This window comes from Halomonas sp. KM007 (genome assembly GCF_050709225.1).
Lineage (GTDB): Bacteria > Pseudomonadota > Gammaproteobacteria > Pseudomonadales > Halomonadaceae > Vreelandella > Vreelandella hamiltonii.
In genome coordinates this window covers 167,858-225,108 of record NZ_CP136131.1, presented here as the reverse complement: position 1 = coordinate 225,108, position 57,251 = coordinate 167,858, and the positions used below count along the sequence as shown (strand labels likewise).

General features: G+C 58.9%; 51 protein-coding genes, 1 tRNA gene and 2 pseudogenes (2 of these 54 running past the window's edge). 23 read left to right on the top strand and 31 right to left on the bottom strand.

The features are described from left to right. The 4 genes in view from RVM27_RS01110 to RVM27_RS01095 are tightly spaced (at most 39 nt apart) and all read left to right on the top strand, a layout consistent with a single transcriptional unit that may run on beyond the window. Positions 1-1,618, top strand: partial view of a carbon starvation CstA family protein gene (locus RVM27_RS01110; protein ID WP_227407999.1) — the 3' portion only. It extends 59 nt beyond the left edge of the window; 1,618 of the gene's 1,677 nt are visible here — the last part of the coding sequence; the start codon falls outside the window, past its left edge; the stop codon is at positions 1,616-1,618. Between the two features lie 26 nt (positions 1,619-1,644). Then, positions 1,645-1,944 (top strand): cory-CC-star protein, encoded by a 300-nt coding sequence (locus RVM27_RS01105; protein ID WP_016913733.1) that lies wholly within the window; start codon positions 1,645-1,647, stop codon positions 1,942-1,944. A gap of 39 nt (positions 1,945-1,983) precedes the next feature. Continuing rightward, positions 1,984-2,991 carry an ArsA family ATPase gene (locus tag RVM27_RS01100; protein ID WP_498957182.1) on the top strand — a complete coding sequence of 336 codons (1,008 nt, stop codon included), beginning with the start codon at positions 1,984-1,986 and terminating at the stop codon, positions 2,989-2,991. Continuing rightward, entirely contained in the window at positions 2,991-4,040 is a 1,050-nt protein-coding gene (locus RVM27_RS01095; protein ID WP_498957181.1) for a tRNA-queuosine alpha-mannosyltransferase domain-containing protein, read from the top strand. The genes RVM27_RS01100 and RVM27_RS01095 overlap by 1 nt, the downstream gene beginning before the upstream one ends. On the opposite strand, the gene RVM27_RS01090 is transcribed toward RVM27_RS01095, so the two are convergent. The 14 genes from RVM27_RS01090 to RVM27_RS01025 all read right to left on the bottom strand — a co-directional run bounded on the left by RVM27_RS01090 (position 4,025) and on the right by RVM27_RS01025 (position 16,144). Next, positions 4,025-5,152 (bottom strand): hypothetical protein, encoded by a 1,128-nt coding sequence (locus tag RVM27_RS01090; protein WP_498957180.1) that lies wholly within the window; start codon positions 5,150-5,152, stop codon positions 4,025-4,027. The two genes, RVM27_RS01095 and RVM27_RS01090, sit on opposite strands and share 16 nt — an antisense overlap. Before the next feature lie 28 nt (positions 5,153-5,180). Then, a complete protein-coding gene (gene nth, locus RVM27_RS01085) occupies positions 5,181-5,819 on the bottom strand; it encodes an endonuclease III (protein ID WP_039178135.1) in 639 nt (212 codons plus the stop codon). Between the two features lie 15 nt (positions 5,820-5,834). Beyond that, positions 5,835-6,533: an electron transport complex subunit E gene (locus tag RVM27_RS01080; protein WP_498957179.1), complete on the bottom strand. Its 699-nt coding sequence runs from the start codon at positions 6,531-6,533 to the stop codon at positions 5,835-5,837. Further along, complete coding sequence (locus tag RVM27_RS01075; RefSeq protein WP_498957178.1) at positions 6,530-7,165, bottom strand: RnfABCDGE type electron transport complex subunit G; 636 nt, start codon at positions 7,163-7,165, stop codon at positions 6,530-6,532. The genes RVM27_RS01080 and RVM27_RS01075 overlap by 4 nt, the downstream gene beginning before the upstream one ends. After that, on the bottom strand, positions 7,162-8,190 hold the full coding sequence (locus RVM27_RS01070; protein ID WP_498957177.1) for an RnfABCDGE type electron transport complex subunit D: 1,029 nt from the start codon (positions 8,188-8,190) through the stop codon (positions 7,162-7,164). The genes RVM27_RS01075 and RVM27_RS01070 overlap by 4 nt, the downstream gene beginning before the upstream one ends. Beyond that, positions 8,187-9,854 carry an RnfC family protein gene (rsxC, locus tag RVM27_RS01065; protein ID WP_498957175.1) on the bottom strand — a complete coding sequence of 556 codons (1,668 nt, stop codon included), beginning with the start codon at positions 9,852-9,854 and terminating at the stop codon, positions 8,187-8,189. Before rsxC ends, RVM27_RS01070 begins: the two co-directional genes overlap by 4 nt. Further along, entirely contained in the window at positions 9,841-10,422 is a 582-nt protein-coding gene (rsxB, locus tag RVM27_RS01060; RefSeq protein WP_498941380.1) for an electron transport complex subunit RsxB, read from the bottom strand. The genes rsxC and rsxB overlap by 14 nt, the downstream gene beginning before the upstream one ends. Next, entirely contained in the window at positions 10,422-11,009 is a 588-nt protein-coding gene (rsxA, locus tag RVM27_RS01055) for an electron transport complex protein RnfA (protein ID WP_498941381.1), read from the bottom strand. Before rsxA ends, rsxB begins: the two co-directional genes overlap by 1 nt. Then, positions 11,006-11,167: a hypothetical protein gene (locus RVM27_RS01050; protein ID WP_498957174.1), complete on the bottom strand. Its 162-nt coding sequence runs from the start codon at positions 11,165-11,167 to the stop codon at positions 11,006-11,008. The genes rsxA and RVM27_RS01050 overlap by 4 nt, the downstream gene beginning before the upstream one ends. Next, positions 11,148-11,348: a hypothetical protein gene (locus RVM27_RS01045; RefSeq protein ID WP_498957793.1), complete on the bottom strand. Its 201-nt coding sequence runs from the start codon at positions 11,346-11,348 to the stop codon at positions 11,148-11,150. The genes RVM27_RS01050 and RVM27_RS01045 overlap by 20 nt, the downstream gene beginning before the upstream one ends. A 76-nt stretch (positions 11,349-11,424) precedes the next feature. After that, the gene (gene metG, locus RVM27_RS01040) at positions 11,425-13,461 is read right to left on the bottom strand and encodes a methionine--tRNA ligase (protein ID WP_498941384.1); all 2,037 of its coding nucleotides are present in this window, start codon (positions 13,459-13,461) and stop codon (positions 11,425-11,427) included. An 84-nt stretch (positions 13,462-13,545) separates the two neighbouring features. Then, positions 13,546-13,827 (bottom strand): hypothetical protein, encoded by a 282-nt coding sequence (locus RVM27_RS01035; protein WP_039178116.1) that lies wholly within the window; start codon positions 13,825-13,827, stop codon positions 13,546-13,548. 132 nt (positions 13,828-13,959) lie between these two features. Beyond that, positions 13,960-15,141: a 1-acyl-sn-glycerol-3-phosphate acyltransferase gene (locus RVM27_RS01030; protein WP_096923047.1), complete on the bottom strand. Its 1,182-nt coding sequence runs from the start codon at positions 15,139-15,141 to the stop codon at positions 13,960-13,962. A 64-nt stretch (positions 15,142-15,205) separates the two neighbouring features. Then, positions 15,206-16,144 (bottom strand): recombination-associated protein RdgC, encoded by a 939-nt coding sequence (locus tag RVM27_RS01025; protein ID WP_287807604.1) that lies wholly within the window; start codon positions 16,142-16,144, stop codon positions 15,206-15,208. Positions 16,145-16,329: 185 nt separating this feature from the next. Between RVM27_RS01025 and RVM27_RS01020 the strand changes: the two genes are divergently transcribed. From RVM27_RS01020 to RVM27_RS00985, 8 genes are all read left to right on the top strand, one after another. Continuing rightward, on the top strand, positions 16,330-16,764 hold the full coding sequence (locus tag RVM27_RS01020) for an acyl-CoA thioesterase (protein WP_016913749.1): 435 nt from the start codon (positions 16,330-16,332) through the stop codon (positions 16,762-16,764). A 153-nt stretch (positions 16,765-16,917) separates the two neighbouring features. Beyond that, positions 16,918-19,617, top strand: coding sequence for a DNA gyrase subunit A (gyrA, locus tag RVM27_RS01015; protein ID WP_039178108.1), 2,700 nt, complete (start codon positions 16,918-16,920; stop codon positions 19,615-19,617). Next, complete coding sequence (serC, locus tag RVM27_RS01010; RefSeq protein WP_287807597.1) at positions 19,601-20,704, top strand: 3-phosphoserine/phosphohydroxythreonine transaminase; 1,104 nt, start codon at positions 19,601-19,603, stop codon at positions 20,702-20,704. The genes gyrA and serC overlap by 17 nt, the downstream gene beginning before the upstream one ends. Positions 20,705-20,709: 5 nt before the next feature. After that, a complete protein-coding gene (gene pheA, locus RVM27_RS01005) occupies positions 20,710-21,801 on the top strand; it encodes a prephenate dehydratase (RefSeq protein WP_039178103.1) in 1,092 nt (363 codons plus the stop codon). Beyond that, complete coding sequence (locus RVM27_RS01000) at positions 21,798-24,086, top strand: bifunctional prephenate dehydrogenase/3-phosphoshikimate 1-carboxyvinyltransferase (RefSeq protein ID WP_498957173.1); 2,289 nt, start codon at positions 21,798-21,800, stop codon at positions 24,084-24,086. Before pheA ends, RVM27_RS01000 begins: the two co-directional genes overlap by 4 nt. Beyond that, positions 24,076-24,765: a (d)CMP kinase gene (cmk, locus tag RVM27_RS00995; RefSeq protein ID WP_096923040.1), complete on the top strand. Its 690-nt coding sequence runs from the start codon at positions 24,076-24,078 to the stop codon at positions 24,763-24,765. The genes RVM27_RS01000 and cmk overlap by 11 nt, the downstream gene beginning before the upstream one ends. Positions 24,766-24,949: 184 nt before the next feature. Beyond that, entirely contained in the window at positions 24,950-26,629 is a 1,680-nt protein-coding gene (gene rpsA, locus RVM27_RS00990; protein WP_039178097.1) for a 30S ribosomal protein S1, read from the top strand. A 293-nt stretch (positions 26,630-26,922) separates the two neighbouring features. Further along, complete coding sequence (locus tag RVM27_RS00985) at positions 26,923-27,297, top strand: histone-like nucleoid-structuring protein, MvaT/MvaU family (protein ID WP_039178096.1); 375 nt, start codon at positions 26,923-26,925, stop codon at positions 27,295-27,297. 126 nt (positions 27,298-27,423) lie between these two features. On the opposite strand, the gene RVM27_RS00980 is transcribed toward RVM27_RS00985, so the two are convergent. Beyond that, entirely contained in the window at positions 27,424-28,263 is an 840-nt protein-coding gene (locus RVM27_RS00980; RefSeq protein WP_039178094.1) for a helix-turn-helix transcriptional regulator, read from the bottom strand. A 365-nt stretch (positions 28,264-28,628) separates the two neighbouring features. Here RVM27_RS00980 and RVM27_RS00975 point away from each other — a divergent pair, with 365 nt between their 5' ends. Beyond that, positions 28,629-28,973 carry a hypothetical protein gene (locus tag RVM27_RS00975; protein ID WP_498941387.1) on the top strand — a complete coding sequence of 115 codons (345 nt, stop codon included), beginning with the start codon at positions 28,629-28,631 and terminating at the stop codon, positions 28,971-28,973. On the opposite strand, the gene RVM27_RS00970 is transcribed toward RVM27_RS00975, so the two are convergent. The 6 genes from RVM27_RS00970 to pilB form a co-directional block, all read right to left on the bottom strand. Further along, positions 28,970-29,842, bottom strand: coding sequence for a DNA replication terminus site-binding protein (locus RVM27_RS00970; RefSeq protein ID WP_498941388.1), 873 nt, complete (start codon positions 29,840-29,842; stop codon positions 28,970-28,972). The genes RVM27_RS00975 and RVM27_RS00970 overlap by 4 nt on opposite strands. A 17-nt stretch (positions 29,843-29,859) precedes the next feature. Beyond that, positions 29,860-30,093 (bottom strand): DNA gyrase inhibitor YacG, encoded by a 234-nt coding sequence (gene yacG, locus RVM27_RS00965; RefSeq protein WP_498941389.1) that lies wholly within the window; start codon positions 30,091-30,093, stop codon positions 29,860-29,862. 15 nt (positions 30,094-30,108) lie between these two features. Further along, positions 30,109-30,705, bottom strand: a complete 597-nt coding sequence (coaE, locus tag RVM27_RS00960; protein ID WP_273681895.1) for a dephospho-CoA kinase — start codon at positions 30,703-30,705, stop codon at positions 30,109-30,111. 84 nt (positions 30,706-30,789) lie between these two features. After that, positions 30,790-31,635 carry a prepilin peptidase gene (locus RVM27_RS00955; RefSeq protein WP_498941390.1) on the bottom strand — a complete coding sequence of 282 codons (846 nt, stop codon included), beginning with the start codon at positions 31,633-31,635 and terminating at the stop codon, positions 30,790-30,792. Between the two features lie 64 nt (positions 31,636-31,699). Then, positions 31,700-32,932 carry a type II secretion system F family protein gene (locus RVM27_RS00950; protein ID WP_498941391.1) on the bottom strand — a complete coding sequence of 411 codons (1,233 nt, stop codon included), beginning with the start codon at positions 32,930-32,932 and terminating at the stop codon, positions 31,700-31,702. A gap of 3 nt (positions 32,933-32,935) precedes the next feature. After that, positions 32,936-34,693, bottom strand: coding sequence for a type IV-A pilus assembly ATPase PilB (gene pilB, locus RVM27_RS00945; RefSeq protein ID WP_498957172.1), 1,758 nt, complete (start codon positions 34,691-34,693; stop codon positions 32,936-32,938). A 219-nt stretch (positions 34,694-34,912) separates the two neighbouring features. On the opposite strand from pilB, the gene RVM27_RS00940 reads away from it, so the two are divergent. Further along, positions 34,913-35,371, top strand: coding sequence for a pilin (locus RVM27_RS00940; protein WP_498957171.1), 459 nt, complete (start codon positions 34,913-34,915; stop codon positions 35,369-35,371). 300 nt (positions 35,372-35,671) lie between these two features. Here RVM27_RS00940 and RVM27_RS00935 read toward each other — a convergent pair. After that, positions 35,672-37,032: pseudogene (locus RVM27_RS00935) on the bottom strand (IS1380 family transposase). 373 nt (positions 37,033-37,405) lie between these two features. After that, a pseudogene (locus RVM27_RS00930) lies at positions 37,406-38,765 on the bottom strand (IS1380 family transposase). A gap of 96 nt (positions 38,766-38,861) precedes the next feature. On the opposite strand from RVM27_RS00930, the gene RVM27_RS00925 reads away from it, so the two are divergent. The 5 genes from RVM27_RS00925 to RVM27_RS00905 all read left to right on the top strand — a co-directional run bounded on the left by RVM27_RS00925 (position 38,862) and on the right by RVM27_RS00905 (position 43,982). Further along, positions 38,862-39,356 (top strand): pilin, encoded by a 495-nt coding sequence (locus RVM27_RS00925; protein WP_498957790.1) that lies wholly within the window; start codon positions 38,862-38,864, stop codon positions 39,354-39,356. A 186-nt stretch (positions 39,357-39,542) separates the two neighbouring features. Next, on the top strand, positions 39,543-40,004 hold the full coding sequence (locus tag RVM27_RS00920; RefSeq protein ID WP_498957170.1) for an anti-virulence regulator CigR family protein: 462 nt from the start codon (positions 39,543-39,545) through the stop codon (positions 40,002-40,004). Positions 40,005-40,091: 87 nt separating this feature from the next. After that, positions 40,092-40,907, top strand: a complete 816-nt coding sequence (locus tag RVM27_RS00915; protein ID WP_498957169.1) for an inositol monophosphatase family protein — start codon at positions 40,092-40,094, stop codon at positions 40,905-40,907. Positions 40,908-41,023: 116 nt separating this feature from the next. After that, a tRNA-Pro gene (locus RVM27_RS00910) sits at positions 41,024-41,100 on the top strand. 170 nt (positions 41,101-41,270) lie between these two features. After that, positions 41,271-43,982, top strand: coding sequence for a cation-translocating P-type ATPase (locus RVM27_RS00905; RefSeq protein ID WP_498957168.1), 2,712 nt, complete (start codon positions 41,271-41,273; stop codon positions 43,980-43,982). Positions 43,983-44,036: 54 nt separating this feature from the next. Here the strand turns inward: RVM27_RS00905 and RVM27_RS00900 are convergent, their stop codons facing one another. The 3 genes from RVM27_RS00900 to ppnN form a co-directional block, all read right to left on the bottom strand. After that, the gene (locus tag RVM27_RS00900; protein ID WP_498941398.1) at positions 44,037-44,240 is read right to left on the bottom strand and encodes a hypothetical protein; all 204 of its coding nucleotides are present in this window, start codon (positions 44,238-44,240) and stop codon (positions 44,037-44,039) included. Positions 44,241-44,344: 104 nt separating this feature from the next. Next, on the bottom strand, positions 44,345-45,073 hold the full coding sequence (locus RVM27_RS00895) for a sulfite exporter TauE/SafE family protein (protein WP_498957167.1): 729 nt from the start codon (positions 45,071-45,073) through the stop codon (positions 44,345-44,347). 51 nt (positions 45,074-45,124) lie between these two features. Further along, a complete protein-coding gene (gene ppnN, locus RVM27_RS00890) occupies positions 45,125-46,507 on the bottom strand; it encodes a nucleotide 5'-monophosphate nucleosidase PpnN (RefSeq protein ID WP_039178066.1) in 1,383 nt (460 codons plus the stop codon). 215 nt (positions 46,508-46,722) lie between these two features. On the opposite strand from ppnN, the gene RVM27_RS00885 reads away from it, so the two are divergent. Further along, positions 46,723-47,622, top strand: coding sequence for a LysR family transcriptional regulator (locus tag RVM27_RS00885; protein ID WP_498957166.1), 900 nt, complete (start codon positions 46,723-46,725; stop codon positions 47,620-47,622). 33 nt (positions 47,623-47,655) lie between these two features. On the opposite strand, the gene gcvP is transcribed toward RVM27_RS00885, so the two are convergent. Both gcvP and gcvH read right to left on the bottom strand, forming a co-directional pair. Next, positions 47,656-50,547 carry an aminomethyl-transferring glycine dehydrogenase gene (gene gcvP / locus RVM27_RS00880; protein WP_498957165.1) on the bottom strand — a complete coding sequence of 964 codons (2,892 nt, stop codon included), beginning with the start codon at positions 50,545-50,547 and terminating at the stop codon, positions 47,656-47,658. Positions 50,548-50,712: 165 nt separating this feature from the next. Beyond that, positions 50,713-51,102 carry a glycine cleavage system protein GcvH gene (gcvH, locus tag RVM27_RS00875; RefSeq protein WP_039178059.1) on the bottom strand — a complete coding sequence of 130 codons (390 nt, stop codon included), beginning with the start codon at positions 51,100-51,102 and terminating at the stop codon, positions 50,713-50,715. A 410-nt stretch (positions 51,103-51,512) separates the two neighbouring features. Between gcvH and RVM27_RS00870 the strand changes: the two genes are divergently transcribed. Next, positions 51,513-52,916, top strand: coding sequence for an alanine/glycine:cation symporter family protein (locus tag RVM27_RS00870; RefSeq protein ID WP_039178057.1), 1,404 nt, complete (start codon positions 51,513-51,515; stop codon positions 52,914-52,916). An 88-nt stretch (positions 52,917-53,004) separates the two neighbouring features. Then, complete coding sequence (gcvT, locus tag RVM27_RS00865; RefSeq protein WP_498957164.1) at positions 53,005-54,117, top strand: glycine cleavage system aminomethyltransferase GcvT; 1,113 nt, start codon at positions 53,005-53,007, stop codon at positions 54,115-54,117. 77 nt (positions 54,118-54,194) lie between these two features. Here the strand turns inward: gcvT and RVM27_RS00860 are convergent, their stop codons facing one another. The 3 genes from RVM27_RS00860 to RVM27_RS00850 form a co-directional block, all read right to left on the bottom strand. After that, a complete protein-coding gene (locus tag RVM27_RS00860) occupies positions 54,195-54,977 on the bottom strand; it encodes a LysM peptidoglycan-binding domain-containing protein (protein WP_287808572.1) in 783 nt (260 codons plus the stop codon). 119 nt (positions 54,978-55,096) lie between these two features. Then, the gene (gene yihG, locus RVM27_RS00855) at positions 55,097-55,978 is read right to left on the bottom strand and encodes a 1-acylglycerol-3-phosphate O-acyltransferase, YihG family (protein ID WP_287808558.1); all 882 of its coding nucleotides are present in this window, start codon (positions 55,976-55,978) and stop codon (positions 55,097-55,099) included. Between the two features lie 169 nt (positions 55,979-56,147). Further along, on the bottom strand, positions 56,148-57,044 hold the full coding sequence (locus RVM27_RS00850) for a LysR family transcriptional regulator (protein ID WP_287808560.1): 897 nt from the start codon (positions 57,042-57,044) through the stop codon (positions 56,148-56,150). 186 nt (positions 57,045-57,230) lie between these two features. Between RVM27_RS00850 and RVM27_RS00845 the strand changes: the two genes are divergently transcribed. Further along, positions 57,231-57,251, top strand: partial view of a CoA transferase subunit A gene (locus RVM27_RS00845; protein ID WP_039178046.1) — the start only. 678 nt of this gene lie beyond the right edge of the window; the window shows 21 of its 699 coding nt (coding positions 1-21); its start codon is at positions 57,231-57,233; its stop codon lies off the right edge, out of view.

Below are 57,251 nucleotides of genomic sequence, written 5' to 3'. Positions count from 1 at the left end.
TTACTCCAAGTTCGTTGCTCAAAAGATCTACCAACTAGATCCTGACTTTAAAACCCCTGCCCATGAGTTCGAAGATGGCGTCGATTATGTGCCTACCAATCGGTTCGTGCTGTGGGGGCACCACTTTACCTCGGTGGCGGGTGCCGCACCCATCGTCGGGCCGGCCATCGCGGTGATCTGGGGCTGGGCACCGGCCTTCATGTGGGTGGTGTTCGGCACGATATTCTTTGCCGGGATTCATGATTTCGGCGCCATCTGGGCCAGTGTGCGCAACAAGGCAAAATCGGTGGGGGCGCTCACTGGAGATGTCGTTGGCAAGCGTGCCCGCAGTATCTTCATGATCGTCATCTTTCTGGTGCTGCTCATGGTCAACGCGGTGTTCGCGGTGGTCATTGCCGGTCTCATGATGAATTTCTCCAGCGCGGTCGTGCCGGTGTGGGGAGCCATCCTCGTGGCACTGATCATCGGCCAGTTGATCTACCGCCGGGTCATGAGCTTGCCCGTTGTATCGGTACTGGGGGTCATTGCGCTCTATGCCCTGATCTTCATTGGCCCTTCGGTGCCGATCCAGATGCCCTCGGAAGTGGCGGGTATGTCCGGTAACGCGGTGTGGATCCTGATCCTGTTTGCCTACGCCGCCATCGCCTCGTTGCTGCCCGTCTGGATGCTGCTGCAACCCCGTGACTATATCAATGGTCTGCAGCTGTTCATCGGTCTGCTGGTGCTGTACGGCGCCCTGGTGTTGCTGAACCCGACTCTGGTAGCACCGGCGTTCAACAGCGATGTGCCTGCGGGTACGCCATCGCTCATTCCTTTGTTGTTCGTGACCATTGCCTGTGGGGCAATCTCTGGCTTCCATGGGTTGGTGTCTTCGGGGACCACTTCCAAACAGCTCAACAAGGAGACCGACGCGCGGTTCGTGGGCTATTTCGGCGCGGTAGGCGAAGGCATGTTGGCCTTGGCGGCGATTCTGGCAGCCACGGCAGGCTTTGCAACGCTGGGTGACTGGCAGGCCATGTACAGTGCCTTTGGCCAGGGGGGCGTCAACGCCTTCGTGGAGGGCGGAGCCTACATCATCCATAACGGCCTGGGGCTGCCTGAAGTGACGGCGGCGACGCTGCTGACGGTCATGGCGGCGCTGTTTGCCGGGACTACCATGGATACCGGGCTGCGGTTGCAGCGCTATATTTTCCAGGAGTGGGGCGATATCTATCAGCAGCCGTGGATGAAGAAACCTGCCATTGCCACCGGCCTGGCCGTGGGTAGCTGCCTGTTGCTGGCGTTTGGCGCCGGTGGGGCCGACGGCTCGGGTGGGCTGATCATCTGGCCGTTGTTTGGGACCACCAACCAGTTGCTGGCAGGCCTGACATTGCTGGTGATCACCGTGATGCTGGTGCGCCTGAAGCGGCCCATGTGGTACACCCTGGCACCGCTGTGCTTCCTGCTGGTGATGACGATCCTGGCGCTGCTGCTGCAGCTGCGCACCTTCTGGAATCAGGGCAACATGTTCCTGCTGGTACTGGACATCGTCGTCCTGATTGCGGCCATCATGGTGGCCATGGAGTGTGCGGCCGCGCTGAAGCGCTCGCGTTCCGAAGTCGCCGAGCAGCAGCCTTAGCCGCTGCACAACCCTGGAGAAACCCCATGAGCGATGATCTGCATTCCGGGTCGTCGCGTCGAGAAACGCTCAGGGCCTGGCTCGACCAGGCCCGCTTCTTTACCGAAGAGGTGTACAGCGCCCGCTACCGGGGCGCCATCGCCAGAGCGCGACGCGATGAAGACGACCTGTTCATGCTGCTGGTGTTTGCCGAAATGATGGGCCTGCAGAATCCTGCTGCTTATTACACGCTTGAGCTGCAGCCATTGCTGCTCGAACGCTTCCATGACTGGCATCGACGCATGGGCATGGAGCACTCCCCACTGGATCACTTCCGCTGCTGTTGAGGCATTTGCCCAGCGGTAGCCCGCACATCAGGACAGACCATGCACGCTGTATTGAATCGACGCCTGCTATGGATAGGTGGCAAAGGGGGCGTTGGCAAGACCACCGTGGCGGCCTCATTGGCCGTGCTGGCCGCCAGCCGAGGCAAACGGGTGCTGGTGGTCTCCACCGACCCGGCCCATAGCCTGGGCGATGTGTTCGACAGGCAGTTGGGCGATACGCCTCGCCGCCTGTTGCCCAACCTGGATGCCATGGAGATCGACCCCGACCGTGAAGTGGAAGCACACCTTGCCCGCGTCGTGGCCCAGATGCGGCGTTATGCAGCGCCAGAAATGATGCAGGAGCTGGAGCGGCAGATGCGCCTGACACGTCAGTCTCCCGGCACTCAGGAGGCCGCCTTGCTGGAGCGGTTGGCTCGTCTGATGGTGGACGATGAGGCCCCCTATGACGTGATCATTTTCGATACGGCGCCCACGGGGCATACCCTAAGGCTGCTGACCCTGCCCGAGGCCATGGCCGCGTGGACCGACGGGCTGCTGGCCCATAACCGCAAATCCGCCGAGTTGGGCAAGGTGCTGGAGCATCTGACCCCCAAGCGAGGCAGGGACGTGGCCACGCCCTTTGACGACCCCACCCAGGACCCGCTGGAAGACCTGGATGAACGCACCCGCGACGTGGCCAGCACGCTGATCGAGCGCCGCCGCCTGTTTCACCAGGCACGACGACGTATCGAGGATAAAAGCGCCTGCAGCTTCTTGTTCGTCATGACCCCCGAGCGGCTGCCGATCCTGGAAACCGATCGTGCGGTGAAAGCGCTGGAGGAAGTGCGTATCCCGGTGGCGGGGGTGCTCATCAATCGGGTGATTCCCGCAGACGCCGACGGCGAGTTCCTGGCAGCCAGGCGGCAGCAGGAGGCCACTTATCTGGCGCGCATCGAACAACATTTTCGCCACCTGCCGCGCCCCGTGCTACCTTGGCTGCCGACAGATGTACAAGGTATTGAGGTGCTGGAGCAGTTGGCTGCCCAGCTTGAACAGCAAGGATTTTGATGCGGGTATTACTGCTCTCCGCCTACGAGGCGGTCAGCCATCGTTACTGGGCAAACAGTTTGATGGCTGAACTGACGGATGTGGAATGGACATTGCTGAGCTTGCCACCGCGCCATTTTGCCTGGCGCATACGCGGTAATCCGCTGAGCTGGTGGTTGAAGGAACACGCTACCCTCAGCCAGCGCTTCGATGTGGTGCTGGCCACCTCCATGGTGGACATGGCCACGCTGGTGGGACTGTTTCCGCACCTGGGCCAGGCCCGCAAGATCGTCTATTTCCACGAGAACCAGTTTGCCTACCCTGAGTCCAGCGAGCAGGTGCCCCAGGTCGAAGCCAAAATGGTCAATCTCTATGCGGCCTTGGCGGCGGATACCCTGGTATTCAACACCGCCTATAACCGCGACTCCTTTTTTAGTGGCGTCAGGCAATTTCTGAAAAAAATGCCCGAGAACCTGCCGGCCGCCGCGCCGCTGGAGCGGCTGAGGCGTTCGGCAAAAGTGTTGCCGGTGCCCTTGCAGCCGCTGGCGCAGGGGCCCGACGTTGCACCGCCACGCCGCATCGTCTGGAACCACCGTTGGGAGTACGACAAGAACCCTGAGGACTTCTTTGCGGTGTTGTTCAGGCTGAGTGAGGAGGGCGTGCCTTTCGAACTTGCCGTCATGGGCCAACGGTTTCGCGACGAGCCCGCCATCTTTGCCGAGGCGCAGGTGCGGCTGGCGCAGCATCTCGTCTGTTGGGGGCCTCAGCCAGAGGAGCAGTATCAGGCGCTGTTGAACGGCGGTGGTATCGTCGTGTCGACCACCTGGCATGAGTTTCAGGGGCTGGCCATCATGGAGGCTGCCCAGCGTGGCGCGTGGCCGCTGGTGCCGGACAGACTCTGCTTTCCGGAACTCTATCCTGACGCCTACCGTTACGATGGGACACGGGAGGGGCTCTATCAGCGCCTTGCCGCGTGGCTACAAGGCACGATGACCGCCCCTGAGCGGCTGGATACGTCGCCCTGGGAGTGGCCCCAGTGGCGTGAGGCGTATCGTCAGTTGCTGGGCTGAAGCAGGTCAAGACGCCTGGTAGGCCAGTGCACCACGGCCGTGTGAGGTCGCATCTTGCTGGCCAGCTCAGGATGACGCTGGCCGATCACCTGTGCGGCAAAGCGCGACAGGAACTGCGATTTCAGCTCTGCCCGCGCGCGATCGACGCCGCTGTGTTGATAAGGGGTCGAGGCCAGCAGCATGAAACCGTCGTCTGGAATGCGGCCATGGCGCATGTTGGCGGCGATGATATCCGCCGCCGTGCCAATGGGTTCTGCCAGGTCGGGCCCGTAGGGGCCGATAATCAGTGCGGTATTGGGCAGGTGAAGAAAATCGAAACCTCGGCCAATGCAAATGACCCACTCGCGGTGTTCGATATCCAGCGCCCGGGCGGTGCCATACAGGCTAGTGACATGGGCCAGGTTACCTTCCAGTAGCGGTAGCAGGTCACGGCGTATGTCGTCAGGCATATCCGGGCAGACGGTAGCTAGGCGGATGGCCAGGGCCTCTGCCGGTTGGCCTACCCAGTCGCGAATGTCCAGGACCGCTCCTGCCTTGCCATGAATCACCAGCGCGTCGCTATCCGTTTCAAAGCCACACACCAGCGGGTACACCTGCTGGTGGTCTTTGCCAAACAGTCTGCCCGCCTGCTCGGCAATGCCGTATGCGTGAGCCCGGGCGGCCGCCGTATCGCAGCCGAAGCCTGCACAGCCCCGCTGAGGCTGTCCGGCGGAGTAGTGATAAGTAATGCACATCAAGGTGCCGCGCCCCTGCTGCGCTGCCGCCAGCACTGAATCGGTGAGCAGCTCACCCAGGTAAGGCCAGCCCAGGTCGAAAATACCCCCCAGGTTGCGAAACGGCGTGATGATGCCCAGCGGGGTGCGAGTGGCATGGGGAAGGTGGATACGGCCATCCATGCACTTCATCACCAGCAGTGAGGTAGGGTGCTGCGCCATATAGCGCTGCCGTGCCAGCCACGCGTCAGGACTGCAGAAGTGCTCTGCGTGCTGGCGGGAGAGAGCCAGTAGCGCGTCGATTCGCTCGTGGATAGGGCGCTGGTGAAGCCGTAGGGCAGAGCGACTGCTGGTACTTGAGATGGTACTTGAGATGGTACTGTGATCAGTGCTGGGCATGGGCAGCTCCCTGGGGCGGCCCAAACGTTCAGGCCAGCTCGGTTTTGTCTTTATAGTCGCAGAGATCCTCGATAATACAGCTACCGCAGCGTGGCTTGCGAGCGATACAGGTATAGCGGCCATGCAGGATCAGCCAGTGATGGGCGTCCTGCTTGAAAGCCTTGGGCACATGGCGCAACAGCTTCTGCTCCACTTCGACCACGTCCTTGCCCTTGGCGATGCCCGTCCGGTTGGAGACTCGGAAGATATGCGTGTCCACGGCGATGGTGGGCTGCCCAAAGGCGGTATTGAGAATGACGTTGGCGGTCTTGCGCCCGACACCCGGCAAGGCTTCCAGCGCCTGGCGGGTTTGCGGCACGTCGCTACCATGCTGGTTCACCAGAATATGGCAGGTCTTCATCAGGTTTTCAGCCTTGGTGTTGAACAGGCCGATGGTCTTGATGTACTCCTTGAGTCCCTCGATGCCCAGCGCGATGATTGCTTCGGGGGTGTTGGCCACCGGAAACAGTCGGTCGGTGGCTTTGTTGACGCCCACGTCGGTGGCCTGTGCCGAGAGCAGTACCGCAGCCAGCAGCTCGAAGGGGGTGCTCCAGTTCAGCTCGGTGGTGGGGTGCGGATTTTCCGCCTGCAGGCGGGCAAAAATCTCCTGCCGTTTCTGGGCATTCATGAACGTTTCTCCAGACTATTTGATGATGCCAGTGACCCGGACGCGGCGTTCGCTGCGCTCGTGGGTGGGGGAGGGCTGTGCCTTGCGCTGGCGCTGGTCGAGGACATTCTTGAGCGCGATCAGCAGGCCCGCAACGAAAAAGGCCCCTGGCGGCAACATGAAAAACAGAAACTGATAGTCGTCCATCACCGTTATCTGCCACTCGGCGGCCCTGGGGCCCAGCAGCAGATGCATGTTATGGAACAGCGTCCCTTGGCCCAGCAGCTCTCTGATCGCTCCCAGCAAGACCAGCACCCAGCCGAACCCGAGCCCCATCATGAACCCGTCCAGCGCCGCAGGAAGTACCGGCTGGCGCGAGGCAAACGCATCGGCACGTCCCAGGATGGCGCAGTTGGTCACGATCAATGGGATGAAAATGCCCAGAATTTGATAGAGCGAATAGGCAAAGGCAGCCATCAACAGCTCGGCGCAGGTCACGAAGGCGGCAATGATCATCACGAAGGCGGGTAGCCGCACCGCGCTGGGCACCTGATGGCGAATCAACGAGATGGTCGTACTCGCCCCGACCATGACCAGCAGGGTGGCCAGCGCCAGCCCTAGTGCGTTGACCACGCTGGCGCTCACGGCCAGCAGCGGGCAGAGCCCCAGTAGTTGCACCAGGGCCGGGTTGTTGCGCCAGAGCCCGTCCTGGGTCAGCTGTTGCCATGGGGTCATGTCTCGGGCTCCTCGATGGTGATGGGCAAACGGACCTCATGGGCATAGCGCAGGGCATCGTGAACAGCATTGATGACCGCGCTTGGGGTGATGGTGGCCCCGGTGAAGCCATCGAACGCGCCGCCCTGTTGTCGCACCGCCCAGCTTTCTGGGGGCAGACTGTGGCGTGTCAAGCCATCGAAGCGAGTGATCCAGTCGCTGCGCTGGCGTTCGATGGCATCGCCTAGCCCTGGCGTTTCCTGGTGCCGAGTGACCCGAACGCCGCTGATACGGCCCTCATGGTCAATCCCCACCAGCAGGTGAATGGCTCCGCTGTAGCCCTGGTGGGTGATGACCGGCAGGACGACGGCAGCCTCGTCTGCATGGTGAACATACCAGCCGTGTGTGGGCGCGCGGTGGCCCAGCCGCCCGGGCTCAGGCAGCTCGAAGGTGTCTTCCAGCAGCGATGCCTGTGAGTCCGTGACCAGCGAAGCTGGCAGCACTGCCTGCAGCTGGCGATATTGATAGGCCAGCTGGTGCTGCTCGATACGCTCGGCGGTCAGCGCCCGAGTCAATGCCACGCTGCCTGCCGTTACCAGCGCAAAGGTGCCCAGCGCCAGCGCCCCACGCCACATGGCTTGATGGAGCGTCATGGGCGCTTCGCCTGGGGTCGGTGCCCTGTGGGACGATGCCCTGTAGGAACAGGAGCGCTGTAAAGATCCAGCAGCGGCACGCACAGGTTCATCAGCAGTACGGCAAAAGCGACGGCATCCGGATAGCCGCCGAAGGTGCGGATGATCATGACCAACACCCCAATGCCGATGCCGAACAACAGCTTGCCGCGCTGACTGGTCGCCGCCGATACCGGGTCCGTGGCAATGAAGAAGGCACCAAACAGGGCAGCCCCCATGGTCAGATGAAATAGCGGAGAGGCGTAGTGGTCGCTGTCCAGGCCGTAGAGCAGTGCCGCTATCAGTGCCATGCTACCCAGCATGGCAACCGGAATATGCCAACTGATCACTCGTTTGAACAACAGCAGCAACCCGCCTGCCAGCCACGCCAGCGCGATCATGCGCCAGGCCTGTACCGTGTCTTCCAGCGCAGCCGCCGCCCAGAACTCATCTGCCCCTGTCAGTCCTTTATGCTTGAAGGCATCCAATGGCGTGGCGCCACTCAGCGCGTCCAGCTCGGCAGCGGAGAAGGTGCCGCTGACCTGGGCCCAGAGTGTCGCCATCGACCCTGCCTGGTGCGGCACTGGCCACAGTGTCATATAAGTTGGAAACGAGACCAGCAGCAGGGCGTAACCCACCATGGCCGGATTGAACGGGTTGTGCCCCAGCCCTCCATACAGCTGCTTGGCGACCACCACCGCGGCGATGGCCCCTACCGCCAGCAGCCACCAGGGGCTACCGGGGGGCAGCGAGGCGCCCAGCAGAACGCCCGTCAGCAGGGCACTGCCGTCGGTCAAGGTAGCAACCACGCGGCGACGGCGCAGGGCGAGTATGGCGGCCTCCGCCAGCATGGCAACGCCGGCGGCCACTGCCACGTTGGTCAGCACCCCCAGCCCAAAATAGAAGGTCATGGCCAGTAGCCCTGGCAGGGTCGCCAGGATGACCCAGCGCATGATCGATGCCGAGGAAGGGGCAAGGCCCAGCGTCGAGGCTTGGAGCATGCTCATGGTGTCGTTTGCTCCCGTTCGCGGGCTCTGGCATCGGCCAGTCGGGCATCCGCGGCGAGCAGGTTTTCCTGGGCAGTGGCCAGCTGCATCTCCAAATCCTCCTGGGATTGTTGAGGGTCTTCTGCCACGGCGCGAGCCAGCGCTTTCTCGGCTTTTTTGACCGCCGCCCTGGCCGCGGTCTGTGCGATGCGCAAGCTGCGCAGGTCAACGGCTGGCAGCTCTGCGGCGCGGGGCTCGGCACCCGATGACGACGGCTGACGCTGCTGGGCAAGCCGCGCCTGGCGGCGAGCCTGCTTCTCCGCCTCTTCCCGGGCCAGCCTGGCCTGGCGGAACTCGAAGCGGTGGCGAGCGTGCTCTGCCTTGGCGGTTTCGATACGCTTCAAGCGGATCCGCTGTTTGGCCGTGCGGTATTCCGCCACCAGCGGGATATGGCTGGGGCATACGAAACTGCAGGCGCCGCATTCGATGCAGTCGAACAGGTGCTGTTTTTCCAGAGCCGCGTCATGGCCACTTTGCGCGTGCCAATGCAGCTGCTGGGGCAGCAGCTGCACCGGGCAGACGGTTTCGCAGGCACCGCAGCGAATACAGGGGGAAGCGTCTGGCGCCGGGGGCAGTTCCTGGCGGGTGGCGGCAATCAGGCAGTTGGTGGTTTTGATGACCGGAACGTCCAGCGATGCCAGCGCTCTCCCCATCATGGGCCCACCCACCACCACTTGATGCAGGGCATCCGGCGCCAGCCCCGCCTGCTGAAGCAGACCCTCTATCGGGGTGCCCAGACGTACCCAGTAGTTGCCTGGCCGTTCGATGGCCTCGCCTGTCAGGGTGACGATGCGCTCGACCAACGGTGTGCCCTCACAGATGGCCTGCTGTGCCGCCAGCAGCGTCCCCGGGTTGTGACACAGAACGCCCACATCCGCTGGCAGGCCGCCGCTGGGCACGTCTCTGCCCAGCAGCTTTTTGATCAGCTGTCGCTCGCCCCCGCTGGGGTAGCGGGTTTCGATCACCTCGAGCGTCACCGGAATCGGTGATGGCACCTGGGGCAGCGCCGCCTGCAGGGCTTGGCATGCCTCGGGCTTGTTATCCTCGATACCCACGACGATACGCGACGCGTCACACAGGGTGGCCAAAATTGCCGCGCCTTCCAGCACCTGGGCGGCATAGTGGCGCAGCGTCATGTCGTCGGCGGTGATGTAGGGCTCGCACTCGGCAGCATTGACCACCAGCGTATCGATGGGTTGTTGCAGGCTGACCTGTGCTTTGACGTGAGTCGGAAAGCCAGCCCCGCCCAGCCCTGCCAGGCCGCTGTCGTCCAAGCGTGACACCAGCGCTGAAGGCTCCGCCCGCCGCCAGTCAAGCGGCGCCAGCCGCTGCCACGCATCGTCGCCATCGCCTACGATCGTCACCGACTGAGGGCTGACCTCACGCACGGTGCCGCTCAGGCTGGCATGCACATTGGCCGATACCAGCCCACCTTTACGGGCCACCACAGTGCCCACCTTAACGCGCTCGCCTGCGGCCACGCAGGGCAGGGCGGGCTTGCCGACATGTTGATCGAGGGGCAACACCACTCGAGCAGGCAGTGGGGCCACCCTCAGCGGCGCGGTGAGTGAGCGCTGCTTGCGCTCGGGCGGATAAATGCCGCCGGGAAAATCATGACGGGACATGAGCACTCCCTGGCGTTGCGCGGTCGCTGATAATGGGCTCCCACTGACTCAACGGCTTGCGTCGTGGCAGCATGTCGATGCAGTCCACCGGGCAAGGGGCGACGCATAAATCGCAGCCGGTACATTCGTCTTCGATGACCGTGTGCATCTGTTTGGCCGCGCCGATGATGGCATCCACCGGGCAGGCCTGAATGCATTTGGTGCAGCCAATGCACTCGGCTTCGCGGATGAAGGCCACGCGATCTTCGCTGGGGGCTTCGCCATCCAGGGGCGCTGGCTCGCGACCCAGCAGCTCGGCCAGGGCCACTACCGTGGCGTCACCGCCTGGCGGGCACTTGTTGATGGCATCGCCCTGGTTGATCGCTTCGGCGTAAGGGCGGCAGCCGGGGTAGCCGCACTGGCCACACTGGGTTTGTGGCAGTAGCGCATTGATTTGCTCCACCAGGGGATTTTCATCCCCCTTGAAGCGCGCGCTGGCCAAACCCAGCAGCGCCCCGAACAGCAGGCCCAGAGTGGTCAATGCGCCAACGGCGCTGGCGACCCCCCACCATGACAATGATTCGCCCATTACGATGCCCCCTGCACCAGGCCGGAAAAGCCCAGAAACGCCAGCGACATCAGGCTGGCGGTCACCATGGCAATGGCGGCGCCCTGGAACGGTTTCGGTATGTCGGCACCGGCCAGCCGCTCACGCATGGCGGCGAACAGCACCAGCACCAGCGAGAAACCTACTGCCGCGCCCAGGCCATAGAGGGTGGTGTGGAAAAAGCTCAGTTCGCGGTTGAGCGACAATAGCGCCACCCCGAGCACGGCGCAGTTGGTGGTGATCAGGGGCAGGAAAATACCCAGCACTTGATGCAGCAACGGGCTCAGCTGGCGCACCATGATCTCGGTGAACTGTACGACGGCAGCAATGACCACGATAAAACTGATCGTTCGCAGGTAGGTAATGTCCAGCGGTACCAGCAGGCCGTGGTACACCACGTAGCTGGCCGCCGAGGCCAGGGTAAGCACGAAGGTGGTGGCCAGAGACATGCCCATGGCCGACTCCAGCTTGTTGGAGACACCCATGAAAGGGCATAAGCCAAGAAACTGGACCAGCACGAAATTATTGACCAGCGCGGTGCTGATCAGGATGACAAACAGTTCGTTCATGGCGGCGTATTGTGCGTGGAACTGGCGTCGCTGGCTAGCGGAGATGCAAATCGAACGGCGCGGTGCCGGCCTTGCGCCTTGGCCAAGTACAGCGCCTGGTCGGCGGTGCTCATGACGGCGCTTGGCTGAGCCGTCTGGCTATCCTGCAGCGAGCCCACGCCCACGCTGATGGTGACTCAGCGCCCCCAGTGCCAGCATGGCGCACAGCAATACGCTGCCCAGCAGGGCAAGAAAGCGAAAACGCAATGACAAAGGCCAGCGTTGAACCATGGGTGCACTCAGTCCTGTTGTCGCGATGAAGGTAGCGTCGTGAAGCCCTTCACTCTCCTTGACTTTCATTTTCCTCAAACAGCAAGGGGCAGGCGGTTGGCCATGCCCCTTGCTGGCGTCTGCTGCGCGACTGATCAGGCCAGGCTCAGGTGACTCGCTGACCGGGCTCCGCGCCAGAGTCGGGAGACAGAAGATAGATGCCATCGTTATTAGCGGAAGCCAACACCATACCTTCTGACAGGCCGAAGCGCATTTTTCTCGGAGCCAGGTTGGCGACCATGACGGTCAGTCGTCCTTCCAGCGCTTCTGGAGAATAGGCCGAGCGAATGCCGGAAAAGACGTTGCGGGTCTCGCCGCCCAGGTCGAGGGTCAGCTGCAGCAGCTTGTCTGCGCCTTCCACGTACTGTGCCTTGGCGATACGCGCAATCCGCAGGTCGACTTTGGCGAAATCGTCGAAGCTGATCTCTGCGGCGATGGGATCCTCGGCCAGCGGGCCTTTGGGCGTATTCTTGAGTTTCTGCTCTTCCACCAGATCCTCCTTGGAAGCATCGATCATGGCGTCGATCCTGTCTCGCTCTACCCGGGTCATCAGCGGTTTGAATTTGTTGATGGCGTGGTTCACCAGTACGCTCTGGCGGCTTTCCCAATCGAGGGTATCCAGCGCCAGAAACTCGCGGGCTTGCTCCGCCATGCTCGGCACCACCGGCGCCAGATAGACCATCAGCTGGCGGAACAGGTTGATGCTCACCGAGCAGATTTCCAGCACTTCCTGTTCGCGTCCGTCCTGCTTGGCGAGTGCCCAGGGCTCTTTTTCAGCGATATAGGCATTGGCTTCATCGGCCAATTCCATAATCTTGCGAATGGCGCGGCTAAACTCACGCGCTTCAAAGTCGGCGGCGATATCCTCACCGGCCGAGATGAAGCGGGCAACCATGGCCGGTTCAGCGCAATGTTCGGAGAGCGTTCCGCCGCCGAGCTTTTTGACGAAGCCTGCACAGCGGCTGGCGATGTTCACGACCTTGCCGACCAGATCCGAGTTCACGCGCGCGGCAAAGTCATCGAGGTTCAGGTCAAGGTCGTCGACCTTGGAGGTCAGCTTGGCGGCAAAGTAGTAGCGCAGATACTCGGGGTTGAGGTGTTCGGCATAGGTGGCAGCCTTGATGAAGGTGCCACGGGACTTGGACATCTTGGCACCATCCACGGTCAGGAAGCCGTGACAGTTGACCGCCGTGGGCGTACGGAACTCTGCCCCATGGAGCATGGCCGGCCAGAACAGGGCGTGGAAGTAGACGATATCCTTGCCGATGAAATGGTAGACCTCCGCGTTGGAGTTCGGCTGCCAGAAGCTGTCGAAGTCGATGCCCTGGCGGTCACACAGGTTCTTGAAGCTGGCCAGGTAGCCGATGGGGGCATCCAGCCAGACATAGAAATATTTGCCGGGCGCATCCGGGATCTCAAAGCCGAAATAGGGCGCGTCCCGAGAAATGTCCCACTCATTGAAGCCGGATTCGAACCACTCCATCAGCTTGTTGCGAATCTGGGGCTGAACGTGACCGTCGTTGATCCACTGTTGCAAGAACTCGGCGAAGTCCGGCAGCTTGAAGAAGTAGTGGGTCGAGCTACGCACCTCGGGCGTGGCGCCGGAAATGGCGGACACCGGATTGATCAGATCAGCGGGGGTATAAGTAGCGCCGCACTTCTCGCAGTTATCCCCGTACTGATCGTCAGCATGGCATTTGGGGCAGGTGCCCTTGATAAAGCGATCCGCCAGGAACAGGCCTTTCTGGGGATCGTACATCTGCTCGATGTCGCGGGTCGCAATATGGCCCTTGTCGCGCAGACGCTTGTAGATCAGTTCGCTGTAGTGACGATTCTCTTCGGAGTGGGTGGAGTGATAGTTGTCAAAGCCTACGCCAAAGCGAGCAAAGTCTTGCTGATGGTCCTGAGAGACTCTTTCGATCAGCGCTTCCGGGGAGATGCCTTCCTGCTCGGCTCGCAACATGATGGCCGTACCATGGGCGTCGTCGGCGCATACGTAGTAGCACTGCTGGCCACGGCTTTTCTGAAAACGTACCCAGATGTCGGTCTGGATGTACTCAAGCAGATGACCCAGGTGGATGGCACCGTTGGCATAGGGCAGTGCGCTGGTCACCAGAATGTTGCGTGGAGCAGTGTTGGACATGGTGAAGGTTGATTCCGTCTAGGCAAAAAAAATAAATGGAGTGAGATAAACGTGTGTCGCCACCTGGCATGCAGCCAGCGACAACTAGTACAGCGCCTGCTCTTCCTGAACCACTTCGCGCAGCAGTTCCAAAAACAGCTTGTCGGCATCGGAGTGCTCGGCAGGGTCTTCAGGGATGTGCACGCTGGTGGTGTCGGAAATTTCATTGGCAATGCGCGCCATGATGGCGGGGCTGCTACCTTCCGACAGCTGCTGACGGGCGATGGTCAGCGACTGCTCGAGAATTTTGGGATCCTGAAGAAGCTTGCGAATGAATCCACGCAGTTCGTTGATAATACGAGTTTTTTGGATTTCTGATGCGGACATGGGAATCTCCTTAAGACCACGCCAGGGCAGGTGCCCTGGCGAGACCAATGAATGCCTTGACCATAGCACTTTTTTGCATGTTGAGCATGCAAAGTCACATGACCTGCCTAACACGACCGATGAGCAACCGGATTACAGGCTCAGCCTGCCAGCCTTGTGCTTGACGGGGTTGGCATACTGCTCCAGCCAATAGGGTCGCAGTGCTTCCGGAACCTCGGCAAGCCGCGCCTTGAAGCGTTCGCGGTCCTGGCGGGTGATCGACTTGCGGGCCACCAGCTCGGGTGCTTCGCCCAGCGCTTCCAGGGCCAGGTAGTGGCTCGGGAACAGCCGATAGCCACCGATGACCTGACGGTCGATCTCGGCGGCGACTTCATCAGGGGTCTCCATGTCCGAGCCTACCGGGCTGCCAAAGCGCAGCTGAACGCGACCTTTGGAGCCGGTGATGCCGGAGACGATGGAGCGGATGTCTTCGAATTCGCTTTTGGCATAGCGGCCGTGGGTTGCGATGTCGTGCAGTTCCTGAGCTTTTTGCACGTCACAAGGGTCGTATTCATAGCTGATGGATACAGGCACCAGCTTGAGTTCCGCTACTGCTTCACCAAAGACGATGTCGCGCTCGGCAAGCCGTTTGGCCATGATCAACATCTTGATGATGGCGGGGTCGGTACGGTCGATGCCGTTCTTGGCGCGACCTTCCCGCTGGGCCATCCAGATGGAGTGGTTGTCGTCGGTGATCGAGTGGCGAATGTAGCCGGACAGCTGCTGGTAGGCGGCCAGCATGGCACGTTTTCCCCTGGCGCTGCGCGGCACGATGAAACTCTTGTTCAGGCGCATCAAGTCCGTGACGTAGGGCTTCTTCAGCAGGTTGTCGCCAATCGCGATACGCACGGTGTCACGACCCGCCTGGTAGAGCGCATAGTTGACGAATGCTGGGTCCAGCGAAATGTCGCGGTGGTTGCCGATAAAGAGATAAGCACTGTGCTCGTCGAGCTTGTCCAGGCCTGAAACGTCAAAGGCAGTGGTGGTGGTGCGTATCATCCGTTCCATGTAACGGGCAATGCGCATCTGAAATTCATGCACACTGGTTACGCCCTTGACCTCACGACGCACCGCATGACCGGCCAGCGCCCTGGCCAGGGGTGGAGCCCATTTGGCCATGCGTGGCAGGCGAAAGCGGGTCAAAGCGTCCAGCAGCTCAGTGTCGCGAGAGAGCCGGGCAATAACTTCAGGAACCTCATGATCCATATAGGGCCGAATGTCGGCCCAGGGGTCACTCGTGTCGTCAGCGTGAGGAGCGTTATTGTGTTGAGTCATGCGATCCGTAACGTGTCAGCAAGTAAATGAACGATTCACCGAGAAGGTAGGGGGTTGCCCATCATTAGGTGCCAGATAGCGCACTCGGTTCCCGCTGGGCTTCGCCGCCCAGCCACGCCATGAGACGGCGAATGTCCTCGGACAGCGACTGAGCCATCAAGATGAAATCGGTTTCCAGGCGTGCCAGAGCGTCGTCTCCATCATCGGCATGGTCGGCCTCTTCGATCAATGCATCGCCGAAACGCAGAGATTTCAGAGCAAGGTCATCGTGAAGCACGAAGCTCAGGCGGCCCTCTATCTGCATGGCCAGCTTGCTCGCCTGACGGCCGCTTTCGAGCAGCTGCTGTATTTCGTCGCTATCCAGATCCACCTGTCGGGCGCGCAGTACGCCATCATCGCCTTTCGCCTTCAGCTCGACCTGGTCGCCCAGTTGCAGGTCGGCGGGGCGGCTGGCGGGGTCGCCCAGCCAGGTCGTCATGGCGCGTATTGGAAGCGTCTGGCTGCTGAGTGGCGTTGCCTTGAGGCTGCCCAGCGTTTCCCGCAGCAGGTCCAGCACGTCTTCGGCGCGGGTGCGCGAGCTGGCATTGATGCCGATCAGCTGGTGCTGGGTGTCCCACCAGAGGTCGATTTTCTGGCTGCGCACGAACGCGCGGGGCATCAGCTCTTCAGTGACTTGCTCCTTGAGAGCGGTCTTTTCCTTGCGCGTCACCTTGCGTCCTTCGCTGGCTTCGATGTCGGCGACTTTCTCATCGACTTCTTCCTTGACCACCGAGGCAGGCAACAGACGTTCCTGGCGCAGTGCCGACAGCAGCCGATGTCCCTGGATCTCGTGCAGGCGCTGCCCGCCGCCCAGACGGCCTGCGGGCGCGGTCCAGCCTAGTCGGCGAGCATCCGCACTGCCCAATGGCTTGGCGGCGTGTTCATCCAGCGCGTTGGCCAGGGTGTGGCTGTCGAGCTCGGGCGCGCCGTGCAGGCGATATAGATGCAGGTGCTTGAACCACATGTCACCAATCCTGTTTAAAAGGTGGCACATTATGTCGAAAGCAGCTCTTTCCTGCCAGCACTCTGGCGTTCCGTCATGTTGTTGCGCTAGTTTTAAACTTGTGTTTGATTTGTGTGGAGGCACGCTGTCTGTCGCCGGCAGGTGCCTGCACCTGCTGATCACTGTCATCAATAAAAGAGGTTGCCATGTCTGAAGCGATTTCCAGCGTTACCATGCGGGTGCGAGGCTACCACCTGGACGGCTACGGCCACGTCAACAATGCGCGCTACCTGGAGTTCATGGAGGAGGGGCGTTGGGCATTTTTCGATGAGCACCCGCAATTGATGAAGCAGCTGCATCAGGCGAAGCGGGCGTTCGTCGTGGTGAATCTGAATATCGATTACCGTGCGGCAGCCTTGCAGGGAGATGACTTGACGGTTCAGACCGGCATCATCGACGTGAATGAGCGCAGCGCGCTTTGTCATCACCGCATCGTGCGTCAGGATGGCAGCGTGGTCGCCCAGGCGGATCTGACCTTCGTGCTGCTGGACATGCAGCAAAATCGCGCGGCGACCATCGAGGGTGACGTGCGTGAAGCGCTTATGGGGCTACAGGTCGGCAAAGAGGCCTTTTTGGCTTAAATAGCAATGGAGGTGTCACCGACTGCCCTTGATGCGTATGCAGTGGTATGATGTGAGCGACTCTGCGCGCCGCCTTGATGGTTAGCTAAAGGCGGCATTTTCAAGCGCTTTCAACTCTCGCAGTGCCAATGCAGTGCAAAGGATCTGACTTTCATGGGTGACATCGCCAGAGAAATCTTGCCCGTCAATATTGAAGACGAGCTCAAGCAGTCGTACCTCGACTATGCGATGAGTGTCATTATTGGTCGTGCGCTCCCCGATGTGCGCGACGGCCTCAAGCCGGTTCATCGCCGTGTGCTGTTTGCCATGCATGAGCTGGGGAATGACTGGAACAAACCGTACAAGAAGTCGGCGCGTGTCGTCGGCGATGTCATCGGTAAGTACCACCCCCACGGTGACAGTGCGGTGTATGACACCATCGTTCGCATGGCGCAGCACTTCTCCATGCGCCACGTGCTGGTCGATGGTCAGGGTAACTTTGGTTCCATCGATGGCGATAACGCGGCTGCCATGCGGTATACCGAGGTGCGCATGGCGCGTCTGGCCCACGAGCTGCTGGCGGATCTCGAAAAAGATACCGTCGATTGGGTCGATAACTACGACGGCACCGAACGTATCCCCGAGGTGCTGCCCACCAAAGTGCCGAACCTGCTGATCAACGGCTCATCGGGCATTGCCGTGGGCATGGCCACCAACATTCCTCCCCATAACATGCGGGAAGTGATCGATGGTTGCCTGGCGCTGATCGACGACTATACCTTGACCGTTGATGACCTCATGCAGTACATCCCCGGGCCTGATTTCCCCACCGGCGGCATCATCAATGGTCGTGCCGGCATTCTGGATGCCTACCGCACCGGGCGTGGACGCATCTACGTGCGCGCTTGTCACACCATCGAACACGATGACAAGACCGGGCGTGATCACATCATCGTCACCGAGCTGCCTTATCAGGTGAACAAGGCACGGTTGATCGAAAAGATCGCCGAGCTAGTCAAAGAGAAAAAGATCGAGGGCATTGCCGAACTGCGCGACGAGTCCGACAAGGATGGCTTGCGTGTGGTGATCGAAGTCAAGCGCGGTGAGTCTGGCGAGGTCGTGGTCAATAACCTGTTTGCCCAGACCCAGCTTCAGAACGTCTTCGGTATCAACATGGTGGCGCTGGAAAATGGCCAGCCGCGCACGCTCAATCTGAAAGAGATGCTCGAGGCGTTCATCCGTCATCGTCGGGAAGTCGTCACGCGGCGTACTCTGTTCGAACTCAAGAAAGCGCGTGAGCGCGGTCATCTGCTGGAAGGCCTGGCCGTCGCCATCTCGAACATCGATGAAGTCATCGAGCTGATCAAGGCATCGCCCAATGCCGCCGAAGCCCGCGAGAAGCTGCTGGACAAGGTATGGCAGCCGGGCCAGGTGACGGCCATGCTGGAGCGTGCCGGTGCCACCTCCTGCAAGCCCGAAGACCTGGATGAAGGGTTTGGACTGAACCCCTCGGCCACCGAGTATCGCCTTTCGCCTGCACAGGCTCAGGCGATTCTGGAACTGCGTCTGCATCGCTTGACCGGCCTCGAAACCGAAAAGCTGCTGGATGAGTACCTGTCGATTCTCGAAAAGATTGCCGAGTTCACAGAAATTCTTGCCTCTGCCGACCGCCTCATGGAAGTGATTCGGGAAGAGCTGCATGCGGTGCGCGACCAGTTTGGCGATGACCGTCGCACGGAAATTCAGGCCAGCCACCTGGACCTGTCCATCGAAGACCTGATTGCCGAAGAAGACATGGTGGTCACGGTGTCACGTTCGGGCTACGCCAAGACGCAGCCGCTTTCGGACTATCAGGCTCAGCGTCGGGGTGGTCGCGGTAAGTCCGCCACGGCCATGAAGGACGAGGACGTCATCGAGCATCTGCTGGTTGCCTCGACCCATGACACGGTGCTGCTGTTCTCCAATCGTGGCAAGGTGTATTGGCTGAAGGTGTATGAGATGCCCAACGCCAGCCGTGGTTCCCGCGGCAAGCCGTTGGTGAACATGCTGCCGCTGGAAGAGGGCGAGTCGGTCAACGCCATCCTGCCTGTGCGTGATTACGACCCCGAGCACTACATTTTCTTCGCCACCGCCAACGGTACCGTCAAGCGCACCAGTCTCGAGCAGTTCTCTCGCCCGCGCAGCGTGGGCTTGATTGCCATCGATCTGGAAGAGGGCGACCGCCTGGTGGGGGCTGCGATTACTTCGGGCAGCGACCACGTCATGCTGCTCTCCTCCAATGGCAAGGCGATTCGTTTCGAGGAAGGCAACGTGCGCGCCATGGGCCGTACCGCTCGCGGTGTGCGCGGCATGCGCCTGCTGGACGACGCGGAAGTGATCAGCCTGATCATTCCCAAGAGCCAGCAAATCGATGCCGAAGCGGACGCCGATGCCGAGCAGGAAGCCCCGGCAGATGCCGCCGAGCTGGCGCAGAGCGATGGTCAGATCTACATCCTCACCGCCAGTGTGAAGGGCTATGGCAAGCGCACGCGCCTGGAAGAGTTCCCGCTGCGTGGTCGCGGTGGGCAGGGCGTGATTGCCATGCAGACCAGCGAACGCAACGGCGCCCTGGTGGCGGCCATGCAAGTGTATGACAGCGATGAAATGATGCTGATCACCGACCGTGGCACGCTGGTGCGCACGCGGGTGGAAGAAGTGTCGATCACGTCGCGTAATACCCAGGGCGTGATGCTGATTCGCCTGGGCAAAGAAGAGCAGCTGGTGAAAACCGTGCGTGTCGATGAGCCCGAAGATACGGGAGCGCCCGAGGCGGTCGAGCCAGACGAACAAGACAATGGCGCACAGGAACCGGGAACCGATGACACGTCATTATAATTTTTGCGCAGGGCCCGCAGCCCTGCCTGTTGCCGTACTGGAGCGCGCTCGCAGTGAGCTGCTCGACTATCAGGGGCGCGGTTTGTCGGTGATGGAAATGAGTCATCGCAGCGATGAGTTCATTGCCATTGCCGAGCAGGCAGAAGCCGATCTGCGGTCTCTGCTGGGCATCCCTGATCAGTACAAGGTGCTGTTTCTGCAGGGCGGTGCCAGCATGCAGTTTGCCATGCTTCCCATGAACCTGCTGGGTGGGGGTGGTAGTGCCAACTTCATCCAGACGGGCATTTGGGGCAAGAAGGCGCTGAGCGAAGCCAAGCGGCTCGGTTTTGCCTGCCATGTGGCGGGCAGCAGCGAGTCCAATGGACATCTGGCGGTGCCTGACGAAGCTTCCCTGTCGCTCAGCAGCGACGCGGCCTACCTGCATTACACCTCCAATGAAACCATTGGCGGGCTGGAGTTCGACTACGTGCCAGACGTCACCCGTGCCGATGGCAGCGACGTGCCCCTGGTCTGCGACATGTCCTCCAATATCTTGTCGGGGCCTGTCGATGTCAGCGACTTCGGGGTGATTTATGCCGGGGCGCAGAAGAACATCGGTCCGGCGGGATTGACCATCGTGATCGTCCGCGATGATCTGTTGGGCAAGGCGCCTGCAAGCGTCCCTTCGCTGTTCGACTACCAGATGCTGGCTGACGCAGGGTCGATGGTGAATACCCCGCCTACCTATGCCTGGTACCTCTCGGGCCTGGTGTTTCAGTGGTTGAAAAACGACATTGGCGGGCTGGACGCCATGGACCGCATGAACCAGCGCAAGGCGCAAAAACTTTACGCGGCCATCGATGGCAGTGAGTTCTACAGCAATCCTATCGCCACAGCCAATCGGTCGCGCATGAACGTGCCGTTCGTGCTGGCGGATGACCGGCTGGAAGGTGCCTTCCTCAAGGAGGCCGACGAGGCCGGGTTGCTGAATCTCAAGGGTCACCGCAGCGTCGGCGGCATGCGTGCCAGCTTGTATAACGCGGTGCCGGAAGATGCGGTGGATGCGTTAATTGCCTTCATGGCAGATTTCGAACAACGAAGAGGCTAACCCCCATGTCCGATACGCCGATCAATCTCGACGACTTGCGTCAACGTATCGACCAGCTGGATGGCGATATTCTGCGTTTGATCAGTGAGCGGGCCAACTGTGCCCAGCAGGTGGCTCATGTCAAGCTGGCTCAGGACAAGGATGCGGTGTTCTACCGTCCGGAGCGCGAAGCCCAGGTGCTGCGTCGTATCATGGCGTTGAACAAGGGGCCTTTGGACTCAGAAGAAATGGCGCGGCTGTTTCGCGAAATCATGTCTGCCTGCCTGGCGCTGGAGCAGCCGGTCAAGGTTGCCTACCTGGGGCCTGAAGGCACCTTCACCCAGCAGGCCGCGTTGAAGCATTTCGGTGAAAGCGCCGTCAGCCTGCCGATGGCAGCCATCGATGAAGTATTCCGGGAAGTGGAGGCGGGGGCCGTCAACTATGGCGTCGTTCCGGTCGAGAACTCCACCGAAGGGGTGGTCAATCACACCCTCGACACGTTCATGGACTCTTCCATCAGGATTTGTGGTGAAGTGGTGTTGCGCATTCACCACCATCTCTTGATCAGTGAAACTACGCGTCAAGAGAAGGTGTCACGCATCTATTCGCACCCTCAGTCGTTCGGTCAGTGCCGCAAGTGGCTGGATGCTCACTACCCTCATGCCGAGCGGGTGCCGGTCTCTTCCAACGCTGAAGCCGCCAAGCTGGTGAAAACCGAGTGGCACAGCGCCGCAATTGCCGGCGACATGGCCGCCAAGCTGTATGGCCTCGAGCGCATTGCCGACAAAATCGAAGACCGACCGGATAACTCCACGCGCTTCCTGATCATTGGCAATCAGGACGTGCCCATGTCGGGCGAAGACAAGACCTCCATCGTCGTGGCAATGCGTAACCAGCCCGGTGCGCTGCACGATTTGCTGGAGCCCTTCCATCGCCACAAGATCGATCTGACGCGTATCGAAACGCGGCCCTCGCGCACCGGTGTGTGGAACTACGTCTTCTTCATCGACTTCAAGGGCCACCGTGACGAGCCCCAGGTGGCTGCGGTGCTGGAAGAAGTTCGCCTGCGCGCCTCTGAACTGCGGGTGCTGGGTTCCTACCCTCAGGGTGTGCTGTGACGGTTCCACCTTCTCTTGCACCTCGGGTGGCGTGTGTCGAGCCGCGCATTCTGATTGTCGGCCTTGGCCTGATCGGCGGCTCTTTGGCCGCCGCCTTGCGTGCCTCGGGCTACGCTGGCCAGATCATCGCCTGCGACCCCAATGAGCAGGAAGTGGCATTGGGCATCGAGCTGGGGCTGGTGGATGCCGGCGGTGTCGAGCTCGCCAACTGCTTGAAAGACGTTTCCATGGTCGTGCTGGCGGTGCCGGTGCTGGCCATGGAAAGCGTGATGAGCACGCTGTCGCGTTCTCTCGATCAGGCGGCTCCCGATGTCGTTATGACCGACGTAGGCAGTACCAAGGCCACCATACGTGACTGCGCCGAGCGCGTATTCGGCCGTGTCATGCCCAATATCGTGCTGGGTCATCCTATTGCGGGCTCCGAGAAAAGCGGTGTGGCAGCCGCCAATCCATCGCTGTACGTCAATCACAAGGTGATCTTGACGCCGGAGCCGGATGTCGACCCGGTAGCGCTGGCGCGAGTAGAAACCCTGTGGAGAGCCTGCGGCGCCGACGTGCTGCAAATGAGCGTCGAGCGCCATGATCAGGTGCTGGCGCGCACCAGTCACTTGCCCCACTTGCTGGCGTTTTCACTGGTGGACACGCTGGCGCGGCAGGACGAGCGGCTGGATATCTTCCGCTATGCTGCGGGCGGGTTTCGTGATTTTACCCGTATTGCAGGCAGTGACCCGGTCATGTGGCGCGACATTTTCGTGGCCAATCGTGACGCCGTGCTCTCTTCTCTGGATGATTTCGAAGCGGGGCTCAAGCGGCTGCGTCACGCGGTGGAAAGTGCCGACAGCGATGCGATGATTGCCACCTTCGACCGAGCCAGTCATGCTCGCCACTATTTTGATACGTTATTGAATAAAACCAGTTATCAGGCGGAATATCATATGCAACCACACGGTCAAGTGACTTATCGCGTGCAGCCAGGCGGCCAGGCGCAGGGGCGTTTGCGGGTGCCGGGCGATAAATCCATGTCTCACCGCTCGATCATGCTTGGCGCGTTGGCCGAAGGAGTGACCGAGGTCAAAGGCTTCCTGGAGGGCGAAGATAGTCTGGCCACCTTGCAGGCCTTTCGTGAAATGGGAGTGGCCATCGAAGGCCCGCACCAGGGGCGTGTGACCATTCATGGGGTTGGTATGCACGGCCTCAAGGCGCCGGCAGGCCCGCTGTATGTAGGTAACTCTGGCACCGCCATGCGCCTGTTTGCCGGGCTGCTGGCGGGTCAGGCGTTCGATAGCGAATTGACCGGTGATGAGTCACTCACCAAGCGCCCCATGGGGCGTGTGGCAGACCCGCTGCGCCTGATGGGAGCGACCATCGACACGGCAGAGGGTGGCCGTCCGCCATTGAAAATTCATGGCGGCGCTGCGCTGAAAGGCATTCATTATGATATGCCCATGGCCAGTGCTCAGGTGAAGTCGTGCCTGCTGCTGGCAGGGCTCTACGCCGAGGGAGAGACCCGCGTGCGCGAGCCAGCGCCGACCCGCGATCATACCGAGCGGATGCTCAACGGGTTTGGCTATGCCGTTTCTCGCGAGGGCGACACCTGCTGGCTGCAGGGCGGCGGTCAATTGACGGCGGGGCCGATTGACGTACCCTCCGATATCTCTTCGGCTACCTTCTTCCTGGTCGCCGCGGCCATTACCCCTGGTTCCGATATCACGCTGGAGCACGTGGGTATCAACCCGACGCGTATCGGTGTCATCAATATTCTGACCCTGATGGGCGCTGACCTGACGCTTGAAAACCAGCGCGAGGTAGGCGGTGAGCCCGTGGCCGACATCCGTATTCGCCATGCGCCGCTGAAGGGTATCGATATTCCTGTCGATCAAGTGCCGCTCGCCATCGATGAGTTCCCGGCGCTGTTCATTGCGGCGGCCAATGCACAAGGCACCACGCGGCTGCGCGGAGCTGAAGAGCTGCGCGTCAAAGAGTCGGATCGTATTCAGGCCATGGCAGATGGTTTGGCGACTCTGGGGGTCGAGCATACGGTCGTGGAAGACGGCATCGACATCATCGGTAATGGTGACGAGAGCGTGCCGAGTTACGGCGGTGGCCGCATCGATAGCCTCGGGGATCACCGCATTGCCATGGCGTTTGCGATTGCCTCCCTGCGCGCGGGTGCCGAGATCGTCATCGACGATTGCGCCAACGTGGCGACATCCTTCCCTGACTTCGTTGCGCTGGCTCAGCGTATCGGGATGCGTGTCGATGTGGAGGGCCCCCATGGCCGCTAACGTACCTGTGCTGACGATCGATGGCCCTGGCGGTGCCGGTAAAGGCACGATCAGCAGTCTGGTGGCTGAGCGACTGGGCTGGCATCTGCTGGACAGCGGTGCGCTCTATCGGTTGACGGCCCAGGCGGCCGTCAAGCATCACGTGGCGCTGGATGACGAAGCGGCGCTGGCCGATATTGCGGCAACCCTGGACGTTGCTTTCCCCGTGGAAGAGGGTCAGCCACGTACGCTGCTGGAAGGCGAAGACGTCAGTCGGCTCATTCGTACCGAGCAAGCGGGTGAGTGTGCTTCCCAAGTGGCCGCATTGCCGCAGGTGCGCGCTGCGCTACTTCAGCGGCAACGGGATTTCTGTCAATTCCCCGGCCTGGTGGCAGATGGGCGCGATATGGGCACGGTGGTGTTTCCAGAGGCGCCGCTGAAGATTTTTTTGACCGCCAGTGCGGAGGAAAGGGCGCGTAGACGGCATCTGCAGTTGCAGGAATCGGGGGTGGATGCTAGTCTGTCGAGTCTTTTGAAGGAGATTCAGGCACGCGATGCACGCGACACGCAGCGCAGTGTGGCTCCGCTCAAGCCGGCAGATGATGCCATTACGCTTGACACCACGCGCCTGAGTATACCGGAAGTGGTTGATCAACTGACCGAGCTGCTTGCCCAACGGGGCATGTTTGACGGCGCTTGATTCTCCCTTGCGGCGTTTTTGGAAAGGTGTCACGACGTGGCAGGGCGACAGTAATACCTTAGTGAGCCCGGTCAGGTCCAACCAGCGCTAACGCCTCCAGAAGCTGAATGACATTAGGCCCGTACTCGCTGGTGGTACGGAGAAGGCAGTTATGCCTCAACAACGTTGATCACGTAGGAAAACCATGAGCGAAAGCTTTGCTGAACTGTTTGAACAGTCCCTTAACGACATCAACATGGAGCCGGGCGCCATCGTTGCGGCTCAAGTTGTCGACATCGACGGTGACTGGGTTACCGTCAACGCTGGTCTGAAATCCGAAGGTCAGATCCCTGCGGCACAATTCCGTGACGAAAATGGTGAGCTGACCATCGCGATCGGTGACGATGTGCACGTTGCGCTGGAAGCCGTGGAAGATGGCTTCGGCGAAACTCGCCTGTCCCGTGAAAAAGCCAAGCGCGCAGAAGCTTGGAAGATTCTGGAAGCGGCCTTCGAGAAAGACGAAATCATCAAAGGCGTGATCAACGGTAAAGTCAAAGGCGGCTTCACTGTCGACGTCGACTCCATCCGTGCCTTCCTGCCGGGCTCTCTGGTTGACGTTCGTCCGGTTCGCGACACTGCGCACCTGGAAAACAAAGAGCTGGACTTCAAAGTCATCAAGCTGGATCCGAAGCGTAACAACGTCGTTGTTTCGCGTCGCGCCGTGCTTGAAGCCGAAAACAGCGCCGAGCGTGAAGCACTGCTGGCGACGCTGCAAGAAGGTCAGCAAATCAAGGGTATCGTCAAGAACCTGACCGACTACGGTGCTTTCGTAGATCTGGGCGGTGTCGATGGCCTGCTGCACATCACCGACATGGCGTGGAAGCGTATCAAGCATCCGTCTGAAATCGTTGCCGTTGGCGACGAGATCAACGTCAAAGTGCTGAAGTTCGACCGTGAGCGCAACCGCGTTTCTCTGGGTCTGAAGCAGCTGGGTGAAGACCCGTGGGTCAACATCAAAGAGCGCTACCCGGAAGGCATGAAAGTGCAGGCAGTGGTCACTAACCTGACCGATTACGGCTGCTTCGCCGAGCTGGAAGAAGGCGTCGAAGGTCTGGTTCACGTGTCTGAAATGGACTGGACCAACAAGAACATCCATCCGTCTAAAGTCGTTCAAGTGGGCGACGATGTTGACGTCATGGTGCTCGATATCGACGAAGAGCGTCGTCGTATCTCCCTGGGTATCAAGCAGTGCACTGCTAACCCGTGGGAAACCTTCAACGCCGAGTACAACAAGGGCGATCGCGTTTCTGGTACCATCAAGTCCATCACGGACTTCGGTATCTTCATCGGCCTGGAAGGCGGTATCGACGGTCTGGTTCACCTGTCCGACATCTCCTGGACAGAAACCGGCGAAGAAGCGGTTCGCAACTTCAAGAAAGGCGACGAGGCAGAAGCCGTTATCCTGTCTATCGACCCCGAGCGCGAGCGCATCTCTCTGGGTATCAAGCAGATGGATTCCGATCCGGTTGCCGAATACCTGTCCGTCAATGACAAGGGCAGCATCGTGACGGGTCGCGTCGTGGAAGTTGACGCCAAAGAAGCTCACATCGAGCTGGCTACCGACGTCATCGCGATTCTGAAAGCCTCTGAAATCAGTGCTGACCGCGTTGAAGACGCGCGTAACGTGCTGAGCGAAGGCGACAGCGTCGAAGCGCGTATCGTCAGCGTTGACCGCAAGAGCCGTCAGATTGCTCTGTCCGTGAAAGCCAAAGAGCAGGATGACACGCGTCAGAACATGAAGAAACTGCGTGAGCAAGAGCCGGAAGCTGCCGGTGGTCCGACCACGATTGGTGATCTGATCAAGCAGCAAATGGGTCAAGACTAATTTAGTCCTGTCTCGAAAAACGCCGCCCTTGGGGCGGCGTTTTTGTTTCTGTGGTTTTAAAATACGTTGTGATTAAGCATTGCAGGCGTTGCTATAAAAGGGGTTTGCAATTGTCATGGCGCCTTTAAATAGCGCAAGAGTGTATAAAATTGTTTAGTAAAGGCGCTAAAATCAACTAGACTATTGTCAATCAGCGGATTTAAGGCAATAATGTGTCCGCATCCTGAAATAGTCGGTGTTGAGTTTCCCGGCTCAGTGCCAAGGTAGTTATCTTCATTCTAAAAGGACCTCCTATGTCTCTGTTAAATGATTACATCCAAAAAGAACAGCAGCTTAAGCAGCTTCAGGAAGAACTGCAGCGCTTGGAAAACGACCAGCGTCTGAAAAGTGAGCTCGAGTTTAAAGCCAAGCTGGAAGCGTTAATGACCGAGTTCGGCAAGCGCCCTGGTGATGTCATCGCTCTGCTGGACCCCGCTGCTGACCAGCGTGGCGCTCCCAAGGCACCGGCTGCTGCTACTCGCCGCAAGCGCCGCCTGAAGATCTACAAGAACCCGAACACGGGTGAAGTGATCGAAACTCGCGGTGGTAATCACAAAGGCCTGCGCAGCTGGAAAGACGAGCACGGCGATGATACCGTCGAGTCTTGGCTCGTTCGTCTGGAAGATTAAGTTTCTCGACCGGCATTTCTTCCCAGAAGTGCCGGTTTTGTTTTAGCGGTATCGCAGTGTTGCCATCGAGGCCAGGTAATGCTCTCCATAACTTCCCGGCCTCTTTCGTGCATCGTCGTACAGTGACTATGTAAGGCGTTGCAAGGGTACCTTGAGTTCCAGGTGCTCCTTGCGCCACAGCACATGAGGTGCGCCCCCGCTAATGTGATAAAGGCTCTGGTGATAGTGCAGTTGACACAGTGTCGCCGTCAACGCATCAGCGAGCTCGCTAAAATCATCAAATAGCGTTACCGCATAGTGTTGTGAGGGAATATCGATACGTCGATATTCTACGGGTAAGGCTACGCTATCGGTGCCCGTCTGGTTTTCGAGATGCAGCCCGATATCGGTGCGTAATTTATACTGCTTTGTCGTACTGTTGAGCGCAGAGATCTTGTCTGCCAGCAGGTCGGGGAGAGCCACAGCGGGCGTAGAGCCGCCGAGCTGAGCTTCCAGGCAGGAGAGATGGTTGGAGTGGCGCTTGCGGTTGCCCAAGCCGCTAATGGCGTGTGCCGCTTTGTAGATACGCATATAGACGGCTTGACGAGGGCTGCCTTGCTTTATATCCGTGGTAAATGACTTTGCCGGGGGTATCAGGTGATGCATATCGTTGACAGCTTGGCGATAATGCCTGGGAGACAGCTGGTAGCGTCGTTGAAAAGCGCGTGAAAAGGAAGAATGATTCACATAGCCGCACTGCGCGGCGATATGCGCTATATTTTGCTGGGTCAACGACAGCAGCACTGCTGCACGCTCCAGTCTCCGTTGCTCTCGGTACGCTCGGGGCGACATGCTGAAGCATTGGCGGAATTGACGCCGCACCTGTGATGCTGAATATCCCAAGTGACTGGCAAGATCTTCGATACTCAGTGGTTGATCAAGCGAGTCTTGCAGCCAGATCTCAGCTCGCGACATTGCATTGAACACTATCTGGCCTCCTATGCGTGGTTCAAACAGGTAGCTTGTGACTGACCTGTCAGTGCACTCTCCCGGTGCGTATGGGTACTCATGACCTGGTAGGCCATCTCTGGTGGCAGTATGTGCCAGGGCATGGAGATAGACAGAGTGGCTGTTCCTTGCCGACGATGACGTAAAAGGTATTAGCTTAAATCACCTGTTCGGTTAATCATTGTTACCGATGGTGAGGTCTTCGCGCTGCTGTCTTTATGCTTCCAAGCGGTAGCAAAGGCAAGTTTGCACTTCAAGAATACGCGTTTGTGCACAGTTTTTGATTAAAATGGCCTGTTCTCAGGTTTGTCGACCATTTTTCGTAAGGTGTAGATGAAACATCAATGAAATATCACAAGGTTTCTAAACAGCTGGATGAGCGTGAGAAGCTGCGCAAGTTTCGTGAGCTGGATGACGCCTTTGCCCAAGCACTGCGTCAGTTGGAAGATCCTGATAGTGACTTTGATATTCCAACAGGGCCCCCTGTACGCTCTTTAGCGGCGCTTGAGGCTGATGATCAGGCTGAGCGGCAGAAGGAACAAGATCTGCTGTTCAGCCAGCGCTTCAAGGCCTTGCTGAAGGAGTATGATTTATCAGAGGGTGGAGTAAGCGAACTGATACAGACGCTATTGGCCTACGGACTATGGGAGGTGGATCGCATGCCCGCCCAAAGTGGCAGTGGGCACTAACGGTAGCGATATACCCGCAAGCTGGGTAGAAATACGTCACTCTCCAGCTTTTCATCCCGACGCTTTGCCCGCGTACGCTGCGCGGGCGGCTCTAGGGGCGGCATTTTAATATGTGGCAAGCGATTTTCAGGGGCGGGAACAATAAGCGGCATGGCAATATTTAATGCGCGCCGGGTATGGCCGTCCTCTAGTGGTTCTGTAAAAAACAGGTTGCCGCGCATGAGCGGGGCTTGGTTTTGTACCTGTGCTAGCGGTTCGCTGCCTGGTATTCCCGCTAGTCTACGTAGCTGAATGCGGATATGTGGCGAGTCGGTATCTAACTGCAAGAGTTTTTGCTCTGCTTCTTGTACGGTAATTTTTTTTATTGAGCGGCCACTGCTATACCAAGCAAAGCGAACGCGCGATACCGGTGCCGGGGCAATAGGAAGGTGCCGCCAACACTGCTTAAGGTGCAAGCGCGCCAAGCCACCCTGACGCAGCACGTTATCCACGTCTGGGTGGCGTTGAGGCAAGCGGTGTTTGGCTTGGCTGAGTGTATTTGGCTGTGCCTGTTTAATATGCTGAAGCAGGTCGCTAATGTGTGCTTTAGCGCGGTTAACCGCCGTAAACTTTTCAAGTAATTCATCATCTGCTGCGATAAGCGCAATGTAGTTACGCGTCTCGCGCCCATCTTGGCCCTGTTGATGCCACATATCGAGCAGGGCTTGGCGTAGCCAAGACCTACCCCCAGGGTAGGACTGAAAGTGCCATGTGGCTGATTGCTGCTGCTCATAATAAGTGGCTGCATGATCTATAGCTGCCATCAAGTCATCGAAACGGGCATCCAGCTCATGCAGCAAGTGGTAAACGGGCAAGGCATTATCGTTCATGGTAGAACACTCATGGGCTAAGAGAGCGGGGCGTCTCTATCCGCTTGGGCAAGCAGCGTGTCCAAATCGGCTTCATCCATCGCGGATTCGCCCGAAATGCGGTGAGACTCTTCCGCCCAAGCGCCTAGGTCAAGCAGCTGGCATCGTTTGCTGCAAAAAGGGCGGTAGGCGCTCTCTGGGCTCCAGACGACTGGCTTGCTGCATTGAGGGCAAGCGACCTCTAGCGGTGCATCGTTAGCGGGTGTTGGCATAGAACTCTCCTTGAGCTAGAGGTATTTATTTCGGTAGTGCTGATCAAGCTGCGTTACCTGTTGCATCATCGAAGCATGGTCTCCGCTGTTATCAATAACATCATTGGCCTTAGTAAGGCGCTCTTCACGGGGAAGCTGGGCGGCGAGAATAGCATGCACTTGAGCCTCGCTCACGTCGTCTCGCGCACGTGTCCGCGAAAGCTGCAGCTCAACGGGCACATCGACTACAACGGTGCGATCCACCAGTTTGTCTTGGCCTGACTCAAATAACAACGGCGATACCAGCAGCACATAAGGTGATTGGCGCTGTAAGCGCTCTAGATGTACGAGAATGCGTTCGCGCACGCGAGGATGGGTCACCGACTCCAGCCATTTGCGCTCGGCAGGGTTGTCAAACACAATGCTGCGCAAAGCTGCACGGTTTAATGTGCCATCAGCGTGTAGTACATCATTTCCGAAGTGTTCGCTGATAGCCGCTAGCGCCGGTTCGCCAGGCATGACGACTTCCCTGGCCACATCGTCGGCGTCTACCCAGCCGATTCCCAGCGAACCAAACGCCCGAGCAACGGTAGACTTACCGGAACCGATACCGCCTGTTAACCCAACAATCATGGCTGTTCCCTAAATAGTGGCGCTGCTCATCGTCATGGGCATAGATAATAGCTGGCCACAGTAAGATGGACGAAATGACCAATGCTAATATAGCAGTGACGTATAGAGCGCCATCAGCTCATCGCCCGCTAATAAGCAAACCCAACCCGCCAGGGCTAGAAAAGGGCCAAAAGGCAGCGGCTGGCCGCGCAAATGAGGGGAGCTTGCTTGCGCCGCCAGGCCAACAAGGGCACCAATGCCTGCTGAAACGATCAACAGTAATGGCAGCATGGGCCAACCGACCCAGGCGCCTAACGCCGCTAGCAGCTTAAAATCGCCAAACCCCATACCCTCTTTGCCCGTTAATAGCTTAAACAGCCAGTAAAAGCTCCAGAGGATTAAGTAGCCAGCCATGGCACCGATTACCGCGCTGGGCAACATAATGGGCTGAAAGAGCAGCTGATAGAGCAAGCCCGCCCAGAGCAAGGGCAGGGTTAACATATCCGGCAGCAAATACGTACGAAAATCGATAACCGCCAGCGCCAAAAGTGTTAAGCAGGCCGCATAAATAAACAGTGCGCTTGCTGTTGTGCCATAAAGCGCCACAACGGCCACCGCTAATAGCCCGCCCATCAGTTCAACCAGTGGGTACTGTGCACTAATGGGAGATTGGCAGTTTGCGCACTTACCGCGCCGTTTTAACCAGCCAAGCAGCGGTAAGTTATCATGCCACGCAATCGGATGCTCGCAGCGCGGGCACATCGAACCAGGGGTTGCGAGATTAAAGCGGGGCGCTGTTTCTACCGGAAACTCCAGCGAAGCTAGGGCTTCATTGCGCCAGCGCCTCATCAGCATGACCGGTAGGCGAGTAATCACCACATTTAAAAAGCTGCCAAAACAAAGCCCGAGTAGAAGAGCAGGCGCCCACTCGAGCGGTGAAGGGAGATACATAAATATCCTTTTTAATTGCCTGAAAATAGGAGAGGCCACCGAGGGCAGCGCATGTAGAAAACGGCTATAACGCAGAGCCTAAATTGAAAATTGGCAAGTACATGGACACGACAACACCGCCGACTAATAAGCCCAGCACAACGATAATAACGGGTTCCATTAACGATGTGAGTGCATCCACTTTGTTATCAACTTCCTCTTCGTAATAATCTGCCACTCGATTCAGCATGGCATCTAAAGAGCCTGCCTCCTCACCGATACTGACCATTTGAACCGCCAGGGCTGGAAAACGATTTGTCATGCGCATCGCAAAATGTAATTGCTGCCCCGTCGCCACGTCTTGGCGAGTTTGCACCACGGCGTGTTCGTAAACCTTATTGCCGGTTGCTCCGGCGGCTGTGTCTAACCCTTCTACCAGTGGGACACCGGAAGAAAATGTGGTGGCCAATGTGCGAGAAAAACGCGCAACCGCAGATTTATGCATGATGTCGCCGATAATCGGTAATCGAAGTAGTAATGCATGCATGCGGTAAGCGATATTTGGTGAACGCTGGATGCCTTGTTTAAGCAAGAATATGGCCGCTACCAGCGCGCCAAATGCTGTTAGCCAGTACTGTTGGGCAAGCTTCGATAGATTTACCGTCATTTGCGTAAGCGCAGGTAGTTCCGCCCCGAAGCTTTGAAACATGCTTTCAAATTCAGGGACCACTTTCACCAGAAGCAGCATGGTAACCGCTATGCCAATCGCCATGACCGCAGTGGGATACCACAGCGCCTTTTTAACACGTGCTTTCAGGGATTCTACTTTCTCTTTATAGGTTGCAACGCGATCCAGCATTTGATCTAGGGAGCCTGCTTGTTCACCAGCATCTACCAAGTTAACAAACAGGCGATCAAAATGTTTTGGGTGTTGGCGAAGTGCATCCGAGAAGCTAGAGCCAGAAGACACATCGCTCATCATTTGCTGTATCAGGGCCACCATGGCCGGTTTTTTTAGGCTTTCAGCGACTACTTGAAGCGCTTGTAAAAGTGGGATGCCTGCTCGAATCATGGTGGCCATTTGGCGCGCAAACACCATGATGTCGTTAGGGTTGATGCGGCCGTTGCCGCCAATGCTGCCTTTTTTACTGATACGCCGAATATCAATATTTTGTTTGGCGAGTTCGGCGGTGACTTCCGCTTTGCTACGGCCGATCATTTCGCCGCTTAACGTTCTGTTTTGGGGGCCTTTGCCTATCCACTTCCAGCGCGATAACTTGATGGCGGGAGTTTGGCGCCTACGAGCACGTTTAGCCATGCCTTACTCCTTACTTACGCGGTTAATCTCTTCAAGGCTGGTGATACCTTGCATGACTTTTAATAGGCCGCTGCGATGGAGACTGGGATAGCCCTCCCTGCGGGCCTGCTGGTCAATTTCTAGCGAATTAGCATCGCGCATGATGAGCTGACGCATCGATTCTGTAATGGGAACAACTTCATAGATACCAATCCGTCCTTTGTAACCTTGGGTGCAGTGTTTACAACCCACGGCTTTATATAGGGTGGCTTGGTTAATCTCCTCATTGTTTAGCCCCTCTTTTTGAAGCGCCTTGCGCGGTATTTCAATGGGTTCTTTGCAATGGTGGCAAAGTTTACGCGCTAAGCGCTGTGCAATAATTAAACTAACGGCACTTGCAATGTTGAAGGACGAAACGCCCATATTGGCTAATCGTGTGAGTGTTTCGGCTGCCGAGTTAGTATGCACCGTAGAGAGCACCAAGTGGCCGGTTTGGGCAGCTTTTACCGCAATGTCCGCTGTTTCCAGGTCGCGTATTTCTCCCACCATCACAACGTCCGGGTCCTGGCGAAGGAAGGCGCGCAGGGCGCTGGCAAAGTCGAGGCCGATCTTGGGTAGAATGTTTACCTGGTTAATGCCATCTACTTTAATTTCTACGGGGTCTTCAGCCGTACAAATATTGCGCTCTACTTTATTAAGGATATTAATCCCCGTATAAAGCGAAACGGTTTTACCGCTGCCGGTCGGCCCCGTCACCAAAATCATGCCTTGGGGCTGTTTAAGCGTATGTTCATACAGAGCGCGCTGCTCATCGGTGAAACCTAACTGCTCAATGCCTAGCTGAGCCGCCGTAGGGTCTAAAATCCGCAGCACCAGCTTTTCACCGTATACCGTAGGTAGCGAGTTAACCCGAAAATCGAGAGAGCGCGTTCGCGAGAGCTTGAGTTTTATCGCGCCATCCTGGGGTAGACGGCGCTCCGAAATATCCAGCCGGGCCATAATTTTAAGGCGAGCCGCAATACGATGGCGCATGGCAAAGGGCGGTCTAGCAACTTCAATCAGCATGCCATCAACGCGAAAACGGACGCGGTAGAGCGTTTCGTAAGGCTCGAAATGAATATCAGAGGCCCCTTGGCGAATGGCGTCTAATAAAATCTTATTAACAAACTTAACGATGGGCGCATCTTCGCTACTCTGCGACGCTTCCTCAAGAGGAACTTCGTTGCCGTCACTGTTTTGCACAATGTTTAACGAACTCACCGCGTCGTCAATGCCATCTAGCTCATCCAACATGCCGCGTTCGTTCTGGGCGAGATAGTTATTAAGTGCAACGGTGATTTGATCCACCGGGGCAAGCACACCTTCTATGCTTAATCCTGTGGCAAACTGGAGCTCATCTAGCTGGGTAAGCGTTGCTGGATAAGGCACCGCGACGGTTAGGCGGTGGCCATGACGGGCCAGGGGCAGCACATTAAGATTTTGTAATACTTTAACGGGGTAGTCGGCGGCGGGTGGCAGCGTAGTAAGGCGCAGCGCCTCCAGGTCGATAACCGGAAGACCATACTCCCATCCCGCTGCTACGGTAGCTGCAACAGGGTCGGCCAGCCCGCTTTCAATAACGTGTTGAAGCAGCGAAATTTCGAGATCAGAGGCCGTCGACTGTGCGGTGGCCGCTTGTGCATCGCTTAACACACCGTGTTTAACCAACCGCTGGGCAATGCCGCGCAAGCCGCCGTGAGCTGTCGCGTGGCTAAGTGTCGATTCAAAAGAGGGTTTAGACATGCACGACCTGTGGTAGCAAAGTGGTCAGAATGCGCATACTTGTACCATACTAAGGGTACTGGCGGCACCACGCTTTTCTAAGCGCACGCGTTCGTACAAATGAACGAAGTAGTGGGCCAAATGTAGTTGAAAAAACACTGTGCGTAAGCTAATGTAACTAATGTACATGAATTTTGCTTGGCAATACCTGCCAAGCAAAATCTCCTTGGAGATTTTTAGATGCAAACAACTGCAAAAAATGTGTTTCGCAACCTCAAGCAGGGCGGTTTCACGCTGATTGAGCTGATGATCGTCGTCGCGATCATCGGCGTATTGGCATCCATCGCCGTGCCGCAGTATCAGAACTACACCGCCCGCGCGCAGGCAAGTGAAGGGCTTTCCGTAACGGCAGGTATGCGTGCCGATATCGCTGAGCAATATTCACTTTCTGGTAGCATGCCAGTAACAGGTGATGTTGATGAAATAGGGGGGGCTTCTGAAGCTGCTGGACGATATGTGCAGTCGGTTTCTTACACCTTTGCTGATCCTACCGGAACCATTGCTGTTACTTTCACTGATGATAGCTCCCTGAATGGCGGAATAATGAACCTTACGACTGATAATCCTCAGGATGGTTGGGTATGTTCAGCTGGAACTGATATGGACGATAACCAGCTACCAGCCGGCTGTAAAGACTAATATTAACTAATAAAGAAATTGTAAAAGGGGCTGTTTTGACAGCCCCTTTCTTTGGGAGGAAAGTGGTATCCTGAATCCGTGAAGCCGGCGCCGACACTTTCCCTATCACCGCCAGCGAGCACTTTTTGATCATTCGCCCCGTGCAAGTTGGCTTTCGCAAGCCCGTTATTGCCAAAACCCACCGTGCTGATCGGTGCTGACGGCCCGTTTTGTCATGCCTTTCCACCCGCCAGGCACGACATATCTGGCGATCGCGTGTCGCTTGGAACTGCTTGTGGATAGAGTGTCGCCGATTGACGGTCAGCATGGCGTTCCTCGTGGATAACGCACTCGGCTCCGCAGCGTCTTGAGCACCGTCATGCGCCCGATATCCTGCCCGAAGTCGAGGATGATCTGCCGTGCCTTGTGAATCACGAGAGCCGCACGGTGCACCAGCTCTTGTAGCACGGTGCGCAGCCGGCGCCGCTTGGCGGGTGGCGAACCGGGCTCAGCTCGCCGGTCATGCCCAGCTGTCCCATCAGGCGCAGGATGTTGTAGGCCAACTGGGCGAGATGCAGGATCAGATCGTTGGTGGCGAACTTGCCGGACGGCAAGCGCTCCAGGTCGAGATCGGTCTTGATCTCGCTGTGAAACTGCTCATGGGTGGCATGCGCCTGGTAGCGTTTGATCACCGCCTCCGGCGCCTCGTCCAGGCTGGTCCACCAGCCTTCCAACTCATAGTCCGGTTCGAGCAGCAACTGGCCATCGCGATCGGCGGTGCGCTCTACCAGGCGCATCACGCGTTGGACGACGTATTCGGTCTTGTTGTCGTCGTGGATCGAGACGGTCTGCGACCACAGCGCCTGGCGCTTGCCAGGACGCAGCTCTTCCCAGTAGTCCGCCGCCACCGCCAGCCAGGTATCTCGATCAGCCGTGGCCGAGCCACGCGGGTTCCATTTGACGACATAGTCGAGCCGGCGCCCCTCGTCGGCAAAGACCTGGCGTTGCTGTTCGAGAAGCGCCAGGTGCGCCTGGCTGTCGAAGCCGCTGTCCTCGCGTAACAGGATCGGTTGCTTGGTCAAGCATTGGGCGCGAGGCAGTACCCGCTCCAGGAAGGCGTTGCTCTCCTTCATGGTGTGCTGCTTGCCAGGCCGCAGTTCCAGACCCAGGCACCACCCTTCGTTGCCCAGATAGGCGGCGATCGGGGTGTAGCCATCGACCTTCTGGTAGGTCCGCGAGACGCCTTCCTTCTTCGAGTTGCTGTTGTCCATGACGAAGGTGTCGATGTCCAGGCAGACGTGCGTCGTCTCGGCGGTGATCGGTGCTTCGATCAGTGACAGCAGGGTCGTGGACCAGGTGGCGGTGCGCGCCTGCAGGTCGTTGGCGGCAAGTTTTTCCAGCCGCTGTCGCAGTGTCGCCGCGCTCGGCACCTTCTGCAGGGTCAGCAGTTGTTGGAAGGGCTTGTCGCGGCGGAAGTTCTCGACAGCGTCATAGTCGCTCATGCCCAGACACAGCAGGCCCAGGTAGCTCTTGATCACGTCACTGGTGCGCATGCCCAGCGTGGTGGGGAAGCGGCTGTCGATGCTGTCGACGCCAGCGATCTCGAAGCATTGCCCGATGATGGACAGCCCGGCGTGGCTGGTGAGGGTGCGGCAACTGGCGCGGAACTTTATGTTGGGCATGGCACTGTCTGGGTGAATGGCGATAATGGCTATATTGCCATGCAGGTCAGTGGGTTAGAAGTGCTTCCGGGGGCCGGTCTCACGGATTCAGGTCAAGACATAAGCAGTCTGATTCTCGCTTTTCGGCAGTGAAGAACTCTATCCTGAATCCGTGAAGCCGGCGCCGACACTTTCCCTATCACCGCCAGCGAGCACTTTTTGATCATTCGCCCCGTGCAAGTTGGCTTTCGCAAGCCCGTTATTGCCAAAACCCACCGTGCTGATCGGTGCTGACGGCCCGTTTTGTCATGCCTTTCCACCCGCCAGGCACGACATATCTGGCGATCGCGTGTCGCTTGGAACTGCTTGTGGATAGAGTGTCGCCGATTGACGGTCAGCATGGCGTTCCTCGTGGATAACGCACTCGGCTCCGCAGCGTCTTGAGCACCGTCATGCGCCCGATATCCTGCCCGAAGTCGAGGATGATCTGCCGTGCCTTGTGAATCACGAGAGCCGCACGGTGCACCAGCTCTTGTAGCACGGTGCGCAGCCGGCGCCGCTTGGCCGGGGCGAACCGGGCTCAGCTCGCCGGTCATGCCCAGCTGTCCCATCAGGCGCAGGATGTTGTAGGCCAACTGGGCGAGATGCAGGATCAGATCGTTGGTGGCGAACTTGCCGGACGGCAAGCGCTCCAGGTCGAGATCGGTCTTGATCTCGCTGTGAAACTGCTCATGGGTGGCATGCGCCTGGTAGCGTTTGATCACCGCCTCCGGCGCCTCGTCCAGGCTGGTCCACCAGCCTTCCAACTCATAGTCCGGTTCGAGCAGCAACTGGCCATCGCGATCGGCGGTGCGCTCTACCAGGCGCATCACGCGTTGGACGACGTATTCGGTCTTGTTGTCGTCGTGGATCGAGACGGTCTGCGACCACAGCGCCTGGCGCTTGCCAGGACGCAGCTCTTCCCAGTAGTCCGCCGCCACCGCCAGCCAGGTATCTCGATCAGCCGTGGCCGAGCCACGCGGGTTCCATTTGACGACATAGTCGAGCCGGCGCCCCTCGTCGGCAAAGACCTGGCGTTGCTGTTCGAGAAGCGCCAGGTGCGCCTGGCTGTCGAAGCCGCTGTCCTCGCGTAACAGGATCGGTTGCTTGGTCAAGCATTGGGCGCGAGGCAGTACCCGCTCCAGGAAGGCGTTGCTCTCCTTCATGGTGTGCTGCTTGCCAGGCCGCAGTTCCAGACCCAGGCACCACCCTTCGTTGCCCAGATAGGCGGCGATCGGGGTGTAGCCATCGACCTTCTGGTAGGTCCGCGAGACGCCTTCCTTCTTCGAGTTGCTGTTGTCCATGACGAAGGTGTCGATGTCCAGGCAGACGTGCGTCGTCTCGGCGGTGATCGGTGCTTCGATCAGTGACAGCAGGGTCGTGGACCAGGTGGCGGTGCGCGCCTGCAGGTCGTTGGCGGCAAGTTTTTCCAGCCGCTGTCGCAGTGTCGCCGCGCTCGGCACCTTCTGCAGGGTCAGCAGTTGTTGGAAGGGCTTGTCGCGGCGGAAGTTCTCGACAGCGTCATAGTCGCTCATGCCCAGACACAGCAGGCCCAGGTAGCTCTTGATCACGTCACTGGTGCGCATGCCCAGCGTGGTGGGGAAGCGGCTGTCGATGCTGTCGACGCCAGCGATCTCGAAGCATTGCCCGATGATGGACAGCCCGGCGTGGCTGGTGAGGGTGCGGCAACTGGCGCGGAACTTTATGTTGGGCATGGCACTGTCTGGGTGAATGGCGATAATGGCTATATTGCCATGCAGGTCAGTGGGTTAGAAGTGCTTCCGGGGGCCGGTCTCACGGATTCAGGTGGTATGAAAGGAACTCAACGCGGTTTCACCTTAATTGAGCTAATGATTGTGGTGGCTATTATTGGCGTTTTGGCCTCTATTGCTATTCCGCAATATCAAAACTACACCGCGCGTGCGCAAGTATCAGAAGCCTTCAATTTAGCCTCCGCTTACAAAACCGCCATAAGTGAATACTATTCGGTGAGAGGTCAGTTCCCTGAGAGTAATGAAGATATAGGTATGCCAACTGATGACAGTCGAAGTGGCAATAGTGGTGAAACTAGTGATGACCGCTATGTTGGCTACATCGGTGTTTGGCCGGCCGCTGGTGATTATACTGCACGCGTTGTGATGGAGATGAGCGATAACGCGAATAGCGCGATAGCCGGAAAATGGGTTGTGATGGAGTCTCAGTTCTCTGACGGAGCAATTCAGTGGAGTTGCCGGACGACCACAGGAGCAGGTAATGCCATGGATGAAAAATACCTACCTGGCTCGTGCCGCGATCAAAAAGATTAATGCCACATGCGTAAAATAAATCAGTTGGGTTAGTGGTCCTGTATGTCAGCAAAACAAAATGGTATTAATGAGAAGTATCCCCCCGGAAGCTGTCGGGATAGCTTCTCAACTGATTTTTGACCTTCATCATTTCCTGCGTATTGTTGTTCTAAACTAAAGCTCCCTGACCATAGTGGAGCTTTTTTTATGAGCCGTTTACTACATCAACTCTTGATCGGCGCTAGCGCGCTTATGCTAAGCAGTAACGCGTTGGCCCAACCCGCCCATGCGCCAGCCCACGGCGCCCGGGATAACGCTTCCCAGGCAGAGCGCCACCGAGGCGGTGACAGCGGCCATCGTGAAAGTGGCGCCCGTCGCTCTCATAGCGATGGTTATGTGGATTTGCCGCGCATTAACGAGCGCGAACTGTTGCGCTTGCTGCGCCGCCACGATGCCCCCCGTGCGGAACCACTGCCCCCTGGCATTCAGCGCAATTTAGAACGGGGCAAGCCCTTGCCGCCCGGCATTGCTAAGCGCTTTGATGGCCCCATTGCCCGTGAGCTGCCCCGTTACCCGGGATACGAGTGGGAGCGTGTTGGCGCTGATGTGGTGTTAATTGAAGCCGCCACCCGTGTGGTGGTCGATGTGTTGGTGGATGCTTTGCGCTAAGCCGTTCCCATGTGTTGGGGCGTTATGGTAATGCCATGGATCAACGCTTATGCTGAGAAATAACAAACACCCCACTGAGGAGCGAACATGGCGGTTTATACCCTGGAAGCGCGGCTGGCACTGGCCATAGAGATTGCCGAAGAGGCTGGGCAGATGATTCGTAATGCCCGAGAGCAGCAAGGGTTTAGCCAGCGGCTGAAAGGAGGGATCGAGCTAGTTACTGATGTGGACGTTGCCGTCGACACGCTCATTAGCCAGCGCCTGGAGGAGTACTTCCCAGAAGAAGCAAGGTTAAGCGAGGAGCTAAGCCCGGAGCATGCGCTGCATACCCCCACCGAGCAGCTCTGGGTTGTGGATCCGATTGATGGCACCGTTAATTTTGCCCAGGGCCTGCGCCATGTGGCGGTGTCAATCGGCTGGATGGAGCAGGGGGTGGGTAAAGTAGGCGTGATACATGCGCCGTTTTTAGGTGAAACCTTTAGCGCGGCAGAGGGGCTAGGCGCATTCTGCAACCAGCAGCCGATTCAGCCTAGCGGCGCTGAGACGCTTGAAAGCACGCTGGTAGGTACCGGCTTTCCCTATCAAAAAGAGCAGCGTAAAAAACTTCTGCCACGCTTAGAAGCGGTACTCACCGGCTGTCAGGATGTTCGCCGTAATGGTTCAGCGGCACTGGATTTGTGTGATGTGGCCTGCGGTCGTTTAGATGCCTACTACGAAAGCGTATCGCCCTGGGATTTTGTGGCGGGTTGGGTCATTGCTCGTGAAGCAGGCGCGCGGGTGGGGCATTTAAGCGAGGTGCCTGACGGTGTACCGGCAGACCTCTACCCGGAGCAGTTGCTAGTGACTACCCCCAAGGTTTACGACGCCATGGCGTCCTTATTAAAAGCAGCCGACCACGCGTAGCGGCAAGCGATTGAAAAGAAAGCGCAAAAAGTGCTTTTCATTTGGCGTATAAAACGCTAGTATACGCACCGTCCTGAGGCAAACGTTAGCTACACCAGCATTGCCTATTAAGACATCGGAGTGTGGCGCAGCTTGGTAGCGCGTTGCAATGGGGTTGCAAAGGTCGCAGGTTCGAATCCTGTCACTCCGACCAATATCGAAAAAGCCGCTGCATTCATTGCAGCGGCTTTTTTCGTTGGCTCATGTTGGTGTCTCTTGATATACGTCAAGTTTTGAACGGTGGAAATCATTCTGTGCAGCCGGGTACGGTATGCTCTTGGGCAGGTGGAAGGTCTACTCAAGCGCATCGATCAGGAGGCAGGGATGAGTCGCACAGGCAAGCAGGCTGCAACGCCCGAGGCATGGCATGGGCTATCGGTAGACGAAGCGTTGGCGCAACAGTCGGCGACCCGTGAAGGCTTGAGCCGCGAAGAAGCAGCGGCGCGTTTGGCTCAGTATGGAGAAAACCGCCTGGAGCAGGCCCAAGGGCGCCCCTGGTACAAGCGGTTGCTGGCGCAGTTTGCCAATATCCTGATGCTGATTCTGGTGGTCGCGGCGGTGGCCAGCTTTCTGCTGGGCCACGTGATTGATGCGGCCGCCATCGTGGGCGTGGTGCTGATCATTGCCTTGATCGGCTTTTTCCAGGAAGGCAAGGCCGAGCAGGCGCTGGACAGTATTCGCAACATGCTGTCTCCCCAGGCAAACGTGCTGCGCGATGGCCAGCGTACCACGGTGCCTGCCGAGGCGCTGGTGCCGGGGGATATCGTGCTGTTCGAGAGCGGGGATCGCGTGCCTGCGGATGTTCGGTTGCTGGAAGTACGGCGCTTGAAAACCGATGAGGCTGCCCTGACCGGTGAGTCGGTGCCCGTCGATAAGCAGCCCGCGCCGCTGGCCCACGATACCGAGCTGGCCGAGCGTTCGAACATGGCGTTTGCCAGCACGCTGGTCGTGCAGGGGAATGCCCGTGGCTTGGTGGTGGCGACCGGAGGGCGCTCGGAAATTGGCAAGATTTCCGAATTGCTGCGCAGTGTCGAGCAGATCAAGACGCCATTGCTACAGCAGTTGGATAGAGCTGGCCGAGTGCTGGCGGTGTTTATCCTGCTGGCCGCTGGGATCACGGCGCTGCTGGGTACCTGGCTGCATCAGCAGCCCTTGGGCGAGATGTTCATGGCGGCCGTAGGCCTGGCGGTAGCGGCCATTCCCGAAGGCCTGCCTGCGATTGTAACCATTGGCCTGGCGCTGGGCGTTCAGCGCATGGCCAGGCGGCGGGCCATCATCCGGCGGCTGCCCGCCGTGGAAACGCTGGGTTCGATTTCCACCATTTTCTCCGACAAGACCGGCACGCTGACCCGTAATGAGATGACAGCCCAGGCCATCTGGCTGCAGGATGCCCGTTTCACGCTCGAGGGTATCGGCTTTGCCCCGCACGGCAAGCTATGCCGGGAAGGAGCGGCCGCCGAGGAGCAGTGCAATGGACGGGCCCATGAGCCTGCCTTGCAGCGTTGCCTGTTGGCCAGCGTGCTGTGCAACGATGCCGAGTTGCACCAGGAAGATGAACGCTATCGAATCTTTGGCGACCCCACCGAAGGGGCGCTGGTGGTGGCTGCCGAGAAAGCGGGGCTCGACCACCTGGCGTTGCGCCAGCAGTACCCGCGTCTCGATGCGATTCCTTTTGAGTCAGAGCACAAGTACATGGCCACGCTGCATGACCTTGAGGGTGGGCGGCGGCTGCTGGTCAAGGGTGCGCCGGATCGCATTATCGAAATGAGCAGCCATGTGATCACCGATGAAGGCGAAGCCCCGCTGGTGGCCAGCGAGTGGGAGGCGCATATCGAAGCGCTGTCATCGAGAGGCTTGCGGGTGCTGGCGATTGCCGAGAAGGCAATGGAAGAAGACGCTGAGCTCGACCACCCTCATGTGCAGTCGGGGTTGCGCCTGCTGGGGTTGATAGGGCTGTTGGACCCGCCCCGTGAAGAGGCCATCGAGGCGGTGAAACGCTGCCAGCGCGCCGGTATTCGCCCGGTGATGATCACCGGAGACCATGCTGCCACCGCCCTGGCCATTGCCCGGCAGTTGGGATTTCAGCACACCGAGCGGGCCTTGACCGGGCGTGAAATGGAGGCCATGACCGATGAGCAGCTCGAAGCGATCATTCTGGAAGTAGATGTGTTTGCTCGGGCGTCGCCAGAACACAAGCTGCGGCTGGTCAAGGCCATGCAGGCGCGTGGAGGCGTGTGCGCCATGACGGGTGATGGGGTCAACGATGGCCCGGCGCTCAAGCGGGCAGATGTGGGTGTCGCCATGGGCATTCAAGGAACGGAAGCGGCCAAGGATGCCTCGCAAATGGTGCTGGCCGACGACAACTTCGCCACCATCGTCCACGCCATCGAAGAGGGGCGTAAGGTTTACGACAACATCCGCAAGACGATTACCTTCATTTTGCCCACCAACGGTGCTCAGGGGCTGGCCATCATGCTGGCCGTGCTGGCGGGCACGATCCTGCCGGTGACTCCGCTGCAGGCGCTGTGGGTGAACATGGTGGTGGCCATTACGCTGGGCCTGGCGCTGGCATTCGAATCCGGTGAGCAGGACCTGATGCAGCGGCCGCCCCGGAACCCCAAAGCGCCGCTGCTGGATCTCTTTCTGCTTTGGCGGGTGGTGTTCGTATCGCTACTGCTGCTGATGGGCGTATTCGGTATGTTCAACTGGATTCTGGGGCAGGGGGGTAGCGAAGCGCTGGCTCGCACGGGCGCGGTCAACATGCTGGTGGCGGGCAGTGCCGCTTACCTGATCAACAGCCGCTATTTGCTCAACAGCACGCTGACCTGGGAAGGCGTGTTTGGCAGTCGACCGGTATGGCTTGCCATCGGGTTGGTCCTGCTGCTGCAACTGGGGTTTACCTATGTACCCTTCATGCAGTTCGTGCTGGTCAGCGAGGGGCTTTCTGCTCACCACTGGCTTGCCATCCTGGCGGGAAGCGTGGCCGTGTATGGTGTGGTCGAGGTGGAGAAAAGCATCTTGCGCCGGAGGAGGTGAGTGCCACCGCCTGCCATGGGCAGGCAGCGGCAACGTCAGAGCGTTAAGAGGTGTTCAGTCACTCTGGGCTTTATGGTCGGCAAGGGCCGCTGTCACGGCTTCTTGCCACTGTCCTTCGGTAATGCCCCAGTGGTCGGCCTGGTCCTTGTCAGGACTGCCCGCCGCCGCCGCGTTCAGTTCTTCCGGGGAATAACTTTCATAACAGTGTTTGGCAAAGGCTTTGGCTTTGCCATCGCTCAACTGGTTGATCATTTCCATGGGTCGCTCCTTTCCTTGGTGCTGAAGTCAGAGATAAAGAGTCAAGAAGTATACATGACATGAATGCCGAGTACGGTTCGGCAACGATCACGCACCAGTATAGACTAGGCCATCAATGCATCCACGACGATCTTGATGGCAATCGTGGCCAACAGGCACATGATGAGCCTGTCGAACCAGCGATGCGGCAGGCGTTTGCCCAGCCTGGCGCCCAGGGGCATGGCTGCCAGAATGACCAGCAGGGCAGCCAGGCTGTACAACGAGCGCTCCCAGGTGAGAATCCCGGCGCTGAGCAGGGCCGGGATCTGTACCAGCGTGATCGCCACGAAGAACACCGAAATCGAGCCGATGAACACCGGGCGCTCCAGGCGCATCGCGTTAAGAAAGGTCACCGACGCCGGGGCGGACATGCCCGCCGCACCTTGCAGCACGCCTGCCACCAGCCCCACCGGCAACACGATGCGCTGCGCCAGTGGGAAAGGCAGCGTAAAGCTGCGGTTGGCCAGCTTGATGGCCAGGTAGAGCACGATGGCAGTCGCCACGCCCAGCGACAGCAGCGTGGGCGACAGTACCACCAGCCCCCAGGTGCCGATCACGATGCCCAGCCCACCGGAGAGGCCGAACCAGAGCAGAAAGCGATGCGGCAGCAGATGGTGGCGGTACTGCCAGACCTGCAGGGCATTGCTGAACAGGTTCGGGGCCACCAGCACGGCAATGGCCAGCTTGACGTCGTACAGCATGGTCAGCACGGGAATGACGATGACCGGTACGCCAGAGCCGATGGCGCCCTTGATGATTCCCGCGGCCATCAGCGTCAGAAAGGCAACGATCATGCGGCGTTACTCAGATGACTTGAGTACATGGGCTTGCTTGAGCACATGGGATTACTTGAGCACATAGCAGGGCGTGTAGGGCTGTCCGTCCAGTTTCATGCGGCCCTGGGCCACGAAAGAGCCGAGCAGGTCGTCCAGCCGCTGCATCAGCTCGGGCTCTGCGGTCAGTTCGAAAGGCCCGTGGGCCTCGATGGCCCGAATGCCCGGCTCTTTCACGTTACCTGCCACGATGCCCGAAAAAGCGCGGCGCAGGTTGGCTGCCAGCTCGTGGGTGGGCTGCTGGCGGTGCAGCGCCAGGCTGCGCATGGCTTCGTGGGTAGGCTCGAAGGGTGCCTGGAACTCGCGGGCAATGGTCAGGCGCCAGTTGTAGTAGAACGCATCCTGGTGCTGGCGGCGGAACTCGCTGACCTGGTGGATGCCATCGCGCATCTTGCGCGCCACGGCCGCCGGGTCCCCGGTGATGATGGTGTAGAAGCGGCGGATCTCTTCACCCAGGGTGTAGACCAGAAACTCGTCGATCTTCTCGAAGTAGGCGGCGGAGCTGGCGGGGCCGGTGAAGATCAGCGGGAAGGGAATGTCCTGGTTGCCGGGGTGCAATAGAATGCCCAGCAGGTAAAGGATCTCTTCGGCGGTACCCACGCCACCGGGGAACACGATGATGCCATGGCCCAGGCGCACGAAGGCTTCCAGGCGCTTTTCGATGTCCGGCATCACCACCAGCTCATTGACGATCGGGTTGGGAGCTTCAGCAGCGATGATGCCAGGCTCGGAAATGCCCAGGTAGCGGCCTTCCTTGCGGCGCTGCTTGGCATGCGCGACGTTGGCACCTTTCATGGGGCCTTTCATGGCCCCCGGGCCGCAGCCGGTGCAAATGTCCAGATCGCGAAGACCCAGGTGATAGCCGACGTCCTTGGTGTATTCGTACTCTTCACGGGAGATCGAGTGGCCGCCCCAGCACACTACCAGGCTCGGGTCGCGGCCCGGCTTCAGCGTGCCCGCCTTGCGCAGAATGTGAAACACGGCATTGGTGGTGCCTTCGCCCGTGCTGAGATCGAAGCGATTATGATGCTGGATCTCGTTATAGACGTAGACGATGTCGCGGATGATTGACGACAGGTGCTCACGAATGCCGCGTATCATGCGTCCGTCAACGAAGGCTTCCGCTGGCGCGTTGGTGAGCTTCAGGCGTATGCCGCGATCCTGCTGCAGCACTTCGATGTCGAAATCCTTGTAGGCTTCGAGAAGGGCCAGGCTGTCATCGGTAGGGCTGCCGCAGTTGAGCACGGCGAGGGCGCAGCGGCGCAACAAGTCATGCAACCCGCTTTTCGAGGTGCTCTTGAGGCGATTGACCTCATGCTGAGACAGTACTTCCAGGCTGCCTTCGGGAGAAATGATGCTGGAAATGGTGGCGCGGGGTGCTGAAGGTTGCGTCATTGTATGGACTATCCCTGAGTATGATCATGACCAATCGGCATACTAGCATGCTGCTCCCTGGCGTTCAGCTGCCTTGCCCTGCTACGGGCATCCGTGCCCGAGGCGGTCGTTTTTTATGCTAGGCTAGAGGCTTGGCGCCGGTAGGCATCCATTCCAGGCGCCCTGATGATCCTCACTGTGACAGTGACCGTTAATGATGAAGTTGCCGGGAACCCATGTTCAACGCTCAATACTTTCGTACCTTTATCACACTGGTGGAAACGGGCAGTTTCACGCGCACCGCGCGACGCCTGGAGATGACGCAGCCGGGCGTCAGCCAGCACGTCAGAAAGCTGGAAACCTATCTGGATAAAGCGCTGATCGAGCGTCACGGGCGCAGTTTTACGCTGACCGAGTCTGGTCGTCGCGCTTACGACTATGCGTTGAAGCTGTTCGCCGAACATGAGCAGTTCAGGCATGGTCTGGACGATGATTCGCTGGATAGCGGCGAGTGCCGCATTGCCTCTCCTGGCAGCGTCGGGCTGATGTTCTACCCCTACATCCTGGGGCAGCAGCAGATGCACCCCAGCCTGACCGTCAACTACAGCTTTGCCTTCAATCATGAAATCGTCAATGACCTGTTGGAAGGGCGTTACGATATCGGCATCGTCACCGAGCAGCTCAACCATACCGAGCTTGTCTGCACCGTCTGGCACAAGGAGCCCTTGTGCCTGGTGGTACCCGCCGACTTCGCGGGTAGTACCCTGGCCGAACTGATGGGATTGGGCTTTATCAATTACTACGATGGCATCAATCACGCCAACGCGCTGCTACGGGCCAATTTCCCCGACGAGTTCCGCTCCATGACGCATTTTCGCCACCAGGGGTTTACCAACGAAGTCAGCATGGTGCTGGACGCCGTGGCCCGGGGGCTCGGCTTTACCGTCGTGTCACGGCTGGTATTGGAAACTTCTCCCTGGCAGCGCCAGGTGAAGCCGCTGGCACTGCCGCAGGTCATTCACGAAGTGCTCTATCTGCTGCGGCGCAAGGGTTCCGTGTTGCCCAAGCGTTACGAGAAGCTGCTCAAGGGCTTCCATGACCAGCGGCTACAAGAAACGACGCCTCTGGAACCCTGAACAGGGCCCCAGAGGCGTGTGAGGGGGGCTTGCCTAGCGGCGGTATTCGTCAATGCTGGGGCACGAGCACACCAGTTGGCGATCACCAAAGACGTTATCCACTCGGTTGACCGACGGCCAGTACTTGGCGGCGGCGACGGCTTCACTGGGGAAAGCCCCTAGCTGGCGGTCATAGGGGCGCTGCCAGTCGCTGTCCATGACGTCGGCCTGGGTATGCGGCGCATTGACCAGCGGGTTGTTGTCCAGCGGCCACTCTCCATTCTCGACGCGCGCGATCTCTTCACGAATGGCAATCATCGCGTCGCAGAAGCGGTCGATCTCGTAGAGTGATTCGGACTCGGTAGGCTCGATCATCAGCGTGCCGGGTACCGGGAACGACATGGTCGGCGCATGGAAGCCATAGTCCATCAGTCGCTTGGCGATATCTTCTTCACTGATACCCGAGGCGCTCTTGAGCGGGCGGATGTCGATGATGCACTCGTGGGCCACATAGCCGTTCTGACCGCGATAGAGAATCGGGTAGGACGGCGCCAGCCGTTTGGCGATGTAGTTGGCGTTGAGAATGGCGATCTCCGTTGCCTCGCGCAGCCCCCGCGCCCCCATCATTTTGATGTACGCCCAGGAGATGGGCAGGATCGAGGCGCTGCCAAAGGCGGCAGCAGATACTGCGCCACCGGGCTGTACGCCATCGATGGGCGTGACCACGTGGTTGGAAACGTAAGGAGCCAGATGCGCCTTGACGCCAATGGGGCCCATGCCCGGACCGCCACCCCCGTGAGGAATGCAGAAGGTCTTGTGCAGGTTGAGGTGCGATACATCCCCGCCGAAGTCGCCTGGGCGTGTCAGCCCCACCTGGGCGTTCATGTTGGCGCCGTCCACGTAGACCTGACCGCCGTGCTGGTGAATCACCTCGCACACCTGACGAACGTGGGACTCGAATACGCCGTGGGTAGATGGGTAGGTGATCATCACCGCCGAGAGCCGCTCGCTGTACTGCTCGGCCTTGTGGGTCAGGTCGGTCAGGTCGATGTTGCCGTTGGCGTCGCACTCGACCACCACCACCTCCATGCTCAGCATGGCGGCAGATGCCGGGTTGGTGCCGTGGGCAGAGCTGGGAATCAGGCACACATCCCGGTGTCCTTCCCCTTGGGCGGCCTGGTAGCGGCGAATGGCCAGCAGGCCGGCATATTCGCCCTGAGCGCCAGAGTTGGGTTGCATGGAGATATGATCATAGCCGGTCACTTCCACCAGGAAAGCGGCCAGCTCGTCGATCATCTGATGATAGCCCGCCACCTGGTCGCGAGGCGCGAAGGGGTGCAGGTGCGCGAAGGCAGGCCAAGAGACCGGAAGCATCTCGCTGGTGGCGTTGAGCTTCATGGTGCATGAGCCCAGCGGAATCATGGCATGGGCCAGTGAGAGGTCCTTGTTCTCCAGGCGTTTCAGGTAGCGCAGCATTTCGGTTTCGCTGCGGTAGCGCGTGAACGTTGGATGGCTCAGGAAGTCGCTTTCCCGCTGGTACTCTGCCGGAATGCCTGTCAGCTTGCCTTCCACCACTTGCTCGTCGAGGGCGGCGACGGAAAGACCGTGCTCATCGCCGAGCAGGACATCGAACAGGGTCGCGACGTCATGGGCCGTCGTGGTTTCGTCGAGGCTGATGCCGACATCGCCATTGGCGAAGTAGTGCAGGTTGATGTCATGGGTCATGGCGCGGCCATGGATCTTGCCAGCATCGACCTGGGTAAGGCGCAGCGTATCGAACCAGCTGTCGTTGGCCAGCTGCACGCCCGCCTGTTGCAGGCCGGTGGCCAGCAGGGTGGTCAGGCGGTGAACGCGGCCAGCAATTTTGCGCAGCCCCTCGGCACCGTGATAAGTGGCATAGAAACCGGCAATGTTGGCCAGCAGCGCCTGGGCGGTACAAATGTTGGAAGTGGCCTTCTCGCGACGAATGTGCTGTTCGCGGGTCTGCATGGCCATGCGCAGCGCGGTCTTGCCACGACTGTCTTTTGAAACGCCGATGATGCGGCCCGGAATGGAGCGCTTGAGCTTGTCGGAGGTGGCAAAAAACGCTGCATGTGGGCCACCGAAGCCCATGGGTACGCCAAAGCGCTGCGAGCTGCCCACCACGATGTCGGCACCAAAGATACCGGGCTCTTTCAGCAGTACCAAGCTCAGTAGATCCGTGGCGACACAGGTCATGATGCCGTTCTGTTGGGCCTTGGCGAGCAGCGGGGCGAGGTCGGTGATGTTGCCGCTGGCGGACGGGTACTGAACCAGCGCGCCGAACACCTCCTCGTCTGCCAGTTGCTCCGCCGGTGCAATCTTCAGTTCGAAGCCAAAGAATTCTGCGCGGGTCTTGATGACGTCCAGGGTTTGCGGGAAGACGTCTTCAGCCACGAAAAAGGTGTTGGATTTGCTCTTCTTATTGCCGCGCTTGCACAGTGCCATGGCCTCGGCGGCGGCGGTGGCCTCATCGAGCAGGGAGGCGTTGGCAAGCTCCATCCCGGTGAGATCCATGACCACCTGCTGGAAATTCAGCAGACCTTCCAGGCGCCCCTGAGAAATCTCGGGCTGGTAAGGCGTGTAGGCGGTGTACCAGCCGGGGTTTTCCAGCACGTTGCGCTGAATCACGGCGGGCATGTGGGTATTGTAATAACCTTGGCCAATGTAGCTTTTGGCCACGCGGTTCTGGCGTGCCAGCTGGCTCAGGTAATCCAGGGCTTCTGCTTCACTACGGGGGGCGTCCAGTGCCAGTTCGCGGCCCAAGCGAATATCGCTTGGCACGGTCTGCTCGATCAGATCTTCCATACGCTGCAAATCGAGCGCTTTTAGCATGGTGGCGACATTGTCGGGGCTAGGCCCGTTATGGCGTTTGATAAAAGCATCGTGGTCGGCCAGTTCGGCCAAACGGCGTGTTTCAAAAGGCATGGGAAGGTTCCGAACGTGATGAGTAAACCGTGGGGGCTCAGAGCAGCCTGTTCTGCGTGGCTGTGGTGCCGCTCGTACAACCCGTGGGAGGTTGTGCGGCCGCGTGATGCATCAGGGTGTTAACGTGAACGCCTGCACGGAGGCAGGCGTTCGGGTGAAGCAGAATCAATCGTCGGTGCTGAGCGACGCCTGGTAGGCATCAGCATCCAGCAGGCCTTCCAGGGCCTGACCGTCAACGCGTACCTTCATGATCCAGCCGCCTTCGTAAGGGGCTTCATTGACCGTTTCAGGCGCATCTTCCAGCGCTTCATTGACCTCGATCACTTCGCCATCCACCGGCGAGTAGAGATCAGAAGCAGCCTTGACCGATTCGATCACGCCAAACTCTTTGCCCTTGCTGAGGCTCTGACCGACCTCCGGCAGCTCGACGAAGACCACATCGCCGAGCGCTTGTTGGGCGTGGTCGGTAATGCCGACGGTAACGGTACCGTCCTGATGATCCAGTACCCATTCGTGGCTGGCAGCGTAGCGCAAATTAGCTGGAAGATTGCTCATGAAGGTTCCCTTGTTAAACAGTGGAGTGAACGACAGCATACTAGCGTTTGTCGTTCAGCTTGGCGACTGTTGGGCACGGGCTGTCTGGCGTGCCATGAGCGTATGGTACCTTGTTTCCGATTGGAAACAAGTTTCTCTTGAGTGTCAAAATGAGAAAAAAACGCATGTCATTCACGGCATGGCAAGGCAGGCTGGTTTTCCAAAAAAAGAGGCTTTCTCTGCCTTTTGGCGACATGACCATGGATGTACACCAGTAAAATGGTATAAAACATGCCAATCTTGCGTTTTTCCAGCGTGCAGTCAGCGCTATGGTAGGCATGCGTGAGGGTGTTCTTCCGTGAGCGTCATGGGTGGGAGAGCGACAGGACCTTTATAATAAATTTACTAATCCTTCGGTTAAGGAGAGTCGTGTGGAAATGTTGACGAGCCTATTGGGCGCAATTAACGGCGTGGTGTGGGGGCCGTTGATGCTGGTGTTGCTGCTGGGGGTGGGTATCTACCTGCAAATTGGCTTGAAACTGATGCCGATACGCAAGCTCGGCATGGGTTTCAAGCTAATGTGGCAAGGCCGCGATGTAAAACCTGCCGACAAGAGCGCTTCGAAAGCCAGCGATGAAGGCGAGATTTCGCCTTTCAATGCGCTGATGACAGCGCTCTCTGCCACCATTGGCACCGGTAACATTGCCGGTGTCGCGACGGCCATCGCGCTGGGTGGCCCAGGTGCGGTTTTCTGGATGTGGATTACTGCATTAGTGGGCATGGCGACGAAATTCGCCGAGGCGGTTCTGGCGGTGCGTTACCGTGAAACCGACAGCACCGGTCACCACATTGGTGGGCCGATGTTCTATATCAAGAACGGCCTGGGCAAGAAGTGGCTATGGCTGGGCGGCCTGTTTTCATTCTTTGGTGCCGTGGCTGCCTTTGGCATTGGTAATACCGTGCAGTCCAACTCGGTGGCGGATGCCATGGATGCCACCTTTGGCGTTCCCCATTGGCTGACGGGGGTGATCATCATGGTACTGGCCGGGGCGGTGATTCTTGGTGGTATCAAGCGTATTGCCAAGGTGGCAGGCAAGCTGGTGCCGATCATGGGGATTGCCTATGTCGCCGCCGGGCTGCTGGTACTGATCGTCAATGCCGGACAAATTGGCGAGGCTTTTGGGCTGATTTTCTACTATGCTTTCAACCCGATTGCCGCTGCCGGTGGCTTTGCCGGTGCTGCCGTCATGGCGGCCATTCGTTTTGGCGTGGCGCGGGGCATCTTCTCCAACGAAGCGGGCCTCGGTAGTGCGCCCATCGCCCATGCGGCGGCACAGACCCGCAACCCGGTTCGTCAGGGCTTGATCGCCATGCTGGGTACGTTCATCGACACGATCATCGTCTGTACCATCACCGCGCTGGTCATTCTGACTTCTACGGTATGGATCGATGGCGAAGCAGGGGCCTCTCTGACCGCGCTCTCCTTCGATGCGGCCTTGCCGGGCTTTGGTAATCAGATCGTGGCCGTGGCGCTGGCCATCTTTGCCTTTACCACCATTCTGGGCTGGTCGTTCTACGGCGAGAAGTGCTGCCAGTTCCTGTTTGGCACGCGCTCCATCATGCTGTACCGCGTGCTGTTCGTCTTGGCCATCCCGCTGGGTGCCATCGCGCAGCTGGGCTTCATCTGGCTGATGGCCGATACCTTCAACGCGATGATGGCCATTCCCAACCTGATTGCGCTGGCGCTGCTGTCGCCGGTTGTGTTTAAACTCACTCGGGATTATTTTGCGGGTAAGGACATCCTGCCGGGTGAAGCCCTGGATCACGATAAATAAGCGCCTTTCACAGGCGGGAAGATAAGATCCATCAGAGCCGGGAAGCCTTTAAGGCTTCCCGTTTCTCTTTTGACCATTGAGGAAACCCATGACCGAACTTAAACGTACGCCGCTGCATTCACTGCACACCCAGCTAGGCGCGAAAATGGTGCCCTTTGCGGGCTACGAGATGCCCGTACAGTACCCGTTGGGGGTGAAAAAGGAGCACGAGCATACGCGCCAGCAGTGCGGCCTGTTTGACGTATCGCACATGGGGCAGATTCTGGTGTCCGGCGACGGTGTGGCAGACGCGCTGGAGACGTTGATTCCCGCCGATCTGGTGGGGCTGAAGGTCGGCCAGCAGCGCTATGGCCTGTTTACCGGGACCGAGGGCGGAATCATCGATGACCTGATGGTGGTGAATGCCGGAGATCACTTCTATCTGGTGGTCAATGCGGCCTGCAAGGATCAGGATATTGCTCATCTACGCACCAACCTGGGTTCTACTCACCAGATCGATGTGCTGGATCGAGGTTTGCTGGCGCTGCAAGGGCCCCAGGCGCGTGATGTCATGCAGCGCCTGTGCCCCGCGGCCTGCGACATGACGTTCATGCAACATGGTCGTTTCAGCCTGGCCGGTCACGAGGTGTGGATCAGCCGCAGCGGTTATACCGGAGAGGATGGCTTCGAGATTTCCGTGGCCGCAGAGGCGAGCCAGGCGTTGGCCGAAGCGCTACTCGCCGAACCGGAAGTGGGGGCGATTGGCCTGGGGGCACGGGATTCCCTGCGCCTTGAGGCGGGACTGTGCCTTTACGGTCACGACATGGACATGACCACCACGCCGGTAGAGGCCAGTTTGATCTGGGCCATCGGCAAGCCGCGCCGGCATGGGGGAGAGCGCTCGGCAGGCTTCCCGGGGGCGGATATCATTCTGCATCAGGTGGATGCCAAGGATCATTCCCGCAAGCGGGTCGGTCTGGTGGGGGAAGGGCGTGCCCCTGTGCGTGAGGGCGTCACGCTGGTGGATGAGTCAGGCCAGGAGATCGGTCAGGTAACCTCCGGCGGGTTTGGCCCCAGCGTCGGCAAGCCCGTGGCCATGGGCTACGTGGAACGGCAATGGGAAGCGCCGGGCACGACGGTGTTTGCGCTGGTTCGGGGTAAATCGCTGCCCATGACAGTCACGCCAATGCCTTTCGTGGAACCAGGCTACTATCGAGGGTGAGGTACTTCTGTGCAAGCCCCCAAAAGCGGGGGCTTGCTCGATACCTTCTATCTCGATACCTTCTATCTCGATACCTTCTATCTCAACACCTGTCGCGGGTCGATGGGCTTGCCGCCCTGGCGCAGGTCGAAGAGCAGATCATAGCGCTGCGTCGAGGCGCTTTGGCCAACTTCGCACAGGGCATCGCCAGTGCTGACCTGCTGGCCGACGTTGACCAGCAGCCGCTCGCAAAGCGCATATACGCTTTGCAGGTTGTCTGCATGATGTACGATCACCACCTCACCCAACTGGCGCATGCCATCGGCAAAGCGCACTTCTCCAGGCGCCACGGCCTTGGCCTTGGCACCAGCCTGGGTGGCCAGCAACATCGGTTGCAGCGTGCCACGGCTATCGGCACCAAAGCGCCGCACGACTCGGTAATCTTCCAGCGGCCATGGCCAACGGCGTGCCGAGGCGGGCAGGCTGGCGCTGGGCGTTGCCGCAGGCGTCGCGGGTGCTGCCGATGAGCCGCTCGACCCGCCACTGCTGGCTGCAACGGCTCTGCCACTGCCGCTCAACGGTACGCTGATGATCTGGCCCACCCGCAATGCGGTAGCGGGGGTGCCGGGGTTGGCGCTTTGGATCCTTCCTGTGGTCGTGCCGAAATGGCGTGCAATGCCAGAATAGGTATCACCAGCGCGTACCTGATAGCGGTAAGGTCCGCCTGAGGGCGCGCGCTCCTGCTGGGTGGGTATCAACAGCCGTTGGCCGACGTTCAGGCGTCGCGCATCGACGCCCGGATTGAAGCGCTCCAAGCGTTCGATGGGAACATTGGCGCGAGCGGCCAACTGCCCCAAGGTGTCTCCGCGGCCCACTTCGATCCAGCCACCGCTCAACGTGCTGGCGCTGCTGCTTGCCGGGGCGCGTTGGCTGGTTGCGGGGGTCGAGCTGGCACAGCCCGCCAGCAGGCTGACGACCAGGCAAGCGCTCAACCAGTGCCCTAGTCGTGGTCGCTGAGAGTGTCCAGCAACGCGTCTTTTTCCTGCCACAGTGAATTGATCCATGCGTGGAAGCGTTCCTTGTGCTGCGAATCTTCGTGGTAGTTGGCATTTTGCATCCACTCCGGGATATCAATCTGCCTGGCTTCGAGGGTAATCGGGGCTTCTTTTCCACACAGAAAGCCCATGAACGTCGGGGTTGGATTGGTATAGCTGATGGTGACATCAAGGATACCATCCAATTGGTTACCCAGCAGGCTAAGTACTTGCCCGACGCCGCCTGCCTTGGGACGCAACAAGTGACGATAAGGGCTCTGCTGTGCATCACGCTTGAGCGGCGTGAAGCGAGTGCCTTCCACAAAATTGAAAATCGAAATGGGGGCGTGCCGTGCACGGCGGCAAATTCGCTCGGTGGATTCTCTGTCGATCGTGGCCAGCTTTGGGTTTCTGGTAATCTGCTCGCGGGTAAAACGTCGCATGAAAGGAAATTCCAGCGCCCAGAAAGCCAGCCCCACAATCGGAATCCAGATCAGTTGATGCTTGAGAAAAAAACGCGGCATCGGGATGCGACGATGGAGCGCCATGAACAGAATGAAAATATCGGTCCAACTGCGGTGATTGGAAATGACTAGCCACCACTGCTCGGGCGTGAGGTTGTCGGGCACCTGAATGGACACCTGCGGCTTCAACCATAGGCGCATCCACCATAGGTTGACGCCTATCCAGTTCAAGGCCACCGCGCACAGCCCTTTCAGCAACCACTCCTTGGCCTTTCGGCCAGGTGCCATTACTTTGAGCAGCGTCAGAATAATCAGGGGCACACCCCAAACCAGTGTGTTCAGCGTCAGCAGCAAGATGCTGACACCCCCTTTGATAATTGGCATACCGCGGTCCTTGATCTACTGATACTACGCACAAAGCGATACTACGCACAAAGCAACTGCCAAGGCCCCTGATGTGGAAGGCGTGCCAAGACGACTCTACGCATGTGAAGACAAATGCTAATGGAACAAGCGCGAGCTGCCCAGCATAACTTTGCCATGAAGGGCGTTGTCAGTGCCGCGTCAGCCTGGGAGTTTTAACGTTTTCGATGAGGACGTTACGCAGCGCATGAGCCGCGACGGAGAGCTCCTGATGGGTCAAGATGCCCACTCGACAGGCAATGCGGGGCTCGGTCAGTGGCAGGCAGTGGGCACCTAGCTCGTCCATTTGTTGAATACACATGGAGGGCACGGCGCTGACGCCCAGACCCGCAGCGACCATGCGCCCCACGGTCGACAGCTGATGGCTTTCGAAGGCGACGGGCAGTTCGATACCTTGAATAGCTAATTCCTGTTCCAGCAGGCGCCGTACCATGGAAGGGCGTTGTAGGGTGATCACGTCGTGGCGCAGCAGCTCTTGCCAATCCAGGCTTTGCCGATGGGCCAACGGGGAGTCGAGGGGGACGACGGCCACGAACTGATCTTCGAAGAGTGGCGTAAAGCTCAAGCTGCCAGCGCCTTCGGGGGCGAACGCAATGCCCAGCTCGACTTGCCTGGAGCGCACCATGTCCATGACTTCTTCATTGATGACATCGTGCACGGTGACGTTGATCTTGGGATAGCGCTGACGGAACTTGACCAGCGCGCCGGGCAGCAAGTTGCAGGCAAACGACGGCATGGCGGCCACGCTCAGCCGTCCCAGCTGCAGGGTAAAGCGTTGCCGCAAGCGTTCTTCGGTGTTGTCCCACTGGGCCAGCAGGTGCTTGGCCAGCGGAAACAGCGACTCCCCCTCGGGTGTGAGACGAACGCTACGCGTGCTGCGAATCAGCAGCTTGCCGCCCAGCGAGTCTTCGAGCCCTTTGATGGCCAGGCTGAGCGCGGGTTGGGAAAGATGCAGGCGTTCGCATGCCTGAGTAAAGCTGAGTGTTTGGGCCACGGCCAGAAAGGCCCTGAGCTGCTTGACGGTCATGAGAACTCTTTATAAGTTATTAAAATAAATTGATAAGAAAAACAAACTTAACAAATATATCACCAGACACAACACTGACTCTATCGAAGCAACTGCATCCAGCGCGCAGCTTTTGTGCCAGACTGGTCAGCAACCACGTAACCAACAATATCTGATAACGTTTTACCAACCACGTGAGGCAGCACAATGGCAGGATTCGACAAGCGT

Coding starts and splice junctions, on each gene's coding strand:
- RVM27_RS01105 (WP_016913733.1), top strand. CDS start 1,645: ATGAGCGATGATCTGCATTCCGGGTCGTCGCGTCGAGAAACGCTCAGG.
- RVM27_RS01100 (WP_498957182.1), top strand. CDS start 1,984: ATGCACGCTGTATTGAATCGACGCCTGCTATGGATAGGTGGCAAAGGG.
- RVM27_RS01095 (WP_498957181.1), top strand. CDS start 2,991: ATGCGGGTATTACTGCTCTCCGCCTACGAGGCGGTCAGCCATCGTTAC.
- RVM27_RS01090 (WP_498957180.1), bottom strand. CDS start 5,152: ATGCCCAGCACTGATCACAGTACCATCTCAAGTACCATCTCAAGTACC.
- nth (WP_039178135.1), bottom strand. CDS start 5,819: ATGAATGCCCAGAAACGGCAGGAGATTTTTGCCCGCCTGCAGGCGGAA.
- RVM27_RS01080 (WP_498957179.1), bottom strand. CDS start 6,533: ATGACCCCATGGCAACAGCTGACCCAGGACGGGCTCTGGCGCAACAAC.
- RVM27_RS01075 (WP_498957178.1), bottom strand. CDS start 7,165: ATGACGCTCCATCAAGCCATGTGGCGTGGGGCGCTGGCGCTGGGCACC.
- RVM27_RS01070 (WP_498957177.1), bottom strand. CDS start 8,190: ATGAGCATGCTCCAAGCCTCGACGCTGGGCCTTGCCCCTTCCTCGGCA.
- rsxC (WP_498957175.1), bottom strand. CDS start 9,854: ATGTCCCGTCATGATTTTCCCGGCGGCATTTATCCGCCCGAGCGCAAG.
- rsxB (WP_498941380.1), bottom strand. CDS start 10,422: ATGGGCGAATCATTGTCATGGTGGGGGGTCGCCAGCGCCGTTGGCGCA.
- rsxA (WP_498941381.1), bottom strand. CDS start 11,009: ATGAACGAACTGTTTGTCATCCTGATCAGCACCGCGCTGGTCAATAAT.
- RVM27_RS01045 (WP_498957793.1), bottom strand. CDS start 11,348: ATGAAAGTCAAGGAGAGTGAAGGGCTTCACGACGCTACCTTCATCGCG.
- metG (WP_498941384.1), bottom strand. CDS start 13,461: ATGTCCAACACTGCTCCACGCAACATTCTGGTGACCAGCGCACTGCCC.
- RVM27_RS01035 (WP_039178116.1), bottom strand. CDS start 13,827: ATGTCCGCATCAGAAATCCAAAAAACTCGTATTATCAACGAACTGCGT.
- RVM27_RS01030 (WP_096923047.1), bottom strand. CDS start 15,141: ATGACTCAACACAATAACGCTCCTCACGCTGACGACACGAGTGACCCC.
- RVM27_RS01025 (WP_287807604.1), bottom strand. CDS start 16,144: ATGTGGTTCAAGCACCTGCATCTATATCGCCTGCACGGCGCGCCCGAG.
- RVM27_RS01020 (WP_016913749.1), top strand. CDS start 16,330: ATGTCTGAAGCGATTTCCAGCGTTACCATGCGGGTGCGAGGCTACCAC.
- gyrA (WP_039178108.1), top strand. CDS start 16,918: ATGGGTGACATCGCCAGAGAAATCTTGCCCGTCAATATTGAAGACGAG.
- serC (WP_287807597.1), top strand. CDS start 19,601: ATGACACGTCATTATAATTTTTGCGCAGGGCCCGCAGCCCTGCCTGTT.
- pheA (WP_039178103.1), top strand. CDS start 20,710: ATGTCCGATACGCCGATCAATCTCGACGACTTGCGTCAACGTATCGAC.
- cmk (WP_096923040.1), top strand. CDS start 24,076: ATGGCCGCTAACGTACCTGTGCTGACGATCGATGGCCCTGGCGGTGCC.
- rpsA (WP_039178097.1), top strand. CDS start 24,950: ATGAGCGAAAGCTTTGCTGAACTGTTTGAACAGTCCCTTAACGACATC.
- RVM27_RS00985 (WP_039178096.1), top strand. CDS start 26,923: ATGTCTCTGTTAAATGATTACATCCAAAAAGAACAGCAGCTTAAGCAG.
- RVM27_RS00975 (WP_498941387.1), top strand. CDS start 28,629: ATGAAATATCACAAGGTTTCTAAACAGCTGGATGAGCGTGAGAAGCTG.
- RVM27_RS00970 (WP_498941388.1), bottom strand. CDS start 29,842: ATGAACGATAATGCCTTGCCCGTTTACCACTTGCTGCATGAGCTGGAT.
- yacG (WP_498941389.1), bottom strand. CDS start 30,093: ATGCCAACACCCGCTAACGATGCACCGCTAGAGGTCGCTTGCCCTCAA.
- coaE (WP_273681895.1), bottom strand. CDS start 30,705: ATGATTGTTGGGTTAACAGGCGGTATCGGTTCCGGTAAGTCTACCGTT.
- RVM27_RS00955 (WP_498941390.1), bottom strand. CDS start 31,635: ATGTATCTCCCTTCACCGCTCGAGTGGGCGCCTGCTCTTCTACTCGGG.
- RVM27_RS00950 (WP_498941391.1), bottom strand. CDS start 32,932: ATGGCTAAACGTGCTCGTAGGCGCCAAACTCCCGCCATCAAGTTATCG.
- pilB (WP_498957172.1), bottom strand. CDS start 34,693: ATGTCTAAACCCTCTTTTGAATCGACACTTAGCCACGCGACAGCTCAC.
- RVM27_RS00940 (WP_498957171.1), top strand. CDS start 34,913: ATGCAAACAACTGCAAAAAATGTGTTTCGCAACCTCAAGCAGGGCGGT.
- RVM27_RS00925 (WP_498957790.1), top strand. CDS start 38,862: ATGAAAGGAACTCAACGCGGTTTCACCTTAATTGAGCTAATGATTGTG.
- RVM27_RS00920 (WP_498957170.1), top strand. CDS start 39,543: ATGAGCCGTTTACTACATCAACTCTTGATCGGCGCTAGCGCGCTTATG.
- RVM27_RS00915 (WP_498957169.1), top strand. CDS start 40,092: ATGGCGGTTTATACCCTGGAAGCGCGGCTGGCACTGGCCATAGAGATT.
- RVM27_RS00905 (WP_498957168.1), top strand. CDS start 41,271: ATGAGTCGCACAGGCAAGCAGGCTGCAACGCCCGAGGCATGGCATGGG.
- RVM27_RS00900 (WP_498941398.1), bottom strand. CDS start 44,240: ATGGAAATGATCAACCAGTTGAGCGATGGCAAAGCCAAAGCCTTTGCC.
- RVM27_RS00895 (WP_498957167.1), bottom strand. CDS start 45,073: ATGATCGTTGCCTTTCTGACGCTGATGGCCGCGGGAATCATCAAGGGC.
- ppnN (WP_039178066.1), bottom strand. CDS start 46,507: ATGACGCAACCTTCAGCACCCCGCGCCACCATTTCCAGCATCATTTCT.
- RVM27_RS00885 (WP_498957166.1), top strand. CDS start 46,723: ATGTTCAACGCTCAATACTTTCGTACCTTTATCACACTGGTGGAAACG.
- gcvP (WP_498957165.1), bottom strand. CDS start 50,547: ATGCCTTTTGAAACACGCCGTTTGGCCGAACTGGCCGACCACGATGCT.
- gcvH (WP_039178059.1), bottom strand. CDS start 51,102: ATGAGCAATCTTCCAGCTAATTTGCGCTACGCTGCCAGCCACGAATGG.
- gcvT (WP_498957164.1), top strand. CDS start 53,005: ATGACCGAACTTAAACGTACGCCGCTGCATTCACTGCACACCCAGCTA.
- yihG (WP_287808558.1), bottom strand. CDS start 55,978: ATGCCAATTATCAAAGGGGGTGTCAGCATCTTGCTGCTGACGCTGAAC.
- RVM27_RS00850 (WP_287808560.1), bottom strand. CDS start 57,044: ATGACCGTCAAGCAGCTCAGGGCCTTTCTGGCCGTGGCCCAAACACTC.